Raw genomic sequence first — 57,671 nt, forward strand, 5'->3', positions numbered from 1 at the left:
TGTACAACTGGTGATGGTGGACAAACAAATCCATCAGCGATTCTTCTTGAGAAACTGATGGTTTCATTTTATATGTAACTTTACGGATTGCTTTTTTCATAACAACTAATTATATTTAGTTATTATGAAAAAACAAGCCCTAAATACGCTGTATCACAGCGTTTATAATATTCACTATCATTTAGTTCTTGTAACTAAATATCGTCGTCGCTGTATCACGCCAGAGGTTGCCGCGTACTTAGAATCTCAGTACAAAAGGTTGTTAAAATCTTGGGATTGTGAGCTTTTGGAGTGCAATGGTGAGCCAGATCACCTTCACCTTTTAATTTCTGCTAATCCCAAGATGCAACCAAGTAAAATGGTGAACAGTTTAAAAACTGCTACATCAAGACTTGTGCGAAAGGAGTTTTCCGAACACTTGGGTGAGTTTTACTGGAAGCCAGTTTTTTACAGCAGAAGTTATTGTCTGGTTAGTTGCGGAGGTGCGCCACTTGAAATCGTGAAGCAATATTTAGCTCAGCAGGAAGGATTTGATTAAAGCCACCACTTCGTGGTGGTGCGCCTTTCACCACCACCTAAATTAACTCGCTTTGGCTCATTAGATTTAGATGGAGCACTTGGCGCTATTGGGTAGAAATTGGTCAGCTCAGTATTTTACTCGTAGCATTACCGGTGTTAATCTGCATAAGAGGCTATCAGTGGTATAAAAAATGGTTAATGCCGGTGGGCTCATTTACCATAGCACTGATTGCATTACAATGGTCAATCGAGCGGTTTTAACCTGTAACCGCTCTAATACCAATTTAGAGTACTTTTTATAGTGCTTTTACAGTACTTCGTCATGCGCTTCAAAAGGCATGAGTAGCGTTTTCATCGCAGGGCGAAGTGCTATTAATACCGTTTCTTCGGTGAGTTCTGGGTAGAGCATTTTTCGAAGAAATAAGCCCGCCATCATCGAAAAAATAACATTAATACGGCTATCGAGTTCTTGCTCTGAGTGTGATTTTAACAAGCTTCTATCGCTAATTAATAACTGTCTCATTCTATCGCGCGCTTGGGTATCAGCCTCGTGTAGTAACGTAGCCACTTTATTGTTTCTGGCCGCTTCTGCCATCATGTCTAAATCGATTACACACGCCCAGGTATCCATATGCCTTTGCACTCCTTTGTGCAAACTGCCTAAAAGTATTGTGAGGATATCGCCAGGCTGCTCTTCAAATTCTTGAAATATAGAAAACATTTCTTGCATATCTTGCTCAATAATACTCTCTATTATTGCTTCTTTACTTTCAAAGTAGTTATAGATATGGCCGGCACTCATACCCGCAGTTCTTGCAATTTCAGCCATGCCTGCCCCATGATAGCCTTTGCGACGAAAGCAGTCTGCTGCAGCATCTAGTACTTGTGTGCGCCGTGCTTCGACTAATGCAGGATCTGCATGTCTTTTACTTTTATGGGTCACTTACAACTCCACTATTTAACCTGTCTATTATAAAAACCAATTGCATCTAAATATTTAGTTACAGCAAATAAAGCGCTGTTAAATTAGAAGTATTATAAATTTAACATTCTAGTGATGGCCTATAGCAAAAGCTATAGACCATATAGACTACTTAATCTTGCACCGCTGGTGAGGTAATTTGCCAGCCGCCGCCAACTGCTTTGTATAAGTTAATTTTACTGGCAAGTAATGCTTGCTTACCCGTAATTAACTGCTGTTGGGCACTGTACCAAGTTCTTTGTGAATCAAGAACTTGCAAGTAACTGTCGGCACCTTTGTCGTAACGCGCTTGCGAAATATCAAAGGTTGCTTGACGGCTTTGCACTAACTGCTCAAGTGCGCTTAGCTGGGCGTTATAACCTTCTCTATCTGCAAGTACGTCAGCAACTTCACGAAACGCTTGCTGAATTTTTTGCTGATAGGTGGTAAGCGCTATTTGTTGCGCCGCTTTAGCAACATCTAAATTAGCTTGGTTACGGCCCATATTAAAAATAGGCAAATTAATAGTAGGTACAAAACTCCACGTACCCGAGCCACCATCAAATAAACCACTTAAGTCGCTTGATGCAGTACCCGCATTAGCGGTTAAACTAATACTTGGGTAAAACGCAGCACGCGCAATACCAATATTTGCATTAGCCGCTAACAACTGATGCTCAACCGCTTTAATATCAGGGCGTTGCGTGAGTAAATCAGACGGTAAACCAACTGGTACTTCTGGTAAGTCGAGTAAATGATTAAGTGACGCATTTGGCAGTAAATCACTGGCAACGCTATTACCTACTAGTAAATCAAGCGCATTTTTATCGCGTTTTAATAAACGCTTATACTTTGCTATATCAACTTTAGCTGTAGCAACCGTACTTTTAAGTTGCTCTAGGGTAATTGCTGATGCAGCACCTAAATCAAAACTTTGTTGAGTAAGTGATAACGACGACTGTTGCGACGTTAGGGTTTCCTCGGCCAGTGCTAATAACTGCTGGTCGGTTGCATAGTTAAGCCAGGCATTAGCAAGCTCAGCAATAAGCGACACTTGCATACTGTATTGGCTCAGCTGCGTAGAGTATAAGGTTTGCAGTGCTTGCGCTGACTGATTGCGCACCTTGCCCCATATATCAAGCTCATACGAGGTAATACCTACGGTAGCACTGTACTGCGAATTAATACGCGGCTCACCAGTACTCGATAAATCACCCGGCAAGCGCTGACGCGATCCAGATCCATTTATATCAAGCGATGGAAATAATACCGAGTCTTCTATTTGATATAAGCCACGCACGCGCTGCACATTTAATGCAGCAATTTGTAAGTCTTTATTATGCTCAAGGCTCTGTGCAATTAACGCTTGCAGTTTTTCATCGTTAAAAAACTGTTGCCAATTTAGCTGCGTAGCTTGCGCTTGCTCTGCACCCGATGCATACGCATCAGGCACAGGTAAAGCTATTTCTTGTTGCTCTGGGGCAAGTTGGCACCCCGTTAATACAGCTAAAGTAAGTGCGTTTAAACCTAATGTTTTTAAGTTCATTATTCGCTCTCCTTCGTTGCTACTGCCGATTTACTTGAGAATGTTTTACGTACTAAAACAAAAAACAAAGGCACAAATAACACCACTAAGGTAGAGGCAGCTAAAGTACCACCAATAATAGAGATACCCAGCGCATTTTGTGCACCCGACCCTGCGCTCGACGCAATAGCCAAAGGTACAACACCACAAATAAAGGCCAACGAGGTCATTAATACTGGGCGTAAACGCAGTTTAACAGCAGCTATTGCAGCATCCACTAAGCTCAGGCCTTCTTCCATTTTATGAATAGCAAATTCAACTATTAATATCGCGTTTTTAGAAGCCAAACCTATGGTGGTTAACAAACCTACTTGTAAGTAAATATCGTTTGATAAGTTACCTATTAATGCCGCCATAATCGCACCAAATATACCCAGTGGCACAATAATCATTACAGCAAATGGTACCGACCAGCTTTCGTATAACGCAGCTAAACATAAAAATACAAATAGCAGCGATAAACCATACAGTAAAGGCGCCTGCCCACCACTTGAGCGTTCTTGATAAGATATACCCGACCACTCAGAGGCAATACCGTTTGGTAATTGCTTAACTAAACGCTCCATTTCATCCATAGCCTGCCCTGTACTATAGCCAGGTGCTGCACTACCTTGTATTTCCATCGCAGAAAAACCATTGTAGCGCTCCAAGCGTGGTGAGCCGTAAGACCAGTGCGAACTAGCAAATGCTGCAAACGGCACCATATCGCCAGTATTATTACCCACGTACCACTTATTTAAGTCCTCTGGCACCATGCGCGAATCAGCTTCGCCTTGCATGTATACTTTTTTCACGCGGCCGCGGTCAATAAAGTCATTAACATAGCGGCTACCCCATGCGGTAGACAAAGTGCTATTTATATCGGTTTGAGTAACACCCAAGGCTTCTGCTTTTGCAAGGTCAATATCAAGTTGTAGCTCTGGCATGTCTTCTTGGCCATTTGGACGCACACCCGCTAAAACAGGGCTTTTGCTTGCCATACCCAACAACATATTACGTGCATTTAATAGCTCGTCATGGCCTAAGCCAACGCGGTCTTGTAAAAACATATTAAAGCCATTAGCTGTACCAAGTTCTACAATTGCCGGTGGTGGGAAAGCAAATACAAACGCTTCTTTTATGGTTGAAAAATACCCCATTCCTTTACCTGCTACTGCATTTACCGATAGGTCGTCACGTTGGCGCTCATCCCAATGCTTTAAGCTCACAAAACCAATTGCTGAGTTTTGCCCAGAACCGGCAAAACTAAAGCCTGTTACCGTAAAAATAGAACTTACGGCTTCTGCTTGGTCATTCAAATAATGGTTTTCTACTTTTTCAACTACACCTAACGTTTGCTCAATAGTAGAGCCTGCAGGCAACATTACTTGGTTAAATAATATACCTTGGTCTTCGTCTGGTAAAAAAGCGGTTGGTAAGCTTGAAAACACATACACCATGCCACCTACAAGCACACCATAAATAAGTAAGTAGCGCTTTGATTGGCTGATCATACGGCCAACAATACCTTGGGTACCACGGTTTGTTTTATCAAAACCACGGTTAAAGCCAGAGAAAAAACGCCCCATAAATGATGTTTTATCGTGTACATGACTTGGCTTAAGTAAGGTTGCACATAGTGCAGGCGTTAAAATAAGTGCCACTAATACCGACAAGCCCATTGCCGACACAATAGTAATAGAGAACTGACGATAAATAACACCGGTAGAGCCACTAAAAAACGCCATCGGAATAAATACTGCCGACAACACCATAGCAATACCTACCAATGCACCTTTAATTTCGTCCATCGATTTACGTGTTGCATCTAACGCCGACAGTTTTTCTTCTGTCATTAAGCGCTCTACGTTTTCTACTACAACAATCGCATCATCAACCAACAGGCCAATGGCAAGTACCATAGCAAACATAGTTAACGTATTAATTGAATAACCAAAGGTATACAAAATTGCAAACGTACCCAGTAATACAACAGGTACTGCAATAGTCGGAATTAACGTCGCACGAAAGTTTTGTAAAAACAAATACATTACAACAAACACAAGTATCACAGCTTCAATTAACGTGTGTACTACTTTTTCTATCGACAAAGATACAAATGGTGTGGTGTCGTAAGGAATAACACTTTCTAAGCCCTGAGGGAAAAACGGTTTAAGCTCTTCAAGGGCTTTTTTAACACCATTTGCCGTATCTAGCGCATTCGCACCACTGGCCAGTTTTATCCCTAAGCCCGATGCGGGTTTTCCATTAAAACGTGCGACTACACCATAGTTTTCACCGCCTAGCTCTACTCTCGCTACATCTTTTAGACGTACTACTGAGCCATCACTATTGGTTTTAACTAAAATGTTTTCAAACTGATCAGGTGTTTGCAAACGGCTTTGTGCCGTTATTGTCGCATTTAACTGCTGCCCTGCAATCGCAGGCATACCACCGAGTTGGCCGGCAGAAACCTGCGCATTTTGTGCAGTAATTGCCGCGCCAATATCGTTTGGCGTTAACTTAAAGTTTTGTAATTTTGCTGGATCTAACCAAATACGCATAGCGTACTGCGAGCCAAATAACTGCGCTTCACCTACACCATCAACACGAGAAACAATATCTTGCACGTTTGAGGCTACATAATCACCAATATCAATATTAGTCATGCTGCCATCTTTAGACACAAAACCTAATACTAATAAAAAGTTACGCGCCGCTTTGGCTACTACAACACCTTGGCGTTGTACTTCCTCTGGTAACAACGGCGTTGCGGTTGCTAATTTGTTTTGTACTTGAACCTGAGCAATATCAGGGTCCGTATCAGCATTAAACGTTAATGTAAGCGTTGCTGAGCCACTCGACTCTGACGTTGACGACATATATAACAAGCCGTCTAGCCCTTTCATTTTTTGCTCAATAACTTGAGTTACAGAGTCTTCTAAGGTTTGCGCTGATGCACCTGGGTAATTTGCAGTAATACTAATCGCAGGCGGTGCAATAGAAGGATACTGTGCAATAGGTAAACTTTTAACTGCTAAAATACCCGCTAACATAACAATAATAGCGAGTACCCAAGCAAATATCGGTTTATCGATAAAATATCGTGACATTTAAACTCTCCGTTATTGCGCTTGAGTGGCTAAAGGTGTTGCTTCAGTGACAATCACTGGCGCGCCAGGACGAATTTTTTGTAAGCCTTCAACAATTAACTTATCACCAGCAGATAAACCTTTAGTCACTAACCAGTTCGAACCTATTGTTCTATCAACTTCTAGTACTCGGCTCTCTACTGTATTATTTTCACTTACCACCATAGCCGTTGGCTGGCCTTTGGTATTACGCGTTACACCACGCTGCGGAACCAAAACAGCATTTTCTTGAACCCCTTCAACAATAGATGCACGGGCATACATACCCGGTAAAAGTAGTTTCTCAGGGTTAGAAAATTTAGCTCGCAATGTTACCGAACCCGTACTTGGATTAACCGTTACTTCTGAAAACTGTAAGGTGCCCTTATGCGGATAAACCGAACCGTCTTCCATATAAAGCTCAACCTCGGTTTGAATATCTGCATCAACACTTAACGAGCCCGACGACAACGCTTTTTTAAGCTTGGTTAACTCATTACTCGATTGTGTTAAATCAACATAAATTGGATCAAGCTGCGTGACTGTTGCCAATGCCATTGCTTGATTAGCACTTACCAAAGCACCAACAGTCACACTCGATTTACTAATTTGACCATTAATAGGCGATGCCACATGGCTGTAATCTAAATTAATTTGTGCAGCCTGTAATTGCGCTTTCGCAGTAAGTAACTCAGCCTTTGCCTGTTTAGCAGTTGCATCTGCTTCGTCAAAGTCTTGCTGACTTACAGCTTTAATTGCCAATAACTCTTTATAACGCGCAGCTTTTGATTTACTGCTGGCAATACTCGCCTCAGCACGGGCTACAGCTGCTTCACTTGCTGCAAGCTCAGCTTCAAAAATGGCTGGATTTATTTGATATAGCGCTTGGTCTTTTTCTACTTGCGTACCTTCTGTAAACAAACGAGATTGCACAATACCGCTAACTTGAGGACGAATTTCTGCTATTTGATATGCACTTACACGCCCTGGTAATTCTTGTTTAAGTGTAAGTGTTTGGCTTTTTATCGTAACTACACCTACTGGAGTGCCTTGAGAAGCAGTAGCTTTAGGTTGCTCAGCAGCCTGATCACAACCAGTTAAAACGACAGAACCAACGAGGGCCGAAAATACCAATAGCGCGATGCGGGAACGCTGCATATTAAATTACCTTTTAACTTGAATTTAAACTTTAGAATGAACGTTCATTCTAAATTATTTGCATGCACTTTCCAATGCTAATTAAGAATTATTTTTAACTAGATTTAATACTGTAAACATATGTAAATTTGGTTGACTAAAGCGACTATTTGCTTACAGTCAAAACTCCCCTAGGGCATTGGGTAAAGCCAAAAAAACTAAAAAAATTCAACACTCTAAATTAGGTGTGATAGGTACAAATACACGTTATGTAATGCAGGGACAGCTAAAATAGCATTAAACCGTATTCCTGAACTTAAAAAACCAACAAGAGTTTGAAAAACTTGGTTCAAATAATTTAGGCCTAAAGAATTTTCTCGCTGTTATCGTATCATTTGGATTATTGTTGGTAACAAATAGCTTATTTACAATAGAGACTAAGTTATTCAGAATACTGTGTGTCATTTTCTTTGTCTCTGCTCTTGTTCAAGGCATGGTTAAAGCCGGAAGTAAAAAGACAAATCGTAGAATCGATTTACTACTTAAAATCATCAAACAGGAACAGAGTAAAAACACTTAGTAAGGGATTTAAAGCCAGACTCGCAGGAGAAAACAAGGAGGGCAAATCTTGTCTTCAGACATTATAACTCATGACCGTCTGAATGTAGCATTTCCCAGCCATTCGATAACATAAAATGCTGATAATAATAATTGGTAAGATATTTTACTGTGTCGGATGGCGCTTCGCTTATCCGACCTACATTCGGTACTTCTTAGGTAATCGATAATACATAACGCTAATGTTAATTTAGGCTGCCTTTTTTCGTTGGGCTTCTCTGCGCTCAAACCAACCTACGTAAAAACACCTTAAAATAATAAAATAAGGTGTTTTAACTTTGTGATTTATACTTGCTACTTTTTACTTGCTAATAGCGAGCTAACTTAGTTTGTACTTAACTTTGCGGTGGCTCGGGCGTGGGTACTATTTTTGATACCAGTAACTGCTCAACCCGAATGCCTTCAACATCTACCACTTCAAATTTAAAGCCGGCGTATTGAATGTATTCTGCACGTTTTGGAATGCGCTTCATGGTATAAATTAAATAACCGGCCACGGTTTCGTAATGACTTTGATGAGGAAACTCATCAATATCAAGTACTTTAGCCAGCTCAACTATGGGGGTTAAGCCATCAACTAGCCAGGAGTTTTGGTCGCGCTCAACAATTAACTCATCATCGCTGTGAGTAATTAAGTCGCCCATAAAGCCTTTCATTAAATCTTTTACTGTTACTATGCCTACCACTAATGCGTATTCGTTAACTACTACAGCAAAAGGCTGTACGGCTGTTTTAAACGCATTTAATGCCTCTGATAAACTAAGGGTTTCGGGTAGATAAAAAATATCTTTTTCGAGCATTTCGCTATTAATATTCGCTGCATCGCCTTTAAGTACTTGGCGTAAAATATCTTTTGATTCTACAGAGCCGATTAATTTATCTAAATTATCGTTACACACTAAAAAGTGATTATGTGGATGCTCTATTATTTTGTTAGCAATATCATGGCTCGACTCATTAATATCAAAATAAACTATTTGGTCGCGCGGCGACATCACACTCGATATAAAGCGCGCTTCTAGGTCAAATACGTTACCGATTAAATCGTATTCTTGTTGCTGTAGGCTACCGTATTCTGCACCTGCATCCATCATGGCAACAATGTCTTCTGTGGTTACAATATCTTCGCGCTCGCTTGGTACTTTAAAAATACGCAAAATAATATTTGTTAAACCATTAAAAAATAATACCAAGGGCGTTAAGGCATAGGTAACCCAGCGCATTATTGTTACCACGCGCACAGCAACGGCCTCTGGCAAAATCATTGCCAAACGTTTAGGTAGTAAATCTGCAAATAAAATAAACAGTGAAGTAATGGTTAAAAACGACAGTAAAAAACTAATTTGTGCCAGTAATGGGCCTTGATAAAAAAACTGCAAAACATTTTGCACATAAGGCGAAAGTGCTTGCTCACCCACAATGCCGCCTAATATAGCAATAGCATTAAGGGTTATTTGGATCATGGCAAAAAATGCCCCAGGTTGTTCTTGTAGCTTTAATACTGCAGCTGCTTGAACATTGCCCTCATCAGCCATCACTCTTAACTTTATTTTACGCGATGCTGCAATCGCAATTTCCGACATTGCAAACAACGCACTGATCAAGATTAATAAGCCAATCCCGACTAAATCACCCATTTATAGCTCCAATAAAATACGCTTTTATAGCAAAAGCAGCTGGATTATAGTCGCTTTTTTAAACGGGGCAATTTAAATTTAATATTTATTAAAAGGCTTTTATTATCAATATAATAAGCAGGCCTTTCGACCTGCTTTAAGATTACTTGTTCATCGCACTAATCAAAAACGCCGAAATTTTAGCGCCTTCTCGTAAGGTGGTTTCTGAACTTGACTGCCCTACTAGCGAGCTGTCGGTAAAAGGCGCAATTTCCATCATATCGGCACCGGTGATCGGAAATTCATCGGCTATGGCTGATAAAATATCCAGTGCGTGCTGTGGCGTTAAGCCGTTTGCCTCTGGTGTGCCTGTTGCAGAGGCATATTTTTCATCAAGGGCGTCAATATCAAAGCTAACATACACTTCGTCAACGTTGTCGGCTTTAAGCTGGGCAATGGCATCTGCGGCAACGGCTGCTGCACCGCGCTCTATAATTTCATGCGCCCAATGTTGTTTAACACCAAAGGTGCTTTCCCAATGCTCTTTCGGTTTACCGCTTGAACGAATACCAAATTGAATTAAATGATGTGGCGCAGGTAAAAACTCTAAAATATGCGTACACCAAGAGCCAAAACATAAATCAATGCCTAAGCGCTCAACCAATAAGTCGGTATGGGCATCAAAATGAATAATTGCGGTACGCTTGCCTTGTGCGCGCTTAGCTTTTAAATACGCTTTTGTTAATGGGTAACTAATTGAATGATCGCCGCCAATACCAAAAATGCCTTTATTTTCAAATGTTGCATAAAAGCTGTCGCATACATCTTCAGTGATCGACAGTGGGCTAACGTAATAGTCGTTATTTTCGTTGCCGTATAATGCTTTTTGACAATTGGTTATAGTGGCTTTGTTTAAGTATTTATCATGTAATAAATGAGGAATAACGCGTACGTCGCCTAAATCGAATGAGCGGCACTGAGGTTGCTGATCGAGTAATGCTGAGCGTAAAAATAACGGCCCCCAGTTTGCGCCACGTAAAATACCGCCGCCACAATCTGAGCTAATACCTAGCATTACCGCTTTATGCGGCGAATTGGGTAACTCGTTAAGCGACTCACGCCATAATGGGCCAATGTTTTCGGTTTGCCCATAAAGCTTATTTCTTAATGCAGCTTTGCGCTCTTTTGCAGTGTTAACTGTATATACACCATCACCTGGTGCGCACAAACAATGCTCAATTTTGCTTTTAAATTCCTGAAATTCGGTGCTCATGGTAAACCCTTATAAATCTATATGTTTTGCGTGGTACTGATTAGTTATGCAAAATTGCTAATATTTAAATACTAACAATAACATTAGTACTGCTTGCTAAAAGCAAACTAACGTTAAATTAGCCTTGCTTCACTAATGTATATACCATCCAAAAAATAACAACTAACCATATGAATAAAAACAACTTAGTGTAAATGTGCCTGTTGTTTATGATAATTTACTGATTACTTTAGACGATCAATATAATGTCTGCCTATACAAGTCAACCGCCTCATTTTACGGGTAATTTTAATATATGCTTGAATATTCAATGTGGGTGAATAAATCAAAACAAATCAACACGGACATACGTCCTGTACTAAACAAACAATTATAGTAATGATGCTAAATTGATAGTAATTTTATAAAGGCTTAGTTATGGAAAAGGTATTTCACTTAGGGTTATGTATTGACGATCTTAAAGGTGCAAAACTGGCTATTGTTCCGGGCGATCCTGATCGTGCTGCACGTATTTCGCAATTTTTAGATAACCCAACTTGCCTGGCTAAAACGCGTGAATTTCATGTTTATTTAGGTGAGCTTAATGGCCATTCTGTGGTTATATGCTCTACCGGTATTGGCGGTCCATCGACGTCGATTGCCGTTGAAGAATTAGCCCAACTTGGCGTGCACAGCTTTTTGCGTATTGGTACTACTGGCGCAATTCAACCACACATTAACGAAGGCGATATTTTAATTAGCCAAGCCTCTGTGCGTTTAGATGGTGCAAGCCAGCATTTTGCGCCGCTTAGCTACCCTGCGGTATCTGACTTTTTTGCTACCCAAGCTATGGTTAAAGCCTGTGAAAACCTTAATATCGATTTTCATATTGGTATTACTGCATCAAGCGACACATTTTACCCAGGGCAAGAGCGTTACGATACACACTCTGGTTATGTGCCAAAGTCGTTACAAGGCAGCTGCGAAGAGTGGCAAAAATTGGGGGTGATGAACTACGAAATGGAATCGGCAACCTTATTTACTATGTGTGCGGCACTTGGTTTACAAGCAGCGTGCGTAGCCGGTGTATTAGTTAATCGTACTCGCCAAGAAATTCCTAATGTTGACCACGGCGAAATTGAAAGAAAATCAGTTGCGGTAGTATTAGAAGCCGCTAAAGTACTGCTCGCTAAGTAACAGTACTTTTTAGTGCGTCAGTTTGCCAAGTTACTCACTTAATGGCGCACTAATTAGCTCAAGTGGTGGCAAGTTTACAAAGCTTGCTAGCACTGCTTGAGCCACTCCTGCTTGGTTTTCATGACCAGCGGTTTCTAACAGTGTTATTCCCTTTACGGTATGTTGATCAAAACTCAAACCGGCTAAAAACAACTGACTTAATGCACTTTGCAATGGCGATAAGCTAGGGCTGTATGCAGCGTTTTCTGCGTAACTGCCATAAAAGTCACCGTTGTTAAACGTAGTGATTTTTACTGCGCTGTAGTTTTGGCTGTACGGTACATAAGCTGCTAACGCATAGGCTGCCAGCTGTTGCTCTACTTCTGTATTGTTAAATGAGCGAGCCTGCGGGGCTGGATTAAATAAGCTGTACTGATTGCCTAAATCGGTGGGGCCAAACGAATGCGGTAACAAGTCTGCAAGTTTAAATTGCTGCTCGGGCAGTAAAATATCAAATTCACGCGCATCAGCTAATTCGTTCATAAATTGGCGGCAATAACCACAAGGTGCGTCACTAATCGCTATTTTTAGTATTTTTTTCGCGCCATTTAACCAAGCATTATTAATTGCAGACTGCTCTGCGTGCACCACTAAACTAAGTGCTTGGCGGTTAAACTCGGCATTAGCACCAAAGTAAAAATTAACCTCGCCGCTTTCATCAAGTGCTTTAACGATTGCACCTACATGAAAGTTCGATACGGGTGCTACCGCAAACTCAGACGCTAAAGGCACTAAACCTTGTAATAAGGCGTCGTTTGTTACATTAAGTTGCGCGCATAGTTGGTTAATATTATTTGCGTTTAAAATACCGTGCTGGGTTTTTAATTGGCTACGTAAAGCCTGTGTTTGCGCTACGCTTAAAGAGATGTGGGTATTACTAAGTGCGGTGTTTGCTTGTACTAAAAAGGTTGCAGAAGCCATAATATAATTTTTGTTATTCAATGGCTAAGTAGTTTAAAAGGTTAGCGCATAAAATGCCAGCGCATATGCATAAAATAAGGGGTTACGGCGCTGCGCAACCCCCTTATTTTTATTTGGCTATTAACCAGTATTGCGCATACCTGCAGCTATGCCGGTCATGGTGATCATTAACGCGTTATCTATATCGCCTTCACTGCCGTTGTCGCTTGAGCGCGCACGGCGAAGTAACTCTACCTGCAACACATTAAGCGGATCGGTATAAGGGTTACGCAGCGCAATTGACTCTTTGATCCATGGCTGATCGGCCAATAAGCTTTTTTGCGGGCTAAGCGACTGTACTAAACTAATCGCTTCAGCGAGCTCTTTGCGCAAGGTAACACCAAGTGGTTTGTACATATCTTCCACCAGCGCATTATCGTAATGCTCACTTAACCAGCTGTCGGCCTTACTAAATACCATTTCGAGCATTTCTAGGCGCGATCTAAAAAATGGCCATTGTAAGCTCATTTCTTGCAAGGTTTCAACGCCGTATTTTGCCAAGGCCGCTTGTAATCCTGTTAATGCGCCTAACCATGCTGGCAGCATTAAACGGTTTTGGCTCCATGCAAAAATCCACGGTATTGCCCGCAAGCTTTCGACCCCACCTGTAGGGTTGCGTTTTGCAGGGCGCGAGCCAAGCGGCAGTTTAGAAAGCTCAAGTTCTGGGGTTGCCATTCTAAAGTAAGGTACAAAGTTTTCATCGTGGCGTACCACGTTACGATAATGCTCGCACGACTCTTCGCTGATCAAAGCCATTACTTCGCGCCATTGTGGTTTAGGCTCTGGCGGTGGTAATAAATTACTTTGCAGTACAGCGCCGGCGTAAATATTTAAGCTTTGTAGCGCAACATCGGGTAAACCAAATTTAAAGCGGATCATCTCGCCTTGCTCGGTTACTCGCAGTCCGCCTTTTAATGACCCCGGTGGTTGTGAATGTAGGGCTTGTGCAGCGGGTGCGCCGCCTCGCCCTACCGTACCGCCACGGCCATGAAATAACACCAGCTCTATGCCGCGTTTGTCGGCTAACTGTACTAGCTTATCCATTGCTTCGTACTGCGCCCAACCAGCTGCCATCATACCGGCGTCTTTTGCTGAGTCTGAGTAACCTATCATAACGTTTTGGGTGTTGTTAATTTGGCCTCTGTACCAGTCATTATCCAACAAAGTAGTAATAACATTGTGGCCATCATTTAAATCATCTAAGGTTTCAAATAACGGCGCAACCGGTAGTTTAAAACTACAACCGCTTTCTTTTAACAGCAATTGTACCGCTAAAATATCGGAGGCTGTGCGCGCCATCGAAATAATATATAAGCCAAATGTTTGCTCGTCTTGCTGTGCAATCACGTCAAAGGTGTCGAGTACTTCTTGCACCTCTGGGCTTGGCTGCCAACGCTTAGGTATTAGCGGCCTGCGCGAGTTAAGCTCAGTGAGTAAAAAGGCTTGTTTGTCTTGCTCTTGCCATTGGTTGTAATCGCCTAAACCTAAGTAACGCGTAAGCTCTGAAAACACATCACCATGGCGCGATGAATCTTGGCGTACATCTAATTTAGCTAACCGCAAACCAAAACTATTAATACGATGTAATACATCCAGTAATAGGCCATCAGCAACTACTTTCATATTGCATTTTAATAGCGAGCGATAGCACACCTCAATTGGATGTTTTATTTGGTTTATATCGGTAATTAAGTCTTGGGCTTCGCTGCGCTGATTTTTTATTTTTGCGCCTAAATGCATTACGGTTTCTAACACTTGGTTTTTAAGTGTTTTAATCACGCAGCGATAAGGTTCAAATTCTTGCCCCGCAAGGGCTATTAGCTCATCACTGGCATCAGACATCGACAGCTCTGTACTTAGCGTTTCTAGATCGCGGCCATATAAGTCCAGTGCCATCCAACGACCATGATCAAGCACCTCTTTGGTTACTTGTGCGGTTACATAAGGGTTGCCGTCACGATCTCCGCCCATCCACGAGGTAAACTCTATTGGGCTGTAGTTTATTGGTAACTCTAAGCTTAAATGCTCTTTTACATGCTGGCTAAACTCACGTAAAAAACGCGGCACTGCATGCCACAAGCTATTTTCAATCACCGCGTAGCCCCACTTTGCTTCATCAACAGGGGTGGGTCGCGAGCGACGAATATCGTCGGTGTGCCATGCTTGGCTAATTAACTGCGCAATACGGTTTAAAATAGCCTCGCGCTCTTGTGCTAAGTTATCAGTTCGCTCCAATGAAGCTAAGCAATCACTTAACTCAACGTGCTTATTAATAATTGTGCGGCGTGTTACTTCTGTAGGGTGCGCGGTTAGCACCAAGTTTATGTGGAGTTTTGAGAGTGTGTCGGCCAAATGATTGTGATTAAGTTGGCCATTATTTGCTTTAGTTGCTAACGTTTTTAATGTTTGAGTGAGAGGATTTAGCTGGCAAAAGCCAACATCATTAAAACGCGAAACGGTATGAAACTGCTCTGCAACATTGGCAAGGTTTAAAAAATGATTAAATGAACGGGCAACCGGTAACAGCTCTTCATCGCTGAGCGCATGTAATACTTTTATTAGTGTTTTACGGTCGTTTTCGTTGCCACTGCGAGATGACTTTGATAAAGCTCTTATTTCTTCTACTTTATCTAAAATTGCTTGGCCTTGGGCATCTTTAATTGTTTGCCCTAATAATTGGCCTAGTAAATTTACATTGCCTCGCAAGGCGGCATATTGTTCACTCATTTCTCAGTCTCCTTTGTTTCATGGAGCACTATTAATATCACTATGCGCGGTTATTTAATAGATCCATTTGCAATGGTGTGTCGTAAAAAAGCATATGTAAAATAATTACAAAGCAATAACATGATCATTTTTTACGATGCTAACTGCCCATTGTGTAACGCCGAAATGCAACATTTAAAGCGTGCTGACATTAATAATAAAATAATATTAGAGGACCTTAATGCCACTGACTTTAATACGCGTTTTCCTAAGGTAGATAAAAGTATAGCTATGGCGTTATTACACGCAAGAATGCCATCTGGAATAATGATCTATGGCCTTGATGTAACCTACCAAGCATGGAAAACAGTAGGTAAATATCCTTGGTTGAAGATTATTCGCTTGCCCATAATTCGATTTTTTGCTGATTGCACATACACTTTTTTTGCTAAGTATCGCCAGCCTATAAGTCGTTTTTTAATGCCAAACTCACAGTGTAAAAATAATCAATGTAAAACCAAAAGTGCAGGTGATAAATGAAAACTATTGTTTTATTTGGCGCAAGTAGCGCAATTGCACAAGCTTATATAGCGCATTTAAATAACCAAGTAACCCAGTACCATATTGTTTGCGTAAGCGCGGGCTCGCGCAATGCACAGTACAATAACCTAAATAATATAACGCAACTGCAAAGCGATTATTCAAAGCAAAGCTTAAACAATGTTACCGCTACACTACAAAACCAGCAGGCTGATTTACATCAGGTAATTATTTTTAATGGCCTTTTACATAATCAGCAACACATGCCAGAAAAAAAGCTAGAGGACATTAACAGCGATTATTTTAATCAACTATTGCAAGTTAATGCGCTTACACCCCTGCTATGCCTGCAAAGTGTATTACCATTATTAACACCTAAAACCCACTGCACTATTACCGCATTAAGCGCCCGGGTTGGCAGCATAAACGACAATAAACTTGGCGGCTGGTATACCTATCGTGCATCAAAAGCGGCGCTTAATATGTTATTTAAAACTGCCGCCGTGGAGCTGGCAAGGCGCGCTAAAAACACTAAGCTCATTTTATTTCATCCCGGTACTACCGACACTGAGCTGTCTAAGCCTTTTCAAAAAAATGTACCGCCAAACAAGCTTTTTACTCCTGCGTTTGTAGCGCAGCAATTATTTGAACTGACTAACAATAACCCTAATTTAGAACTTAACGGTGAACCCGCCTACCTAGATTGGCAAGGCACTGCTATTTCATGGTAGGTATTCCATGGTAAGGATTTTTTAATGCATTTTACTAAAGCGCGCATTGCAGCACTTGAAAAACACACGCGTACCCACTTTATAAACTCGTTGTCGGGCTTTAAAAGCGCTAACTTAATTGGCACTCAAGACAGCCAAGGCAATACTAACTTATCGATTGTTAGCTCTGTTATTCATTTAGGTGCGCACCCGCCATTAATTGGTATGATAATGCGCCCCCATAGCGTACCCCGTCACACTTTCGAAAATATTTTAGCAACCGGTGTTTATACTATTAATCATGTTAATAGTGCTATTTATCAGCAAGCACATCAAACCTCGGCGCGTTATGATAAAAACGAATCAGAGTTTGCTGCCACTGGTTTAACAGCTGAGTATTTAAATGAATTTAGTGCCCCATTTGTACAACAAAGCCGCTTAAAATATGCGGTAAAATACATTGAACATCAGCATTTAGCAGTCAATGGTACTGAGCTTGTGATTGGCGAAATAATGGACGTATATTTAGACGAAGCAGCACTGCAAAGCGATGGCTTTTTAGACTTACAGGCCATAGATACGGTAGCTATAAGCGGGCTCGACAGCTACCACAGCACTAATAAACTAATGCGCCTGCCTTATGCTAAAAAGTAATCAGGCTGCGCATACATTATTTGCAGCTTTTAATACACTGTAGAGTAATCATGATTGATAAACCGCAATTAATCCCAATATACTCACTATATTCGCTTTACCGCTTTGCCCTAAGGGAAAATAATGAAAACGCTTAAAATTGATATTGTGTCGGATGTAATGTGCCCATGGTGCATTATTGGTTATAAAAATCTTGAAAAAGCACTCAGTGAATTACACGGTGAAATAAACGCAGAAATTAGCTGGAAACCGTTTGAGCTTAACCCAAATATGCCGCCTGAAGGCCAAGACTTAAATGAACATTTAACGCAAAAGTACGGCTTAACACCAGAGCAAAGCAAAGATAACCGCCAACGTTTAATAGACGCCGGAAAAGATGCCGACTTCACGTTTAACTTTGACGATAAGCGAATGATAATAAACAGCTTTGATTGTCATCGTTTATTAGCATGGGCTGCCACTTTAAATAAGCAAACCGAGCTAAAACTGGCTTTATTTAAAGCGCATTTTTCTGACTTAGTGAATTTAAACGAGCAATCTGCTTTGCTTGATATTGTTGCAAGTGTTGGCCTTGATACAGACCGTGCTCAAGAAATTTTAGCCGGTGGTGAGTTTTTTCAAGAAGTGCGCAGCCAGCAAAGTGACATACAGCAAATGGGTATTACCACAGTGCCTACTTTTATCATAAATGAGCAATACGCCCTTACCGGCGGACAACCTAGCGCTGCATTTGTGCAAGCTTTTAAGCAAATAACTGAAGAAGAAGCACAGCAAAACGCTGAGTAATTAAACTCTGAATTAAAGAATTTAAAAAGGCTGCAATGTGCAGCCTTTTCTTTTAATTTAATTTAATTTAATTTAAAGTATTAAGCCTGTTAAACTGCACTTAATACATGCACTTAATACATGCACTTAAAGAATATTAAGTACGGTAAAGCACTTTAATCACATGCCAGCCAAATTTAGTTTTAACTAAATGCGGCTCTAAAATAGCGCCATTAAACGCAATTTTGTCAAACTGTGGCACCATTTGCCCACGTCTAAATTCACCTAAATCGCCACCTTTTTTACCCGACGGACACGACGAATACTTTTTAGCTAAGGTTTGAAATTTTGCACCTTTACCTAATTGCGTAATAATATCTTCTGCAATTTCTTTATGTTTTACCAGTATATGCAGTGCGTGCGCTGTATTTGCCATGTGAAAGCCTTGTAATATCGGTTAAATTTAAACGCCGCGATTTTAGCACAGCTAGTTAAATCAGGCAGCTACTATAGTGCTTCATTGATGTGTTGAGTGCGCTCAAAAAAAACCAGCATCGCTTTAGCCTAAAATTATATTTAATCACTAGCGTTATTAGTGCTGCACTGGCTTTTTTTGTAATTTGCGCTGTAATGTTCGTCTATGCATATTGAGCTGCCTTGCGGTGCTCGACACATTACCATTATTACTGTGTAGCACTTGCTGAATATGCTCCCACTCTAAACGCTCTGGCGACATAACTGTGGTTGCAACATCTAAGCTTATTGCAGTATCGCACTCTTGATTAAGTGCTTTTAGTAAGGTTGCCATATCAACAGGTTTGGTAAGGTAGTCGTTGGCCCCTAAGCGCATTGCTTCAACTGCGGTGGCAATACTGGCAAAGCCCGTGAGTAATACAATATGCACGTGTGCGAGCAAGCTGCGCAGTGGTTTTATTAACGCTAAGCCATTGTCGTTACCTAACTTCATATCTAACAAAATAGTAGCGGGCAAAAACCGCCTTGCACTAAGGAGTGCCTCACTTTGGTTATGCGCTATTTCGCAGTTAAAACCATATTTAGTTAGCCGCCTTGCCAAGGTACTAGCAAGGTTTATATCGTCTTCAATAATTAATATTTTCATTCACTTTGCTCGCTAAAAACAGTTGCTAATTTAACTTTAGCAATTGCACCACACTGGGGGTGATTATATAAAGTTAGCGAGCCATTTAAACGCTCAAAGGTTACATTAGAAAGCAGCACAGCCAGCCCCATACCATGATCGCTGGGCATTAACTGTCCACCTAAATCGTTGAGTTGCGTTGCTGAAAAGCCATTCCCAAAGTCGCGAATAAGCAAGTAAACATATTCGCCGCAATGCTCCTCTTGCAGCCAAGTAAGCTCAAGCACATTTTGGTCTTGCTGCTGATTAGCGGTGGCTGCATTTTGGAGTAAATTTAAAATAGCAGGTAGCAACATAGCATCACTGTTTAATATAGCGGTATTAATGCCACCCGTTTGGTTTTCTATAATCCACTTTATTTGTTGATCGGGATATTGCAGCAATAGCGTATCGGTAATTTGCTGTTGTAATTGCGCCGTTGTAATGTGTTGTTGGGTGTTATTAAGGCGCAGCGCAGCAGAGAGTTTTCTAAAACTATCTAATTGTGTAGCGCATTGTTGTAGTGGAGTTTGCATTTGTTGCACTACAAGGTTATTTGGATGATCCTCTAATAACTCTTCAAATAGTAACTGTAAGTTAGCAATTGGTGTAGCAAGCTGATGCGTTATTTGCGCTGCTGCGCCATCCAGCGTTACTAACTGTTCACTGCGTAATTGTTGTTCGCGCACTTGAGCAATAGTGCGTTCGCGCTCTTTTAAGGCGCGGTTCATTGCACCAATCACTAACGCTATTACACTGGCACTCAAAACAAAGTTAATCCACATGCTAATAAAATGGCCGCTCATGTTCATTTGGTGCATGTTATGTTCGGGCATTTTAATCAGTAATACACTATACGCCGCAATGGCTAATACCGCGATATAAGCAAGCCCTTTGCCACTTAGCGTTACCGCTGCAATCATTATTGGCAGCAATAATAACGACACAAATGCATTGGTTGCGCCACCACTGAGTGATAACAAAATAGTTAAAAACAACACGTCGGCGGTTAATTGCATCAGCATGCCCAGCGGTTTTGCTTGGCTTACATTACGATAAGCCAGCACACTCATTAACTGAAACCCCGCTTCTAGGGCAATCACTAACAGTAAGGGCATTAATGCTATTTGATGATCTAATAAAAAGTACACTATAAGCACAGCAATAAGCTGCACAGCTATGGCACCACTGCGTAACATTAAAAGTCGGCTAATAGCCGGATCGGTGCGAATTAACAAAACACATGTTACCTAATTGAATTTTAAGAAAAGCTATTTTAATGCTTATGCAATACTTAGTCATCATTCATCGACATTGTAACTAGGTACAAAGTGAAGTATTAAAAGGCCACGGCACTGGGGTTAATAATTATTAAGCTCAATATTTATTGAGCCCATATTAACCCCAGTGCCTTAACAGCAAGTGTGGCTACTGCTTATAAATTAGCCCTGCTTTCATTACAAACTGCACATTTTTAAGCTCTGCAATATTTTTTAGCGGCGAGGCATTAACACTAATAATGTCGGCTTGTTTACCCACACTCAAATCGCCTAATTGAGTATCTTGACCAAGCAGTTTAGCTGCACTCACGGTTGCCGATTTAATTGCCTGTGCTTCACTCATACCATTACTTACCAGTAAGCTAAACTCGTTAGCATTAAGGCCATGGCGCGATACGCCTGAGTCAGTGCCAAAGGCAATATTTACCTCATTTTTTAGCGCTAATTTAAACGATGCCTGCATTTTAGGTGTTACTTCGCGCACTTTATCTGCGATAGCAATTGGCATGTTTGGGTTACTAATTGCTTCTTCGCTCACTGTGGCACCAGCCAGCAAAGTAGGTACTAAGTAAGCTCCGGTTTTTTTAAACAGTGCTATAGCCTCTTTATCTAAATACGAGCCATGCTCTATTGAGTTTACACCCGCTTTAAGCGCGGCTTTTATGCCTTGCGTGCCATGTGCATGAGCGGCTACTTTACGTCCTAAATGATGCGCGGTATCTACAATTGCACTAAGCTCTGCGTCGCTTAATTGTTGATTAACGCCTGCGGCGGTATTACTTAATACGCCACCGGTGGCGGTAATTTTTATAACATCGGCACCACTTTTAATCACTTCGCGCGTGGCTCTGCGGCAATCGTCTGCGCCGTTACAAATACCTAATGATGCACCAACACCGTCACTTATATCTTTACGATAGCCATGTAAATCGGCGTGCCCACCAGTGGGCGATACTGTATTGCCTGCGGCAAAAATGCGCGGACCATTAATATCATTACGCTCAATGGCGCGCTTTAGCGGAAAAATAACCTGATAGTTACTGCCTAAGTCTCGCACTGAGGTAAAGCCTGCATTTAAAGTACGCTGTAAATATTTAATTGAACGCAGCGCGTTATCTGCTTCGTATTCGGTAGTCCAGCGATGCCTGCTAACATTGGCATCGCGCTCAAAAGTAACATGCACGTGCATGTCTATTAGCCCAGGCATTACAAAGTGATTTTTAAGGTCTATTACTTGCGCGCCGGGCAAACCCAGTGCATCTTTACTTACATAGCCGCTTTTAATTGCTGAAATTTTATCATCGGCTATTACCAGTGTTTGCTCAGTTTTAACCGTTTGCTCTGTACCTAGCATTACACTGCCCGCATAAATAATTTTATGTTGTTGTGCTAATGCCATATTTGTTGTTAACGCTAAAGTGATTGCAGTAAATGTAGTTATTAGTGTAGTTTTCATACTTGCTCCTTTTAAGCTCTACCTTTAACCCAATTAACTATAAATTGCTACATTTACGCTACAAAAACCCTTTTAATAAGCTATCATTTTTTATCTCCTTGGGTATTTACTAGTGTTAAAAGCCATTTTTTGGTATAACTTATTCATTAGTAATACATGTCAGACCACTTTTTAAGAGAACACACTATGCCTTACGCACACATCACTGGTTGGGGTAAATGCATTCCACCAGCAAGCATTAGTAACGACGAAATTAGCAAAATAGTGGATACCACAGACGAGTGGATAACATCACGAACAGGTATTAAATCTCGCAGAGTTAGCCATGTAAGTACTGCAGAGCTTGCTACTGTTGCGGCTAAGCATGCGATTGCTTGTGCCGGTATTGACGCTAAAGATATTGATTTAGTTATTTTAGCCACCTGTACGCCATCAACTATGGTGGCAAATACTGCGTCGTTAGTGCAAAAGAATATTGGCGCTGTGGGCGCTGCCGCTATGGACACTAACGCAGCTTGTTCAGGGTTTTTATATGCTCTACAAGCAGCAACAGCGCAAATACAAGCCGGTATGATTAAAAAGGCTGTGGTTATTGCTGCAGAGCGCATGACTTGGTATGTAAACTGGTCGCGCCGTGACAGTGCGGTATTATTTGGCGATGGCGCGGGTGCCGTAGTACTCGAAGCTGCCGATACACCTGCAGGTTTACTTGCGACTAAAACCGGTTGTGACAGTACAGATCGTGATATTTTACATATCGAAAACTTTGGTAGTGACTTAAATAAATATGAGCCGATTGGCCCATCTAATTTACTATTCGAAGGCCGTGAAATATTTAAGCGCGCTGTAAAAGGCATGAGTGAAGCATGCGACGACGTACTAGCTCAAGCAAATTTAAATCTAGACGATATAAACGTATTAGTGCCGCATCAAGCTAACTTACGTATTATTCAAGCCATTCAGCACCGTTTAAAAGTGCCAGATGAAAAAGTAATGGTTAATATTGGCCAGTACGGTAATACATCGGCAGCGACAATTGCCATTGCACTTTGCGAGGCGGTGGAGCAAGGTTTAATTAAACCACACTCAAATATTATGTCGGCAGCCTTTGGCGCTGGCCTTACGTGGGCTGCTAGTTATATTAAATGGGGCGAGCGTGTAACACCTATTAGTGTAAGTGATGCACAACTTCCTCCTTGCGATAAAACCGGCTTAGAGTTAGTTGCTCCAGCGGTAAAAGCATGTAAAGAAGCAGAGCCAACCTAAATAGGCAGCTACTTATTGAAACGCACTTAATTGTGCGTTTTTTGTTTTTAGTGTTTGTATTTAATTACACAATTTAGAGAGCGCGTTATGAAACTACTTGGCATTCATCATGCCGCTATTATTTGCAGCGACTACCCTCGCGCTAAGCATTTTTATAGCAAAATATTAAAGCTTAAAATTATTAATGAGCACTTTAGGACCGCGCGAAATTCTTATAAATTAGACTTAGCTTTACCTGATGGCAGTCAAATTGAGTTATTTTCGTTTGCTGGCGCACCAGAGCGCCCAAGTTACCCTGAAGCACAAGGGTTAAGGCATTTGGCATTTAAAGTAAGTGATGTGCACGTGGCTAAAGTGTATTTAGAGTCGCAAGGGGTTAGTGTAGAGGACATAAGAGAAGATGAAATAACCGGCAAAAAGTTTACTTTTTTTGCCGATCCAGATAATTTACCGCTTGAGTTGTATGAGGTTTAACACCTCATACTAAATACTCGATTATTAGTTAAAACGGTTTTGCAGATAATTAAACACAGCACGAATACCTAGCGCTTCTCCGCCTACTGGGCGACCTGGTAGAGCACGTAAGTTCCATGCCATTACATCAAAATGTACCCAAGGCGTAGTTGGCTCAATAAATTCTTTTAAATACAGTGCAGCGGTAATTGCACCGCCAAATGGGGTGCTTGCACAGTTTGCCATATCGGCAACATCACTGTTTAAAAATGACTTATATTGATCAAATAACGGCAGTTGCCATACCGGATCGCTTACACTCAACCCTGCATCCATAATACTATTAGCAATAGTACGCTCAGTACAGAAAAACCCTGGTAGTTCAGTGCCCAAAGCAACTCGACACGCACCTGTTAAGGTAGCAAAGTCAATGATAAGCTCAGGCTCGTCGTTTTGGGCTTCGCTAAGCGCGTCACATAATACTAAACGTCCTTCGGCATCGGTATTGTCAATTTCAACCATAATGCCTTTACGGGTTTTTACTACATCGCCAGGGCGAAATGCGTTACGCGAAACCGCGTTTTCAACCGCAGGTACTAACACGCGTAATCTAATTGGTAAATTAGCAGCCATTATAAGCTGAGCAAGCGCAATAACATGCGCTGCGCCGCCCATGTCTTTTTTCATGTTACGCATACCGGCACTCGGTTTTAAGTCAAGCCCGCCTGAGTCAAAACATACACCTTTACCAACCAAAGTAATTAATGGTGCGTCTTTTGCGCCCCATTTTAAGTCGAGTAAACGCGGCTTATTTTCACTCGCACGACCAACCATATGAATTGTTGGGTAGTTTTGCTCTAACAGCTCATCTCCAATCCACTGAGTAAAGTCTCCATCAAAGGTGTCGGCTAAATCACTCATGACTTGTGCTAAATGTTGCGGCATCATATCGGCAGCCGGGGTATTAACTAAATCGCGGGCTAAACCAATTGCGTCGGCTTGTTGTTTTATTTGCTCGTAAAGTGTTTTGTCAGCAATACCTAACTGCGCTTTTGCGGTGACTTTTTCTTTGTACTCACTAAATTCATAACCACCCAATACAAAGCCTAAAGCAAGCTGCTCTATTAGGTGTTTTTCACCTTGAATTTGATAACAACCTACCGGTAACTTGGTGGCTAAGTCGCCTGCAGCCCAAAAGTCATCACTGCTGCGAATTATGCAATAAACATAGTTAAGCTCACCCGTTTCAGGGTTTGGTACTAATGCTAGCCCTTGCTTTTCAAAACCACTATTTGCTAACCAGTTTTGTACAAATGTAGGTTGCTGCGTAAGCCAATCGGTTAATTCGTTTTTAAGGATAAAAGATAAAGGAATTCCAGAAGAAGTATGACGAAGTAATGCACTCATTAAATGACTCACAAAATATAAATGGTCACTAAGCATAACAATAAGGAGACGCAAAAGGTATCGCTAATTTTGCCAATTATAGATTACTTTTTTAATGAGTTTTGTGGGTCTTGTTTTTGATTTTCTTGAGCTATTTCACGATCAAGCTCTTTAACTGAACGATTCATATTGAAGGAGCTAGGCAAAACATCAACGCCAACTAAGCGGCCCAGTTTAACCACTAAGGGAATAGTTAAAGGCGCAAACGGTAATATGGCAAATACCCCTAAACCCAAACCCTTTAAAATATCTACAAATTGCTCGTTTGCACGCTTTAATTCGGCTTTATTTGTTTGCCCTTGTGTGTAGCGTTTATAAATTGAAAGCATTTCTTTTGTTTCTTGTCTTTCTTGCGCAAGCGCAATTTTAAGCGCAACCATAGCACGACGAAAACGCAATTGCTGGCGCTTGGAACTAATTTTAACAACCCGCCATGGTGCGCGGTGTATGACTTTATATAATCGCATTGGCGTATTCTCACACAGGGATTCAAGTTCACAAAGAATAATTTACATGCCAAGGTCAATACTTTATTATTTACAGCCTTTTTAGTATTTAAAAAATCTTAATATGCAATTAAATATACTACCTGCAGTCGCAAAACCAGAAAAACCTAAGCCGGACGAGTGCTGTGGTGGTGGAAGTTGTTGCCCATGCGTATGGGATGAATATAAAAAGCAGCTCGCTATTTGGAAGCGTGAAAATGAGCAACACGCAATAACAATAAAGTAACAAAAACACTTAAACCCTCATTCAAACTCCCCTTAATTTAACCGTTTCCTTAATCAAACTGCGCATTACAAGCAGCACACACTGTATTGTTGCAATTTCATACAAAACACCCTCATTGTTAAATAATAGTTAATTAATAATTGCTCTACTTGTTTTTTCTCTATAGTCTATAAGCTGGACTCACAGGAAGTGGGCTTAATTTATTAAGCTTTAAGGAGTCAGCAAGTATTACCTTACTCCCCATGAAATGTGACTAGTCCGCTACAAAAATAACTCGTGTTACACAAACATGATTAACAAAACTATTCTAACTGGGGATATTTAGAATGAAATTAAAAAGTAATGTGCTAAACCAGGCAGTTAAATTTGCCTTAGCCACCACTACAGCCGGATTATTTATATCTGGCTCTGCTATTGCAGCCGACGCGCAAACAACAACCAAAGTTAATAAAAATCTAGAAAAAATTGCTGTTGTTGGTACACGCTCAGCACCTCGCTCTATTGGTGACTCACCGGTTCCTATTGATATTATTGGTGGTGAAGAGCTAAGCAAGTCAGGTAACACCGACATGCTAGAGCTATTAAAGGGCGCTATACCTTCATTAAACGTACACTCTATGCCAATTAGTGATGCAGCGTCATTAGTGCGCCCAGCTAACCTTAGGGGTTTACCATCAGACAGCACACTTATTTTATTAAATGGTAAACGCCGCCATCGCGCTTCTGTTATCGCCTTTTTAGGTGGTGGTATTAACGATGGTGCTCAAGGTGCCGATATTTCGGTTATTCCAAGTATTGCCCTTAAGCAAGTAGAAGTACTGCGTGACGGTGCTGCTGCACAATATGGCTCTGACGCTATTGCAGGGGTTATAAACTTTGTATTAAAAGATGCCTCTGAAGGGGGCTCTCTTGAAGTGCGTAAGGGCGAGTATTACGAAGGTGATGGCGACACCACTCAAGTTTCGGGCAATATTGGCCTTCCTTTTACCGACAATGGTTTTGCAAATTTAAGCTTTCAATATAAAACCGCAGATGCAACCAGCCGCTCAGTACAACGCTTTGATGCTAAAGCACTTAATGATGCAGGCGTACCCGACATAGCACCTATTACCCAAGTATGGGGCGCACCAGAAGTTAACGACGACATTTCAATTTTTGGTAATGTAGGTTTAGAGCTAACCAATAATTCAGAATTTTACATGTTTGGTAACTACTCTGAGCGCGATGTAAGAGGTGGTTTTTATTACCGTAACCCTCACACTCGCCCCGGTGCTTATTCAAACGATGGCGGCGATACTTTACTCGTTGGCGATTTAACCGGTGATATGAGTGGCAACTGCCCAACTATTGCCATTGATGATAACGTGCTTGATAATCCAGATTATATTAATGGGGTGGCAAATAACCCAGATTGTTTTGCATTTAATGAAATGCTGCCAGGTGGTTTTACACCAAACTTTGGCGGTAATATTACCGATGCGTCACTCACTATTGGTACTAAAGGTCAGTTTACTGATGGCTTTTTAAAGGATGTATATTACGATTTAAGTGGCACGGTTGGTTATAACGAATCTCGCTACTTTATTTACGATACGATTAATGCGTCTTTAGGCCCAGAAAGCCCACGTGACTTTAGCCCAGGTAAATACGAACAATTAGAGAAAAACTTTAACTTTGATCTATCCAAAGGTTTTGATTTTGGCCTAGCATACGATGTAAACATAGCATCAGGCCTAGAATGGCATGAAGAAACCTTTACTGTGATCTCTGGCGATGAAGCCTCGTTTATTGCAGGGCCACTTACCGATCAAGGTTTTGGTATTGGCTCAAATGGCTTTCCGGGTTTTAAACCCTCTGATGCCGGTGAATATAGCCGTCGTAACTACGCCGCTTATGTTGATATAGAAGCGCCCTTTACTGAAGAGTTTTTAATGGGCTTAGCCGTTCGTTTTGAAGATTACGATACCTTTGGCACAACTACTAACTACAAATTAATGGCTCAGTATCACTTAACTGAAGATTTAAATATTCGTGGTTCAATCAGCACAGGCTTTAGAGCGCCAACCGTTGGCCAAGCTAATGTGAGTAACGTACAAACAAACCTTAGTAGTGGTGTATTAGTAGATTCTGCATTATTACCACCTACTAACCCAATTGCGATACAACTTGGCGGGCAAGAATTAGAGCCTGAAGAATCACAAAGCTATACTTTTGGCGCTGTGTACACGCTAGGCGATTTATTTTTAACGGTAGATTATTACAATATTAAAGTTGATGAGCGCATTAGTCAATCTGATAAAATTGAACTTAGCCAAGCAGACAAAGACAAACTTACTGCCTCGGGCATTCCTAACGTACAAAACCTAGCACAGGTAAGCTTTTTTACTAATGACTTTGACACCACTACACAAGGTGTTGATTTAGTGGCTAACTACTCAACTGAGTTACTTAATGGCAGCTCAACATTTAGCTTAGCGTACAACTGGAATGAAACCGAAGTTACCCGCTCAACCATTATTACAGGGCCGTTTAAAGTAAGCCGTCTTGAGAATGACTTACCTAATCATCGTGCAACTCTAAGCTGGGCACAACAATGGGAAAGCTTCTCTGCGTTTACCCGCGTAAACTACTTTGGTGAATACCAAGGTGTGCATGTAGATTATGACGAAACAGCTAAAATGGCAGATGCTGCGGTTACCTTAGATGCTGAAATTACTTATTTTTTAAACGAATCAATGAGCTTTTCTGTAGGTGCACAAAACTTACTTGACCAAGAAGCTGAAAAACTTGATTTTAGTGGCGCTAGCGACTTTATCCCTAATAATAATTGGGGTGGTCAATACTACGAAACATCACCATTTGGTATTAACGGTGGTTATTATTACGTTAAAGCAACTTATACTTTTTAATCCTTATTGGTCATAAGGTAAAGGCGAAATGTGAAAGACATTTCGCCTTTTTCGCTGTATAGATAGTCAAGACAGAATCAACAGGAATGTTAAAGTTACAATGCTACTTAAAAAAGCGAATCAGTTACTGGCAGAAAACAAACTTAAAGATGCTGAGTTTTACTACAAAACAATACTTAAAGCCGATGCTGATAACGGCGAAGCCCTGTTTGGTTTAGGCCGAATTGCACTGCGCCTAGAGCGTAATGATGATGCTGTATATTTATTACAAAAAGCCTGTGAACGCCTGCCTTATATGCTTGAACCTCTACACGCACTGGCTGATGCATTTAATAATGTAAATTCACCAAATGATGCGCTAAAAGTGCTTGAGTACGCAAAAAACTTAGCCAGTAATAACCCCGACCCACATTACTATTTAGCCCAGCACTATTTAACGTATGGTGAGCTAGATAAAGCCCATACTACTTTTTCGCATGCACTGAGCTTAGGCGTTTACCCTGTTACAGCGTATATTTTGTTAGAGTTGGTACAATTGGGGCGTTTTGACAAAGAACATAACTACCTCAGTAACTTGCATCACTTGCTAACGCAAACTAATAATTTACGCCTTAAAATGGTGTGCTATTACGCTTTGGCAAAAAGTTACGACAAACTAGAGGATACTGATCAGGCGTTTAACTACTTTGTATTAGCTAACCAATTACAACGAAAACTAAGCGAATTTGATACCCAAGTTCTTACTGCTTTTTACGACGACATAATAAAATACAATACAGCTGCTCTTTTAAGCTCAGCGAATAAAAGTGTGAAAGGTGGCATTACCCCCTTATTCATAATTGGCATGCCACGCAGCGGCTCAACCCTACTTGAACAAATGTTGGTAAATCATAGCCAGTGCTCAAGCATGGGTGAAAGTATTAGTATAAGTAGTAATGTGATGGCTTTTTTAGAACAAAAAACCGGTTTTAGCTATCCACACTGTTTAGATCATTTAACACATGAGTTAATTAATAAGGCCCGCGACCTTTATATAGCAAAATTAAAAACAGCAAGCCCTTCTCGCCCCTTTGTTATTAATAAACTGCCAAGCAACTATCAAGCTATTGGGCTTATTTATATGCTATTTCCAAATGCAAAATTTATTAATTTAACCCGCGATTTTAATGCCACGGCATTTTCGGTATTTAGTAATTATTTTGCCGAAAACGAGCCTTACTTTTGCTCGTTAACCGAGTTTAAGCAATACCATAGCTTGTACGAAAAGTTAATGGCGCATTGGCAGGCGTTTCCGGCACTGCAAATATATAACCTAAGTTATGAGCAATTAGTAACGGACCCCAAAGGCCAACTCACTGCACTACTTAGGTTTATAGGTTGCTCGTTTGAAGAAAATTGCTTGGCATTTTATAAACAAAAAATCGCGGTTACCACACTCAGCAAACACGCTATACGTGAACCGGTTAATCTGCACAATGTTGATAAGTGGCAACGCTACAAAACGCCATTACTTAAGCTTTTGGCGCAGTCGCAAACCAATTAAGTACATCTTTAAACTGCTCATTGCGCGCATGCGGATGGGTTAACATATTAATATGGTCGTAATCTATTTTATGGCCATAACGACGTCCATAAATTTGCATTTTTTGTACCCCAGGACCCGACTCTTCCATAAACTTTTGAATATCTATTGGTTGTGCGAGGGCTTTATCTTTTGCGCCTGCAATATGCAGCGTTGGCGGCAAGGTTAATTGTGCAACGGCTTTAGCGTAATCAAAGTTATCGTCACTGTCTATCCAAGGTGTTTTTTTAGCCCACTGCATACTTTGCCAATGCGACTTTTGTGTTTCATCGTCACTGCCCCACTTTAAGCGTTTAGCCGGTAAGTACCCATGCTTTTTAGCCATTAACGGCGCCATAAAATACCAAATGAAATTAGCTTGAAGTAACTTTTTAGGGTGATTATTAAATAACGAGCGCTTAGTGCCAAAGTAAGCACAGGCTTTTACGTCGTTAATATAATTTGGGAATCGTGCAAATGCGCTATTCATTAACACTCCACCCCAAGAGTGAGCCAGCCAATAATCTGGTTTTTTCCCCTCTAACTGCTCTATTTTATCTATAAATGCAGGAATATCTTCTAAAATAGCTTCGGTTTGACCATACCGAGCATGCTTGTCTATAACCGGTTTACTTTCACCACGACCACGTAAATCAGCCACATAACACACAAACCCTTGCTCGGCTAAAAAAGGCGCTAAGCCTTTGTTGCTATGGGTATAAAATATTTTACCGTTTTCTACCGCGCCATGCATAAAAAACGCCACTGCGCCATTTGGCTTATCGCTACTAATACGACGTAAATGCAGTGTTTGCTGATCGGCTAATGTTATAAATACTGATTGCTGAGTGATTGCCACAGTGAGTCCTTTTTAATTGCTAACAGCTCATCCTACCAGTAACAACCTCGTAGCCATAGGGAAAATTATCACGTTTTTATCTCGGTATTTGTTACAATTAACTTTTATTCCTGTTGTAAAAATAATCATCATGAAAGCAAGCACCTCACGCGCAAAACTACACCCTCGTAATCAACATTTAAATGGCTACGATCTTGACCTATTAACTGAGCAGCATCCTGCACTTTCTGCTTTTATTATTACAACACCTGCAGGTACAAAAAGTATTGATTTTAGCGATAACAAAGCGGTAAAAACCCTTAATCAAGCCCTTTTAAAAGCCCATTACAATGTAGATTTTTGGGATATTCCACAGCATAACTTATGTCCACCTATTCCGGGACGAGTAGATTATATTCATTATTTGGCCGACTTATTAGCCGACGATAACCAAACGCAAATTCCCACTGGCCGTCAAGTTAAAGTATTAGATATTGGCACCGGCGCTAATTTGGTTTACCCGCTCACAGGTGGGCATGAATATAACTGGCATTTTACTGGCACCGATATTGACCCTGCAGCCATTAAAGTAGCAAAACAAATTGCGCAATTTAATAATTTAAAAATAACCTTAAAACAGCAAAAAAATGCCGCAAATATATTCAAAGGAGTTATAAACAGTAAAGATCTGTACCACTTAACGCTGTGTAACCCGCCGTTTCATGCCAGCAGCGAAGACGCTGTTAAAGGTAGCGAACGTAAATGGAAAAACCTTGGCAAAGCACCTAGCAGCACACTTAACTTTGGTGGCCAAAATAACGAGCTATGGTGCGAAGGCGGTGAAGTGCAATTTATCTCTAATATGATTAAAGAAAGTGCAGCCGTTGCAGAGCAAGTAATGTGGTTTACCTCTTTAGTGTCGAAAAAAGATAATATTGCGGCTTTAGAGCAAGAATTAAAACAACACCCTATAGCCCAATATAAAATAGTTGATATGGCACAAGGGCAAAAAGTTAGTCGTTTTATTGCTTGGAGTTATTTTGATAAAGCCACGCGTGAGCAAATTTGCGAAGAACTCGAATAATAATATAGTAAGGATTAACCCTATGATAGATTTTCGCTCAGATACGGTAACTAAACCCTCTAAAGCTATGCGCGATATAATGTATAACGCCCCTGTAGGCGATGACGTATATGGCGATGATGAAAGTGTTAACCAACTAGAAGCATATGCATGTGAGCGCTTTGAATTTGCGGAGGCACTTTTTTGTAGCTCAGGTACTCAAGCTAACTTATTGGCGTTAATGGCACATTGTGAGCGCGGAGACGAATACATTTGCGGCCAAAGTGCCCATAACTATAAATTTGAAGGCGGCGGCGCAGCCGTTTTAGGCTCAATACAACCCCAGCCAATTGAAAACGAAGCAGACGGTACACTTTGCTTTAATAAAATAGCGGCGGCAATAAAGCCTGATGATAATCATTTTGCCAACACTCGCTTATTAAGCCTTGAAAACACCATAGGCGGTAAAGTACTTGCTCTTGACTATCTTGCTGCAACGCGCAAGTTTGTAAACCAGCACAGCTTATCGCTACACCTAGATGGTGCGCGTGCGTTTAATGCAGCAGCCGATCTTAATGTGGATATAACTGCCATTACTCAGCACTTTGATTCTGTTTCGATTTGTTTATCTAAAGGGTTAGGTGCGCCAGTTGGCTCGTTATTGCTAGGTTCAAAAGCGCTGATTAGCAAGGCAAGGCGCTGGCGAAAAGTACTTGGCGGCGGTATGCGCCAAGCAGGAATGTTAGCAGCAGCAGGGCAATACGCACTTGAGCATAATGTAAAACGCTTAAGCGATGATCATGCTAATGCGCGCTACCTAGCGCAGCAATTAAGTACACTTAATGGCTTTAACGTTAACATGAAAAACACCACCAACATGGTTTATGCCAGCTGCGAGCCTAATATAAATATACAGCAGCTAGCAGCTAATTTAAAAGCGCAAGGAATACTGTTTAGTCCAAGTAAGCAACTTAGGTTAGTAACTCACTTAGACATAACTAAAGCAGATATAGACACCTTTATAAAGGCATTAGCGGCCCATATTTAACGCGGCTTTATAATGTTTGCGGCACACCGATTCATACCGGTTGTTGCCGCCTATTTCTACTTGGTTACCATCGGCTATTGCATCGCCATTTTCATCGGTACGCAATACGTGGTTGGCTTTGCGGCCACAATGACACACAGTTTTAAGCTCTACTAGCTTATCAGCCCAAGCAAGTAAATACTGCGACCCGGTAAATAGCTCACCTCTAAAGTCGTTACGTAGGCCATAACATAGTACCGGAATACCCAGTTCATCAACCACATCGGTTAACTGCATCACTTGCTCTTTAGATAAAAACTGGCATTCGTCAACTAGTACACAATGGCGTTTTTTATCTTGATTTAGTGACTGTATAAGCGCAAACACATCTTTGTTTTCATCAAAAATATGCGCATCGGCTTGCAGCCCAATTCGCGAAGATACCTTGCCTACTCCCGCTCTATCATCAATTGCAGCTGTGAGGATCACCGGCTCCATACCACGCTCTTGGTAATTAAATGCAGATTGTAATAAAGTGGTTGATTTACCCGCATTCATTGCAGAATAATAAAAGTATAATTGCGCCATTGCTGTGCCTTCAGATAAAAAGTGCGCTTATGCTACCTCAAACGAGCGTTAATACCAATTTGGTTTATGCATTTTATGCATTAAGAACTGATCAACCGGTTTCGTGCTGCAATAACCATTGTTTTCTTGCAAGTCCACCCGCGTAACCTGTTAATTTTGCGTTTGCGCCAATAATACGGTGGCACGGTACAATAATACTTATTGGGTTTTTGCCATTAGCAGCGCCAACAGCGCGCACCGCTTTGGGGTTGTTTAATACCTTAGCAATATCGCCATACGTTTTAAGTTCCCCATAGGGAACGTTAAGTAATGCCTGCCATACACTTTGTTGAAACACGGTTCCTTGGGTATCTAAAGGTACTGTAAAGGTAGTGCGCTGCTTAGCAAAATACTCATTAAGCTGCGCTGCGGCGCATAAAATAGCGGCATTAGTCACTTCGCTAAGCGCTGTAATGGGGTAATTTTTAGGAGGATAAAAACCCACATAGCTCACGCCGTTTTCGCTGCCTTGAATAATAATATCGTCGATAGGACTCGGTAGTAAGGTTTGAATTATCATTATAATTGCTGCCATAGTTGAAAAGTTAAATATGATCGAAATGGCGCGCAGTTATCGCTGTTAAACACAGCCACAGCGGCTTGCGCTTTTTTAACACCTAAATCACCATCGAGTAAAATATCGGGCTGACTTTGGCCACGTAACTTTGCATAGTTTACCGTCCACGGGCCTATGCCCTTTAAATTTAGCCATAAATCTAAATCGTCACATTGTGGGTTTAACGTGCAAAACTGCGCCAAATTATACAATGCATTTTTACGCGCTTGAGGCATTTTAAAAAACGCAAAATCACTGTTTACCAATTGCTGTGGGGTTGGAAAATAAACAGCCCCGTTGCACTGCTCCCCCAACTCACTAACGAGTTTAGTTACTAAATTATGCGCAGCAGTAACACTTACTTGCTGCCCAAGTACCGCGCGAATGCCCGCTTCAAAACTCGACCAAATTCCTGGTAGGCGCAGCCCTTCGCTCACCGCAAATGCATTATTAATATTATCTTGTATATGCATTGTGATTAAATTTATATCGGCGTCTAAATCAAGTACTCGGCGAATATTGGTAATAACTTGCTGCAAGCAATGCGTATTATTAATCGTTATTGCCACTTTAAAGTGATTTTTGTGAGCTATAAACTCGGCATTAAAACGGCCTTTGCAGTGCTCGTCTGAAAATGTACGCCCATAACTTGTCGCTGTTATCCACTCCATAGGCGCAATTAAGCGTTTTGCTAAAAACTGCTGCATAGCAGGCCAATTATATGGCGGCCTAAAGGGAAGAGTTAAATTGAGAGTTGAGTTTACAATAGAGCTAGGTGCTTTATCGCTGCTGCGTAATTTTGAAGGGGCAATATTTAGTTGCTGTAAAAATGCGTCGTTAAAACGTCTAATGCTATTAAACCCCGCTGCAAAAGCAATCTGCGTTAGCGGCAGAGTGGTTTCTTGGATCAGTTTTTTAGCAAAATGACACTGATTGAAAAGACGGTATTGCGTGATCGAAATACCAAAGTGCTGAGTAAATAAACGCCTTAAATAACGGCTACTTACCCCTAACCTTGCCGCGAGTTTTTCGCAATCATAACAAGCACCTTGATCAATTAACTGTTTTGCTCGCAGTGCCGTGGTTTTAACTCCTTGCCAAGCAAAGCTCCCCGGCGCACTATCGGGCCTACACCGCATGCAGGGTCTAAACCCCGCTTTAGCAGCATTATGTGCATACTGATAATAGGCAACGTTTATTTCATTAGCCGTGGGGGCTGGGCATATTGGCCGACAATATATACCGGTACTTTTAACCGCCACATAAAAAAGCCCATCAAAACGAGGATCGCGACTCTGCCGTGCTTTTTGCCAGTGTTTATCATTCATAAACGCACACACTAATTACTAATAAGAAGCTTAAGCTTAAAGTATACGCCACACTTTACTAGCCAATTTCGGACCTTAACCATATAAGTTAACCAAAGGCAGGAGTTATATGGTTAAGTTACTGTTTATTATGTAACGTGTTAAAAGGCACTCTGCCTTATTTGGCAAAGTCGATTAACTCTTGCCCTGTTAAGCGATAAATAATCCATTCATTTTGCGGCTTAGCGCCCATACTATCGTAAAAGTCTATTGCGGGTTTATTCCAATCTAATACCACCCATTCAAAACGCCCACAATTTTTATTCAGCGCTTGATTTGCTAAGTGCTTCATTATTGCTTTACCTGCCCCTTTACCGCGGCTATCAGGGCTTACATATAAATCCTCTAGGTAGAGGCCGTTTTTACCAAGCCAGGTAGAGTAATTATAAAAATAAACAGCAAAGCCAATGGGCTCGTCGCCATCAAAGCATATAATGCTATGCGCTGTTGCGCCTTCACTAAAAAGGGTATCTAAAATGGCTTGTTCATTAGTTTTAACTGCTTGTGGCTCTTTTTCATAAATAGCGAGCTCATTAATAAAGTGCAAAATGGTTTTTGCATCACTTGCTTGCGCATCACGAATGTCGATTGTGTTTGTCATACTGCTTTAACCTTAAAAATATTGCTCTAATTTATCTTTTAAAATATCAAGTTCAATTGGCTTGCTTAAATAATCATTCATGCCAACTGCAATACACCGCTCTTTGTCTGAATCCATGGCATTGGCTGTTAATGCTATAATTTTAATTGCTTTATGCTGCTCGCCAGCCTCACCTTTACGTATTGCAATAGTGGCATCATAACCATCCATAACCGGCATTTGGCAATCCATTAGTACAACTTGAAAGTAACCTGCTTCATGTTTTGCGAGTTCCTCTAAAGCACGTTGACCATTTTCGGCTAAGACTGTTTCGCAATTGAGCTTTTTAAGCATTAAAGTAGATACTTGCTGGTTTATTGGATTATCTTCAACCAATAATATTTTAGCAGGCTCAATGGTTTTGGCTTTGCGCAACGATGAAATATACCCAGATGTTACCAATGGCAGTGCTTCGTGCTGCTCGCTATTAGTAATAACCGAAAGCGCAGAAATTAAATCGGCGGTTGTTACTGGCTTTGGAAAGTAAGCCTGAAAGCCTGCGTCAGAATAGCGCTGAGCCCCCTCTAAGCCTGCAATACTGGTCATCATTACTAATGGCATATGTTTGTAATCTGCATGCGCTTTTAATACTTCACATAACTCTATGCCATCCATGCCGGGCATTTGCATGTCTAATACAGCTATGTCATACATGCCCTGATTGTTTTTAACTCTATTTTCACAAATTAGCAGCGCATGTTCGGCATTATTTGCCAGCTCAACATTAGCTCCCCAGTGCTTGAGCTGCTCTGAAATAACCAAACGATTTGTTTCGTTATCATCAACCACCAATATACTTAACCCATTAATATTAGCCTTTGGCATATAGCGCTCTTGTTGATCGCCCTTTAGCACCTCCATGGTGACGATAAACTCACTCCCTTGGCCAGCATTACTTTTAATTGCAATAGCGCCTCCCATTAGTTCACATAACTGCTTACTAATAGCAAGACCAAGGCCAGTGCCTCCATATTCTCGAGTAGTAGACGCATCAACTTGCATAAAAGGCGCAAATAACTGTTGTTGTTTTTCTTTGCTAATGCCAATACCAGAATCTTTTACGCTAACTTGCAGCATTAGCTGGGCCTCAATACGCTCAATAGATGCGCTAACCACCACTTCGCCTTCGTTTGTAAACTTAACGGCATTACTTAATAAATTAGTTAATACTTGGCGTATTCTCCCTGGATCGCCACTTAACTGCGATGGCTCTAAGGCAACCAAATCTAAAATTATTTCTATGCCTTTATTTTGAGCTGTTAATGCTTGCGCTGCGGCTACTTCCCCAATTAAATCGCGGGCATTAAAGTTAATACTCTCTAGCTCAATTTTACCTGCTTCTGCTTTTGAAAAATCTAAAATGTCGTTTATTACACCCAGTAATGAATGCGCACTGGTTTTAGCAATTGCTACTTTAGTTTCAATAGGCTTGGGCAGTTGCTCTAACTGAATAAGCTCAAGCATGCCTAAAACACCATTCATTGGCGTACGTATTTCATGGCTCATAGTTGCTAAAAACTGACTTTTTGCTACACCGGCTTCTTTTGCCAAAACCAAAGCTATTTTTAATTCCTCAGCGGTTTGTTTACGGCGTTGTGACACTAAGGTACTGCCTACTAAAGTTGCTAAAGAGCGTAAGTAGGTTTCTTCGCTTTGCGTCCATTGGCGAAACTCCCCAACGGTTTCTGCGCATAAAATACCTAAATTTCCGTCACCGGTTGTAATAACGGCATCTAGCATAGATTTTATATTATTAGGTTTTGCATAGTGCTCAATAAAATCAACGGTAGCGGGATGATTATAAACATCGTCAATGGCTATTAAGTTTTGTTTATAAATAGCTTCATAGTAGGCAGGGTAATCCTCTGCACTGAGCTGTGCATTACAGCAATCAACACCTTGCCCTTGTATATTTAAACTATGGCAAATCATTAAATCGCGTTGTTCGTTAAAAATCCAAATAGAAGCGCGCTGTACATCAAGCACTTCACACATAGACTTAACGGCTAATTTTTTCACCTCTGCCACATCACTGCTTTGCACTTCAGGTGCAACAGTAAGCATGGCTAAGCTTTTGTTGTAACGATTGGCTTTTTCGCTTTCGAGTTCAAGTCGCTTATGCGCATCAATACTTTGAAAAGAGCCAAAAACACGAATGCACTGGCCGTTTTCAAACTCACTTTGCCCTATTGACTTAACCCAACGTTCTTGGCCAGTGTAAGTAACAATAATAAGCTCAATATTCCAGCTTTTCCCACTACTTATTGCACTTTCAAAAAGGGCATTAATTTTATCTCTGTGATAGCCTTCTTTATAATGATTTATTGCAGTGGCTATATTTGGAGAGTAACTCTGTGGCACTTCGTGAATTGCGCGTACTTCGTCTGACCAATAAAGCGTTTGCGCTTTTAAGTCTATTTCCCACGCACCTATTTGCCCCTGTTTACTCATAGATTCAAGCAGGCTTTGCTGACGTGTTATTTTTAATTGCGCCTGATAACGCTCTGTAATATCGAGTATAAAACCATCTAAATATAATACGTTTCCGTCAGTGTCATAAATGGCTTGGCCTTTTTCATTTACCCAACGTACTTCATTACCTTGCGTTATGATCCGGTATTCAACAGACCAAGGCGTGTGCTCGTCAATGCACTTAATAATCGTTTTTTCAATATCGTCACGATCGTCCGAGTAAATTATTTCTAAATAACTTAACTGCTTATTCTCTAATATTGCCTCAGCGTCATAACCCGTAAGCTCTTTAGTTTGCTTACTCATATAAAGCATAGTCCACACTTTATCGTACTTACAACGATAAATAATGCCTGGAATATTGCCTACTAACGAGGCAAATTGGTCACGACTATTTTGTAATTCTAGCTCTGTTGCTTTTTGTTCTGTAATATCCAAATGGGTACCTATCATCCGCTTTGGTGAGCCATCATCATTCCATTCAACCACTTTTGCAGTGTCTAGTATCCATACCCAATGACCTTGTTTATGTTTCATACGTGCTTCATTGACGTAATAGTTTGTTTCACCAGAAAAATGAGCGTTTAATTTTTGCTCCGAAACGATTAAATCGTCTGGGTGGGCATACTTATACCAAGTGCCTATTACTGCTGGGCCTAACTCATCTAAGGTATAGCCAATTATTTCAGCCCAACGGTGATTAAAAGTGACTTTACCTGTGTCAATGTACCAATCCCAAATTCCCACAGCGGTAGTGTCTATTACCAACTGTAGTTGTGCTTTATGCTCTTCTAGCTCTATTTCTTGTAACTTTAATGCGGTTAAATCTGTTCGAATGGCTATATAGCTTTGTGGCTTAGCATTTTCATCTAAAAATGGCGCTATGGTGGTATCTACCCAATATAAATTACCTTGCTTGGCTTTATTACATATTTTCCCATGCCATACTTTTCCCTGTTTTAGGGTTTGGTACATTTCTTTAAAAAACTGTTTTGGGTGAGTGCCCGAATTAAGAATACGGTGATTTTTACCTATTAACTCGTGTTCGTCATAACCACTTATTTCACAAAACTTTTTATTAACAAAAGTGATAGTGCCTTTTAAATCTGTTGCAGCCACAATCGCGTGCTCATCAAGTGCACTTTTTTGCTCTGCTAAGTGCCTTAACACAACCTGTAGTTCAGCCCCTTGTTTATAAAACTCTGTTAGTTGTTGCTGTTTATTTTCGGCCAATTTACACAGCTTACTCGATAACAAATTAAACTCTTGGCTGTCGGGTAAAATAGGTACTTGGGTGCTTTTCCCCTTAGTAATTTTATCAACAAGGGCTGTTAAGCGCCTTAATGGATGAAACAATACTCGACCAAACCACCAAGAGCACGCTAAAACAGCCAACAACATAAGCAGTGTTGCCAAAGCAAAATACTTAATAGAATAAGTATTTGTTAGCTCCTGAACATTCGGCTTAGACACTAATAGCTGCCAGCTTTGATCACCCAAAAAATTCAGCTGACTAACAAAGCCATACATTACATCATTATTTTCGTTGTTATAGGTAAACGTTTTTTGCATTAATTGTGTTTTATTTAATAATGTTTGCTCTGTTGATGGCTGTTGGTTTAATAAAGGCAAACTATTACTTGGCAATAAACTAAAATTAAGCTCGCTGTTTTTAGCATACATTGCATTTAATTGATTCATTAGCCACTGGGGGTTTATATCGGCTAAAAGAATACGGCTTAATTGTTGCTCCGTATTATATATACCAAGCGCAATAATAAAATGTGGTTGTTTTTCAATTAAAAATGATTGAAATGAAGGCGTTGCATGCTCACTCAAGCTAGTATGGATATTAGTTAACGATTGAGGAGCTATTTTGCTAATAAAAGAAGATGTAGGTGCAGCAAGCAAAGCTGCGCTATCTATTAGCTCTACATTATTTACAAATTCGTATACGTTAACAAACTCAGTTTTTGCACTTTGTTGTTGCACAGAGTTAGTCGTTAACTGGTTTTTAAGTAACTTAAAATCTTTAATATAATCAGCCAGCCAAAAGCGACTAAACTGCTGAGCAATATTTGTTACCTGTTGTAATTCAGTTTGGGCGTGTTGTTCTAATGTATTATTTATTCGCTTAAAGCTCAGCCAAGAAAACAAACACAAAGGTATTAATGCAATAACTACAAAGGCTATAGTTAGCTTACTTTGTACAGACTGTCCTTTACCTGCTAGCTTTGTGAAGCTCAAACCTTTATTCATACCTGAATTACCTAGTAATTTTACCCATTTTAATACTATGTATTAATGCATTAAAAAGCCTAAGACGCAAGTTTTGCGCTAATAAGCCCATGAATTTTTTATGTGTTTTACAAACAGTACTGCTACCTGGCTTTTAACTAAATATACGCCTAAGTATACACAATGAGTTAGCTAAGTTTCATCAAGCCCCGTGTAGCTGTTTTTAGCTGCTCGTGATATAACAATCTTAATATAAGTAGTTACTTGGGGATATTATGGGTCATGACCATGCACACAGCCATGTAGACGAAAGCCAAAGTAACAAGCAACTCGCGCTAGCTGTTGCCATTAATGTTCTGCTTACTGTTGCGCAAGTTATTGGCGGAATATTTTCTGGCAGTTTGTCACTCATGGCAGACGCACTGCATAATCTTAGTGATGCAGCCGCTATATTTATTGCCCTTGTTGCGCGTAAAATTGGTAACAAACCTGCCGATAACACACATCACTTTGGCTACAAGCGCGCCGAAATTTTAGCTACTTTGTTCAATAGCAGTACATTAATACTGATAGGTGTGTATTTAATTTTTGAAGCTATGAGCAGTTATTTAAACCCGCAGCCAATTGATGGTTGGATCATAGTGTGGGTGGCTGCATTTGCCCTGCTAATAGATTTAATCACTGCACTTTTAACTTACCGAGCTGGCGCAAATAGCAGTATGAATATAAGAGCAGCTTTTATTCATAATGTATCTGATGCGATGGCGTCTGTTGTGGTTATTGTTGCAGGTACTTTAATTATTTTGTACCAGTGGTATATAGTTGATTTAATTGCGACAATTTTAATTTCTATTTATGTTATTTACCATGGCGTGTTACTGCTTAAACAAAGCTGTCGCATTTTAATGCAAGCTGCGCCTAATAACTTTGATACCCAAGCTGTTACATGCGCTCTCACCAAAAACTTTAATATAGAGCAAGTAATAGCTATAAAAGTATGGCAATTAGATGATAAAACCAGCCATTGCGAACTGCTGATTAACGCTCATAACTCACTTGATTTAGCAGCCGTTAAACACTTTTTACAGCATAATTTTAATATTGAAAACTGCATAATAGAAAAGCACAATAATTTATAATAAAAATAGCTTTATAAACAAACTTTCAATTGAAAACTGCTCTCATTATCATTTACAATTAGGGTTCTTAGCTCACAATTGAGATGCCGTTTTTGAAACTTTGGTTACGTAAAATTCATTTAACACTTGCCCTACTCAGCGGGTTGTTTTTATTAATAGTGAGCCTCAGCGGAGCGGTGTTAATTTACGCAAAAGATCTACAACACCTTATCCAGCCCGAAAAATGGCTAGTAACGCCTGCAGAAAAACCGCTAAATTTCGACACTTTAATAAACAGTGTGCAAACTCAAACCCAACAAAAAACTGTTTTTTTAATGCCTGAACAAAACCCTACTATGGCATGGCAGTTTAGATTAGCTAATAATCACTACGCGAGCGTAAACCCCTACACCAGCAATGTTATTTATACTTACCAAAGTACAGATACAATTTATGGTTTTACGCTTGCTTTGCATCGCTGGTTATTATTTGAGAGCAGTGACGGTAATAAACCATTTAAAAATTGGATGTCGGTATGTGCATTACTGCTGTTAATAAACGTATTAATAGGCTTTTATTTATGGGTAAAACCTAAAAACCGGATAAAACGTTTAGCTATAAAACCTAAAGCAAAACTAAGAGTACTGCTGTATCAGCTGCATACTGTGTTGGGAGTTTACTTTTTTGTGCCATTAATACTGATTGCCTTTACGGGTATGGCGTTTAATTGGAAAACGCAAACGCAGTCTGTTTTAGAATTGGTAACACAAAATAAAGTAACAAACAGACCTGCGCCTCCCAAAATACCTGTGCTTAAAAATACCGAATTACAATACAATTTAGCAATTAATAATGCTCAAGCCATATTTCCTAAAGGTGAGCCATATAGGGTATACCTACCTAAAAAAGCGGATGACGCGATTGCTTTAAGAATACAAAATCCCGGCGAAAGCCACGCTTACAGCTGGGTTTGGACTAATCCATTTACTGGTAAAGTATTAAACTCATTTGACGCCAGTAAAACCAATTTCACCACACAAGCATGGAACTTTAAATATGCCTTTCATATTGGTAATTTTGCTGGGCCAGTTGTACAGTTTTTATGGCTACTAATAACCCTATCACTGAGCTTTTTTATTGTAACGGGTGTTTACTTTTGGTTAAAAAGACGCAATCGAAAATAATTATCATTAACACTTGTGGCCGCTATTGTTAATAGTTATCATTACCAAAATTAATTATTTATCTGAGTTTCCATGTTAAAAACCTCACTTTGCTTACTTAGCGTCGCTGTTAGTGCTTGCGCAATTGCCGATGAAAATAGTAAAAACAAATATTCTGCTGATCAGTTAGAACACGTTATTGTGTCGGGTAGTCGTATATTTGAAAGTATTGATGAAGTTCCTGCTTCAATTACTGTTATAAATCAGCAGCAAATTCAACAACACTTAAAAGTAAACCCAGAACTAAGCAGCTTACTCGCACAAATGGTACCAGGATTGGCTCCTAGCACCGGCAGCTCCAGTAACTCAGGGCAAACACTGCGTGGTCGCGCACCTTTAGTTATGATTGACGGCGTACCACAGTCAACTCCACTGCGTAACGGTTCATTAGGCATAAAAACGCTAGATGCCAGTGCCATTGCACGCATAGAGGTTATTAAAGGAGCAACCTCTATTTATGGTAATGGCGCTGCTGGCGGCATAATTAACTACATAACAAAACAAGCGAAAAGTGACGGCCAGCCTGAGGGCGAAATTAGTATTTCTAGCCGCTTTAGTGCTGTTAAGCTTGATGAAAGTGCCGGTGCAAGAATATCGGCAGCTATAAATGGTGGCTTAGATAAGTTTAGCTATTTAATAAGCGCCAGTTACGAGCAAAACGGTGTACAACGTGATTCAGAGGGTGATATTTTAGGCTTGCAATATGGTTTGTCCGACTCAGAAACACAAAACTACTTTACTAAACTAAGCTACGATTTTGATGATGATAAGCAACTAGAGTTTAGTTATAACTTTTATAGCTCACAGCAAAAAACTGATTTAGGGGATGTTACTGGCGACGGTAACATAGGTGAAAAAACCTATGCGATTCACGTACCCAAAGAGCTGCAAAAACCAGGTAAACCGCAAGGCCCCGAAGGCAATGTAAATATTACTCTTAAATACCTAGATTACGCCTTATTCGATAACACCCAAATGACCTTAGATCTGTACAAGCAAAATATAGAAAATGTATTTTTCTTTTCAACTAATTTAGCCAATCTTGATGATGGTTATAGCGGTGGTCAATCTGTTATAAAGTCAGATAAACTAGGCGCAAGAGCCACATTTAATAGCCAATTTGACTTTGATAATCTAACAACCACCTTAATATATGGTATTGATGCCCTGAACGATAAAACCTCACAACCTTTAGTTGATGGCCGTATATGGGTTCCTGAAATGAACATGGATAGTGTTGCTGGTTTTTTACAAACAAAGTGGGTAATTAACGACGATATTATTTTAAAAGCCGGTGTAAGAAAAGAAAGCATAGATTTAACGGTAGCCGACTATCAAACATTAAAGCTATGCAGAACCGCTACGCAATGTTCAGTACCACTAAGTGTGCGCGGCGATACCATAAATTACGATGCAACAACTTACAATGCTGGCATTAAATATAATTTAAGCCCTGCCTTTAGCCCATTTTTTAGTTACTCGCAGGGCTCTGATATATCAGACATAGGCATACTATTGCGCGCAGCTACTGTAAACGATATAGCGCTTATTCAAACACAAGCATCAATTATAGATAACTACGAAGTAGGTTTCACCTCACAATTTGATGACCTGCGCTTTGAACTAGCAGCATATAAAAGCACGTCTGAGCTAGGAACCAGCAATAAATTTAACGATGTAACAGGCGTTTATGAGCCAATACGCGCGCCGCAAAAAATATGGGGCTTTGAAGGCTTAGTAAATTATGCCATTACCCCACAACTTAAATTAGTTGCCACATATAGCTACGTTGAAGGTAAAGATACCCAAGCCGATGAATACTTAGGTGCTAAACAAATTAGCCCACCAAAAGCGACAGCCAATTTAGCGTGGCAGGCCAGCGACGACATAGCTCTTACATTTAGCTATTTATACGTTGGCGATAGAAAGCGCTTTGATAAAAACGAACAAGGCCAATACGTTGGCGATCAAGGTCCTGTAAGTAGTTACGATATAGTTAATTTGAGTGGTCAATATCAAATTACTCCACAATGGAGCAGCTATTTTGGGGTCGAAAATTTATTTAACAGCGACTACTACCCTGCTCGTGCGCAATCATATACTTATGGTGGCTACAATATTAAAGGGCTAGGCACTACGGCAACTCTCGGTGCTAAATATCAATTCTAACTGATTTAAGTAACTTTAAAGGCATGTTAAGCATGCCTTTTTAAATTATATTAAATATGTGTATTAACCCTCATCTCGCTCAATTAACAATACCTATTATAAAATTAAAAACTGCTTACAAACCAAGTAATAACGCAAACTTAAATAAGAATCAAAACCAATAGTAACATAATGATTTTTATAGAGAAAACTTGCAATAGCTGCAGTTTGCACTACACTGGTCGCAATTGAACTTGTTAAGGTGATCTATCATGAAAGGTAATCAAAAAGTAATCGACGCATTTAATACATTGTTAGCCAACGAATTAGCAGCAATTGACCAGTATTTTATTCATTCGCGCATGTACGATGACTGGGGATTAGCTAAACTTTATGAGCGCCTTAACCACGAAATGGAAGAAGAGAAAGATCATTGTGACTGGTTAATAAAACGCATTCTATTTTTAGAAGGTGTGCCTAACATGACTAAACGTCGTGATTTATTAATTGGCACCGATGTTAAAAGCATGATGCAAAACGACTTAACACTTGAGCTTGAAGTAGTAGCTAGCGTAAAAGACGTAATCGCAATATGCGAAGTACAACAAGACTATCAATCTCGTGCCATTTTAGAAAAACTATTATTTGATACCGAAGAAGATCATGTTTACTGGTTAGAACAGCAGCTTGGTTTAATTGATAAGATTGGAACGCAAAATTATCATCAAGCACAAATGGCTTAGTAGGAGTATATAGTATGAAAGGCGATAAAGACGTTATTGCAGCACTAAATAAAGTACTCGCTAACGAGCTTGTTGGTATTAACCAATACTTTTTACACGCACGTATGTTTAAAGATTTTGGCTTTAGTAAATTAGATAAAGCAGACTACAAAGTATCAATTCAAAAAATGAAAAACGCGGATCGTTTAATTGAACGTATTTTGTTTTTAGAAGGCTTACCAAATCTTCAAGACCTAGGCCGTTTACGTATTGGTGAAAACAGCGAAGAAATGATTGCTGCCAATATGAGCTTTGAACTTGATACAATTGATGAGTTACGTAGCGCAGTTAAACTGGCTGAAAGTAAAAAAGATTATATTACTCGTGAAGCCCTTGATCACATTTTAAATGAACAAGAAGAGCAAATTGATTGGTTAGAAACTCAGCAATTACTGATTGAAAATACCGGCTTAGAAAACTACCTACAGTCGCAGCTGTAATAGTAATTAACACGCATAAAAAAGCAGCTTAAAGCTGCTTTTTTTATATCTAAATTTTGTAATGTAATTTTTAACTAAATTAAGCCACTTGATCCGTTATATCGGCAATTTGAATAAGCTTACGATTAAGGATCTTTTTAGTACAACCACAACACTTACCGCATTGGCTGCCCACTTTAAGCTCTTTAGTTAACTCACGCATGGTTGTTGCACCATCGTCAATTGTTTGTTCAATTTTTTTATCGGTCACACCGTGACATAGACAAATATACATGAATACAAACCACTCTCAATTACATTTAGTAGGTGCATACTAATCTAAATGGTAATGGTTATCAAACACTTTTTGCAGTTAATTATTTATTTTTTGATCTTATTTTAAGCAGTGCTACACAGGTTAAAATAATCAGCGACTGTTTAAAAAAGTATATGTTCCAAAATTGTATGTCCGTTGAGGCCCTGTATTCAATTTTTAAAACAACCACTGAGCACCTGTACGCTTAAGCTATTCGTTTTAATTACTTATAGCGCTTAATCTATGGTTCAAGATTTACTATCTAAAAGGTTTGTGGAATAATGCGCGTCTCTTAGGGGAGTAGCCCGCTTAGTAATATCAATCGTGTTGGAAAAGTGAGTAATTATAGCCTTGTATATCGCTACAATAACCACGCTTTAATATTATTGGTGTCACAAGTAAACTTATCAACATAATTGCACCTCACGTGCGTGGTAAGTTTGTAATGTTGTAGCAAGCATTATCGGCGAGACCTAGGTAGATAACTATCCTCAAGGCGGGAGATAGCTATTTGCCTTGGTTTAGTATTCCCGCCTGTAAGAATCAATAATGGAAGTTTTTTTAACCTCAACCGTCACTGTTGCCCTTGCGGAAATAGGCGATAAAACTCAACTTTTATCGTTACTGCTCGCTGCTCGTTTTCATAATAAAATTGCACTCATTTTAGGTGTATTAGTCGCAACTATTATTAATCATGGCTTATCTGCTTGGTTTGGAGATTGGCTTAGTGGTAATTTTGCTATTGAGTACCTACCTTGGGTTGTGAATATTAGTTTTATTGTGGTTGGCCTTTGGCTGCTGATCCCTGATAAAGATGAAGCCGTGAGCCATAAATACGATCGCTATGGCGCATTTTTAGTCGCTTTTGTATTGTTTTTTATTGCTGAAATTGGCGATAAAACACAAATAGCCACTGTGCTACTTGGCGCACAATATCAATCGGTGTTGTGGGTTACTATTGGTACAACTGTGGGCATGTTAATTGCCAACGTACCGGTTATTTATGCAGGTAATGCGCTACTAAAACGCATTCCTTTAAATAAAGTACGAATTATTGCAGCCAGTGTTTTTGTGCTGTTAGGGCTATATGGCATAGCAACTATTTAGGCTCAATACTTTTATTATTAAAAGCCCTCTGCTCATTATCCATAAACGAGGGCTTTTAATTTCACATCAGCTTAAGTATTAAAACTGATATTTAGCCGATAAGTAAACACGTCTTGGCTCACCTGGAAAATGCCCAGTGCGATTTATAAAGCCGCTTGATGCGTACTCTTTATCAAACACATTTTTAATTGATACTTGCCACGTCCAGTTTTCTAACTGAGTTTTCCAGGCCATATTGTAAATAGTATAGGGCTTTACATGGGTGCCATCTAAACTTACTTGCTGATCAACATAATCAAGGCCAGCAGCAATAGATGAGTTAATGCTGGGTAGGTCATAGCGAGTCCATACTCCGGCAGTATTTTGGGGGGCATTGGCAAACTTATCTGAACCAGCAGCTTGCGCTGAAAAGCCTTCGCTTTGCTCGTTTATACGGGTATCGTTATACGCGTAACTGGCCGTTACTACCCAGCTATCGGTTATGTCGCCAACCACCTCTAGCTCAAAGCCATCGCTTTGCACTTCACCTAGCGATTCTAGCTGGTCAATACCCGAATCATTTTGTAGTAAGCTTGTTTGCAAAATATTTTTACGCACAATTTGATAGGTCGCGATATTAATCGCCAAGGAGTCATCAAATAATTTAGTGCGCAAGCCTAACTCTGTAATATAGCTATTTTCTGGGGAGAATGGCCCACCTACTAACTCAGATTGGCTTGCCGCATCTTGCGGCAAAAAGCCTGTACCATAAAGCGCATATGGAAAAAACGTATCGTTAATATTATAACTGGTGCCAATACGCACCGTAACATCACTATCTGAAAACTCAGTATTGCTGATCTGATCAGTATCTTCAAAGTGATCGTAGCGTAGCCCCGCTGTTATATTCCACTTTTCGGTAATATCTAGTTGATCTTGCAAATAAACCCCGAGCCTTTTAGATTCAGTACTAACAAATCGTGGGGTTATACTTTGTAAGTCGTAATCGGCGCCCGATGTTAAACCATATTGCGGATTGATTAACGATAGTCCAGGTACTGGTCCGCCTTTACTTGCTTGTTTGGCGGTGCGGTATATAGCATCAAATTTAGCAGCATAATAATCTGCGCCTACTAAAAACACATGCTCCATATTCGCAATCGTTGTTTGTGCTATTAAATTAGCAGTTAAACTCAAGCCTTGGTTTTCGCGCGCTTGATCTCTAAATTCACGTTCACTCCAATCAACTACACCGTCATTATCGGTATCTAACAAGCCCCGCGGTTCGTGATAGTTTTGCTGTTCGGTATTAGTAAAGTAACGCGCTGTTACATCTGTACTAAATATATCATTTAACTCATTTTTATAGGTTGCCTGATACACATCAGCTGACACTTTTTGATAATCGCTTGCTTCGTTATGGTTCCACTCACGATTAGCAATAAAGTCGCCGTTATCATCTACAGGTACGCCACGTAAACGGGCTCCTGCTAAGTCTTGATCTATATTAGTGTATTGCAGCACTAAATTTGACGCATTATCAAAGTCAAAGCGATAACCTAAATCGATAATGGTGTTGTCTTCGCCGGTGTTATACCTAAACGGATTTTGGCTTTCTTTATACACGCCCACTCTGTAGGCTTGTGTTTGCTCGTTGTTTACACTGCCTGTAGATTCAAAAGCACCACTAAAAAAGTCATCATTGCCAAGCTCTAGTTCTACTGTAGTTTTAGCAATATATTGTGGTTTTTTAGTCATGTAGTTAATAATGCCACCTGGATTACCACTACCATAAACCGCGCCACTTGGGCCTTTAAGCACTGCTACTTGCTCAATATTAAATAACTGCGGTACGGCAAAACCATTAAAAGGGTCACCTTTTACACCATCGTATAAAATTTCGTCTTGACGAAAGCCTCTAAATGTTACGCCCGAATAGCTAAAGCCATTAACGCCTGCAATGTTACTATATAAATCAGTAATTTGACGTGCTGCTTGGTCACTAATTAACGCTTGCGGTAATATTTGAATCGATTGAGGTATTTTTTCTAAGGGGGTATCTGTACGGGTACCAAATGCTGACTCGGTTGGCCTATATAACGAAAAAGCACGGCCTACTACTTCTATTTTTTCAATATTATTCTGAGCCGTTGCGCTATTGAGCGGTATTGTTGAGGGCGGTGCTGTTGTTGATTGTTCAGCTTCTTCGGCGGCAAATACACTGGCAGAATTAAATATAATTGATGAGATTGCGATAGATAAAAGAGTAAATTTCATGAGAGATAACTAACAATAATACAGTGAACGCATGTTAATGCTAACCACTCTCATTTGCAATTGATTATTCTATATAAATAAAAGCTTTGCCTATGTACTCGTAACGCAATAGCAGCCTTTAGTGTCAGCAATTAATAACTGTGAATTAAACCCAGCTGTTAAGTTACTAATAACAGTTTCTACAAAACCGCTTCCTTGCGAGCACGCTAGTCCTTCGGATAGCGGCCCGGCATAAACAAAGTCCCCATTTTTATCAATAATTACAGCAGCAGGGGTTGCTGGAATGGCTTGCTTAAGTTGTTGTGTAAGTTGCAACTCTTGCACGGCAAGTCCTTTACTTTTTGCAAATGCTTGCAACGTCGTAATGTGCGCTTGTGCTTGCTTAGTACAACCGCAATTTTGCTCTGTAATAATAACAAGCGATGCCACGGTATTACTAACCACTAACTGTTGTTTAAATTGCTCAAACCAATTTTGTTGCTTTAGCATTTGCGATTCATCAAACGGCTTTAGTTGCCCAAGCTGAAAGTACACCAGCCCAGTCACAACCAGTATAAACCACGCGGCAACAACCCCTACAATAAAGTAATTCGACTTACTTAAATTTTGCAATACTTTGCTCTAATACATCAATACTTACGTCAATTAACTGTACTTTAGCTGTTAACTGCTTAACTATTTTTGTGTCTTGGTATTGGTTTTGGCGCATTTTGTCTGTGCTTAGTGCTATTTGCGCCGTATTACCCGCTTGCTCGGCAACTACTTGAGCCACTGAGCTAGTACTGCTTGATACCGCTTTAATTTGTTCACTCATAGATGAAATGTTTTCTTTCATCGTGGTGCTTATTTTTGTTAAGTCGACTACAAAATCAACACATTGGCTCATAGACTGAGTAGATGTGCGGCTATTGCTAACCAAGTCTTTTAAGGTAGCGGCTATTTTAGCCGTAGTTGCTTGGCTATTAGTAGCAAGTGAGCGCACTTCTGATGCGACAACAGCAAAGCCACGACCATGCTCTCCGGCTCTAGCGGCTTCAATTGCGGCATTTAAAGCCAGTAAGTTAGTTTGATCTGCTATTCCCGATATTTCATTAAGTAAACCCGATATTACGTCGCCTGCGCCAACAAGATGATTTATTTGCTCTTCCGTATGATTAAGTAGTGTTAATAGCTCTCTGCTTTTACTGTCTGTTTGTGACACTTCTTGCAAGGCATTGGTCGCAGCTTGAGTAATATTATCTACTTGGTGTTTTAATACTTCACTTTCTTGCTCAACAAGTTTAAAGCCATGAGCAACTTGCGCACCAGAACTTGCAATATCGTCGGTTTGTTGGGTGCGCTGATCTGCACCTTCGGTTAACTCGTCGTGCACTTGGATCAGCTCTTGTGAGCTTACCTTTAATGACTCTGATTGAGTTTTTACTTGTTTAATTACATCTGACAAATACTCTAATAAGGTATTAAAGCCGGCTACCGCTTGGCTTTTTTGATCATCAGCACGTAAAGAAAGTTTAATATGATTAGGGTCTTGCATTATTTGCTCTGTCGCTGAGCTTAGCGATAGCCCGGCACTACGTTCGCGCTGCAATGTTTTAGCAATATAGCCTGCAACAAACACTTCAACAATGGCATAACCTGCATGTATTAGCACTGTTGTAAAGGCAAGCCTATCTGGATCAAACACGTAAAAACCTGTGTTTTGAGTTTGTAGGTAATAAAACGATAAGTGATGTACAGCAACAAACACAATAGCAGTTATAAAAACACGCCATTGCACAAACATAATTAACATCGCCATTAAAATAAATATTTCAAAATGCACTTCAATCAAACCATAGGTTTGTTGAATATGTAAAAAAGAAAACATCATAATGGCTGCAGCGACAACGTGGGGCGTTAAAGCACTATTAGGTTGGGTTTTTAATAGCCAAATTGGTAATAAGCAAAGCGGTAAGCCAACAATAAAGGCTTCGCTCAATGTGCCAAAATATAAACCAACACCTATTGATTCTATAAATAAGAGGCTAAAAATAACCGTAAATAAACGCGCAACACTAGACATAGTAGCCTTAAATTAAGTTTTTTAATAAAAATTAAGCGAGGTAATACGTATTAAAGTTTAAAAAAGTTCATCGGTTCCCCCTAACAAGCAAAAAAATGCTGAAATATTACACTTAACTTAACAAAGTAGACGAGTTAATTACATTATTTAAATATATTGACCTAATTGAATTGTTATTTACCCAACAAGCTAATAAGTTTATGTACAAGCAAAGACGGCTATTTAACCTGCACTTTAGTTAGAACTTTATTATCCAGAGTTAAGGCTATTTAATAATAGGTAATATTTTTTTAAAGTTAGGTGTTGCTGCTTGCTTGGTCCATTGAAAAATAATGCTCTCGGTACTGGAAATGATCGCACCAGCTTGGCGTAGTTGCTCAGTAGCAATTATTTTGTGGTTGTCGTTGCGTGAACCTATCGCATCAACTGCAATGATCACCTCATAGCCGTACTGCAATAAATCTAAGCATGTTTGCAACACACAAACATGCGCTTCGGTACCAATAACCACGACTTGCGGGCGAGTATACTTAGCGAGTTGCGCTAAAAACCCGGGCTCTGCACAGGCACTAAAGTGGGTTTTATGAAAATAATCTGCTTGTGGCAAAGCACCCTGTAAGGTTTGATTGGTTGCGCCCAAACCTTTTTTATATTGCTCTGTAATAAGGGTCGGTATTTTATGCACTAAGCTGGCTTGCGATAACTGTAATGAGCACTTTAAAATAGCGCTAAAGTCAGCTATGGCTGGCTCAAGTTTCGTTTGTATATCAATAATTAATAACACACTGCTTAAAGCATCCACATTACTCATTTTGCTCATACTTCCTCCACTGTCCTGTTTAGTGTTAACTGCTTGTAACTAGCTCACTCTAATACGAACACCAAAACAAAGCTACTCTGCTCGCTGTTAGTATTGTTCAACTAGGCTTAAATAAGTTATTAATACACTGATACAACTCATTTTTATTGATGGGTTTGGCTATAAAGTCATTCATACCGGCGTTTAAGCATTTTTCTTTATCTTCGGCAAACGCATTGGCAGTAATAGCTAAAATTAATACGTTTTTACAATCATTTGGCATTTGGCGTATTTTTTGTGTGCATTGGTAGCCATCCATATTGGGCATTTGGCAATCCATTAAAATCAAATCTGCGGGGTAGCTTTCTAAGCAATGTAACGCTTCAAGGCCATCGTTTGCCGTTTTTATCTCGCATCCCGTTGCAATCATCATTTTGGTGATTACTATTTGATTAATTGGATTATCCTCTACGATTAAAATACGTTTTGCTGCTAAATCAGGAACAGAACTGTCGGCTATCTCCTTAACTGGAGCCTGGCTTAGAATGAGTGGGATTTTTATTTTAAAACAGCTTCCTACCCCTTCTTCACTGCGCAGGGTAAGCGAACCGCCCATCAGCTCAATTAATCGTTTACTAATTGTTAGCCCAAGCCCAGTGCCGCCATATTTTCGGGTAGTGGAAACATCAGCTTGTGTAAATTCTATAAATAAATTTTGTTGTTGCAGCGCAGAAATACCAATACCAGTATCGGTAATTTTAATGAACAAACAATCATCCTCTGCAAAGCAATCCATAGTAATTAAACCAGTGTCAGTAAATTTACCCGCATTACTGAGTATATTGTTGATAACTTGAGAAAAGCGTAGTGAGTCTAACGCTATAAATGGCGGTAATTCTGAGGCAATAGTTAGCTTAAATGTAACGTTAGCGCTTAATCCCGAGTTATCAAAAACAGTGGCTAATTGGCGTATTAGTTTTTTAATTTCAGTTGGTTGCACATCTAACTTTAACGCATTAGCTTCTATTTTAGAAAAGTCGAGTATCTCATTTAAAATAAGCAGTAAGTTATGGGCACTTTGTTGGATCATTTGCAGCTCATTTTGTTCATCGGCAGCAATTTTAGAATTTTTTATTAGCAACTGAGTCATGCCCAAAATACCATTAAGCGGAGTGCGAATTTCGTGACTCATATTGGCCAAAAATAATGACTTAGTTTTATTTGCTTTATTAGCAACCCCTACAGCTTTAATTAGCTCCTGTGTTTTATCTTTAACTTGTTGCTCAAGCTTTAAATTAAAGTTTTTAAGCTGATTATTCAACGCTTCATTTTTACTGTTTGCGGTGCGTAACTTATTAAAGTTATTAGTCATCTTAAGGGCTAAACTTGCAAACTGTTGTTGTAACTTTTCAACCTCGTACCAGGTATTAGTATGCGAAACTAACCCTACTGTTTGTTCATCGGTTTCGAAGTTATCTATTTGCTCGGTTAACTTTATTATCGGCGTTACTAACCACTTACTTAGCTGCGTAATAAAAACACTGGTTAGTACTATTATAAATAAGATCAACACCAGAGATTGCCCCCACGCTTGGGCTGCAACATTATTGGCATACTTTTTATTCATTAATGTGAAAATACGCCAATGATTTAATGCCGATGTAGTGTCTTTTGAGTAATATTGCTGCGCGTTTGTTGCTGTAAATGCGCTTGTTTGTTTAAGGCTTTGCAGCGCAACTACATCTTGTTTGCTAAGGGTTTGCATCTGCTTAAAGTCATTTAAGGTTGAAAATACTACCTGATTGCTTTTATCTAATATAATTAAGTCGGCTTGGCGCTTAAATAAGGTAGGTTGTAAATCACTAAAGTTTTCAAATAACAATGAGCCTTCTACTATCCCCTTAAATTGCTGGTTATTATAAACAGGGGCCGATATTGCCACTATTGATTGCTGTCCAAACCCTCTTCCTTTAAAAATACCAGAAATAAATCCATTTTGAGAATCAATTGCTTGGTAAAAATAATCGCGATCAGCAACATTAGCAACAGCCTTACCTTTTAACTGCTGTGTTTTTGACGTTGTGGGATAAAAGTAATTTACGTTGGCAAGTTCATCGGTACTTATAGCAGTTATAAACCCAGGATATAACTTCCCTAAAAGCTCAATAGCACTTTGTGGGCTATGCCCTACGCTAATATTTTGTGCGGTCAGTATTACTGCTTTGCGATGGTTTTCTAAATATAAATCTAGGCTTTGCGCTATTTGTTGGGACTTTTCGTTTAGTTGTGCGTTTATTTCGTATTCAACCCTAGAGTAATGGTTATTAATAAGCACAATTGAGGTAAGCACTACCACTAAAATAACGAGCAAAGTTACAATATAATTAAGGATTTTATACAAAGAACCATAATGGCGAGACCAAGAATGGCGATTAAAAAAGAAACTAAATAAATCAATTACGCATAAATAAATGGCGGCATTTAAACAATATTTAGCAAGCGCAGTAACCAAAGGTAAAAAGCTAATATTAAGAAAGTAATGCCCAAACCCCCACAGTAATGGCATTGCTACTACAAGCCAAAACAGCATTCCTCTAAAAAATAAAGGCCTAGAATAGCGCAGACAAAAAAAGTACACCCATAGTATTTCTAAACCAAAAACGATTGAAGGCCAAGCATGCCCCCAACGATAAAATATGCCTAGGGTGCTTAAAGTAAACACAACTAACGAATAGCGCCAGCCAAATAATAATAAGCTTAAAAGAACAAAAAATTGCCCTAATAAAAACTCAGAACTATTAATAAATAAGATTGGTAGGGTATTTACAAAAGCAGCGGTAATACCAAATAAACACGACACAATAAAGTTAAAGTAGCGATGCTTACTTGCTAGTAAAGGCATAATTAGATTCCAATAAATTGCTGTTGATTCAATTTGTTCCTACAACAGCTATTATTTACATATAGCTTAAACTAAGCCATATGCTGCAATTTGCCAAGTTTAATTAACACTACTGCAACTACTTTCAATTTGTAACACGCTATTTGTTACATTAAATTTTGAACGCAACAGGTTTTCGACTTTTAAGCGACATGCTTTATCGTGTTTTTCAATGGTGCAGTGTTTTTTTAGCACTATATGCGCACCCACTATTACCGTTTTATCTTTTCGTACTACAGTTACATTATGCACATTTTTTACATGCTGGATTGTGGTAATTGCTTGCTCAACTTTAGCTACTTTAGGGAGTTTATCTTTATTTATATACAGCCCTTTAACGCAACTTATAATAACCTTAATACCGGTGAATAAAACGAATGAAGCAATTAACATGCTCGATAAAATATCGATAATATCCCAACCAGTCAGGTAAATTAACACTCCGGCTATAAAAGTAGAAATAGTAGATATAATGTCAAAAAACGAGTGTAAAAACACCGCATATACATTAATACTTGCTTTACGGCCTTTATATAACACCCAAGCAGCGGCACCATGAAACAAAAAACCAAGCGCGGCAATGGCCGACATTAAAAAGCTATTTATTTCAAGTTCGTTGCCTTCATGATGGTGCATAAAACGCTCGCCACCTTCATACAATATAACCAAGCTAATTGCTAAATATAAAAAGCCATTTATAAGGCCTCCTACTAACTCAGCACGCTGATAGCCATCGTTATAGGTTTTAGCAAAGTGAATCGCCAAGCTCGAGGCAATTAAAGCAATAAATAAAGAGCTGTTATGAACAAACAAGTGCCCTGCATCGGCTAATACTGCTAGTGAGTTGGCGTAATATGCGCCTATTAATTGAATAACCATAAAAGAGCAGGTGATCGCCAAAGCAATTAATAAACGGCGACGGGAAGCTTTATGTGTCGTTATTTCGGTCATGAAATACTTAAGTACCTATACTTAAAACAAAGTAAGCTTCGAAAAAGCTCAACGGGGAATACGTAATGATATACAGTATCAATTATAATACGTAAACCTAATAAACGCACT

Annotated in this window: 46 protein-coding genes and 1 pseudogene; 20 read left to right on the forward strand and 27 right to left on the reverse strand. The window is 39.9% G+C overall.

Annotation, left to right across the window (positions count from 1 at the left end):
- Positions 1-124 precede the first annotated feature (124 nt).
- Together tnpA and I6E78_RS18720 are read left to right on the forward strand one after the other, a co-directional pair.
- Positions 125-538, forward strand: a complete 414-nt coding sequence (gene tnpA / locus I6E78_RS15855; RefSeq protein WP_138564053.1) for an IS200/IS605 family transposase — start codon at positions 125-127, stop codon at positions 536-538.
- A gap of 92 nt (positions 539-630) precedes the next feature.
- Positions 631-780 (forward strand): annotated as a pseudogene (locus I6E78_RS18720) (HupE/UreJ family protein); the annotation flags it as partial.
- Between the two features lie 46 nt (positions 781-826).
- Here I6E78_RS18720 and I6E78_RS15860 read toward each other — a convergent pair.
- The 6 genes from I6E78_RS15860 to I6E78_RS15885 form a co-directional block, all read right to left on the reverse strand.
- The gene (locus I6E78_RS15860) at positions 827-1,462 is read right to left on the reverse strand and encodes a TetR/AcrR family transcriptional regulator (RefSeq protein WP_197182869.1); all 636 of its coding nucleotides are present in this window, start codon (positions 1,460-1,462) and stop codon (positions 827-829) included.
- Between the two features lie 151 nt (positions 1,463-1,613).
- Positions 1,614-3,026: an efflux transporter outer membrane subunit gene (locus tag I6E78_RS15865; RefSeq protein ID WP_197182870.1), complete on the reverse strand. Its 1,413-nt coding sequence runs from the start codon at positions 3,024-3,026 to the stop codon at positions 1,614-1,616.
- On the reverse strand, positions 3,026-6,157 hold the full coding sequence (locus tag I6E78_RS15870; protein ID WP_197182871.1) for an efflux RND transporter permease subunit: 3,132 nt from the start codon (positions 6,155-6,157) through the stop codon (positions 3,026-3,028). Before I6E78_RS15870 ends, I6E78_RS15865 begins: the two co-directional genes overlap by 1 nt.
- Positions 6,158-6,169: 12 nt before the next feature.
- Positions 6,170-7,333 carry an efflux RND transporter periplasmic adaptor subunit gene (locus I6E78_RS15875; protein WP_197182872.1) on the reverse strand — a complete coding sequence of 388 codons (1,164 nt, stop codon included), beginning with the start codon at positions 7,331-7,333 and terminating at the stop codon, positions 6,170-6,172.
- A gap of 932 nt (positions 7,334-8,265) precedes the next feature.
- Positions 8,266-9,567 (reverse strand): hemolysin family protein, encoded by a 1,302-nt coding sequence (locus I6E78_RS15880; protein ID WP_011329947.1) that lies wholly within the window; start codon positions 9,565-9,567, stop codon positions 8,266-8,268.
- Between the two features lie 142 nt (positions 9,568-9,709).
- Positions 9,710-10,819, reverse strand: coding sequence for an arginase family protein (locus I6E78_RS15885; RefSeq protein WP_179807156.1), 1,110 nt, complete (start codon positions 10,817-10,819; stop codon positions 9,710-9,712).
- A 417-nt stretch (positions 10,820-11,236) separates the two neighbouring features.
- Between I6E78_RS15885 and udp the strand changes: the two genes are divergently transcribed.
- A complete protein-coding gene (gene udp / locus I6E78_RS15890; protein WP_011329945.1) occupies positions 11,237-11,995 on the forward strand; it encodes a uridine phosphorylase in 759 nt (252 codons plus the stop codon).
- A gap of 30 nt (positions 11,996-12,025) precedes the next feature.
- Here udp and cdd read toward each other — a convergent pair whose 3' ends face one another.
- Both cdd and ppc read right to left on the reverse strand, forming a co-directional pair.
- On the reverse strand, positions 12,026-12,955 hold the full coding sequence (cdd, locus tag I6E78_RS15895) for a cytidine deaminase (RefSeq protein ID WP_179807157.1): 930 nt from the start codon (positions 12,953-12,955) through the stop codon (positions 12,026-12,028).
- 120 nt (positions 12,956-13,075) lie between these two features.
- Positions 13,076-15,721 carry a phosphoenolpyruvate carboxylase gene (gene ppc, locus I6E78_RS15900; protein ID WP_182677989.1) on the reverse strand — a complete coding sequence of 882 codons (2,646 nt, stop codon included), beginning with the start codon at positions 15,719-15,721 and terminating at the stop codon, positions 13,076-13,078.
- Positions 15,722-15,841: 120 nt separating this feature from the next.
- Between ppc and I6E78_RS15905 the strand changes: the two genes are divergently transcribed.
- The 4 genes from I6E78_RS15905 to I6E78_RS15920 all read left to right on the forward strand — a co-directional run bounded on the left by I6E78_RS15905 (position 15,842) and on the right by I6E78_RS15920 (position 18,390).
- Positions 15,842-16,240 (forward strand): thiol-disulfide oxidoreductase DCC family protein, encoded by a 399-nt coding sequence (locus I6E78_RS15905; protein WP_011329941.1) that lies wholly within the window; start codon positions 15,842-15,844, stop codon positions 16,238-16,240.
- Positions 16,237-16,971, forward strand: coding sequence for an SDR family oxidoreductase (locus I6E78_RS15910; RefSeq protein ID WP_197182873.1), 735 nt, complete (start codon positions 16,237-16,239; stop codon positions 16,969-16,971). Before I6E78_RS15905 ends, I6E78_RS15910 begins: the two co-directional genes overlap by 4 nt.
- Positions 16,972-16,995: 24 nt before the next feature.
- Complete coding sequence (locus tag I6E78_RS15915) at positions 16,996-17,604, forward strand: flavin reductase family protein (RefSeq protein WP_197182874.1); 609 nt, start codon at positions 16,996-16,998, stop codon at positions 17,602-17,604.
- A 123-nt stretch (positions 17,605-17,727) separates the two neighbouring features.
- Positions 17,728-18,390, forward strand: a complete 663-nt coding sequence (locus I6E78_RS15920) for a DsbA family oxidoreductase (protein ID WP_011329938.1) — start codon at positions 17,728-17,730, stop codon at positions 18,388-18,390.
- Positions 18,391-18,526: 136 nt separating this feature from the next.
- Here I6E78_RS15920 and I6E78_RS15925 read toward each other — a convergent pair whose 3' ends face one another.
- The 4 genes from I6E78_RS15925 to I6E78_RS15940 form a co-directional block, all read right to left on the reverse strand.
- Entirely contained in the window at positions 18,527-18,805 is a 279-nt protein-coding gene (locus I6E78_RS15925; RefSeq protein ID WP_011329937.1) for a peptidylprolyl isomerase, read from the reverse strand.
- Positions 18,806-18,961: 156 nt separating this feature from the next.
- Positions 18,962-19,489 (reverse strand): response regulator transcription factor, encoded by a 528-nt coding sequence (locus I6E78_RS15930; RefSeq protein ID WP_197182875.1) that lies wholly within the window; start codon positions 19,487-19,489, stop codon positions 18,962-18,964.
- A complete protein-coding gene (locus I6E78_RS15935) occupies positions 19,486-20,745 on the reverse strand; it encodes a HAMP domain-containing histidine kinase (protein ID WP_197182876.1) in 1,260 nt (419 codons plus the stop codon). The genes I6E78_RS15930 and I6E78_RS15935 overlap by 4 nt, the downstream gene beginning before the upstream one ends.
- Positions 20,746-20,935: 190 nt before the next feature.
- Complete coding sequence (locus I6E78_RS15940) at positions 20,936-22,243, reverse strand: metal-dependent hydrolase family protein (protein WP_089369193.1); 1,308 nt, start codon at positions 22,241-22,243, stop codon at positions 20,936-20,938.
- Positions 22,244-22,429: 186 nt separating this feature from the next.
- Here I6E78_RS15940 and I6E78_RS15945 point away from each other — a divergent pair, with 186 nt between their 5' ends.
- The gene (locus I6E78_RS15945; RefSeq protein WP_197182877.1) at positions 22,430-23,509 is read left to right on the forward strand and encodes a ketoacyl-ACP synthase III; all 1,080 of its coding nucleotides are present in this window, start codon (positions 22,430-22,432) and stop codon (positions 23,507-23,509) included.
- 87 nt (positions 23,510-23,596) lie between these two features.
- Positions 23,597-23,983 carry an SMU1112c/YaeR family gloxylase I-like metalloprotein gene (gloA2, locus tag I6E78_RS15950; protein ID WP_182683674.1) on the forward strand — a complete coding sequence of 129 codons (387 nt, stop codon included), beginning with the start codon at positions 23,597-23,599 and terminating at the stop codon, positions 23,981-23,983.
- A 24-nt stretch (positions 23,984-24,007) separates the two neighbouring features.
- On the opposite strand, the gene I6E78_RS15955 is transcribed toward gloA2, so the two are convergent.
- Positions 24,008-25,369, reverse strand: a complete 1,362-nt coding sequence (locus tag I6E78_RS15955) for a leucyl aminopeptidase family protein (protein ID WP_197182878.1) — start codon at positions 25,367-25,369, stop codon at positions 24,008-24,010.
- An 83-nt stretch (positions 25,370-25,452) separates the two neighbouring features.
- Positions 25,453-25,875, reverse strand: a complete 423-nt coding sequence (locus I6E78_RS15960) for a hypothetical protein (RefSeq protein ID WP_041454912.1) — start codon at positions 25,873-25,875, stop codon at positions 25,453-25,455.
- Positions 25,876-25,978: 103 nt separating this feature from the next.
- On the opposite strand from I6E78_RS15960, the gene I6E78_RS15965 reads away from it, so the two are divergent.
- From I6E78_RS15965 to I6E78_RS15975, 3 genes are all read left to right on the forward strand, one after another.
- A complete protein-coding gene (locus I6E78_RS15965) occupies positions 25,979-26,140 on the forward strand; it encodes an oxidoreductase-like domain-containing protein (protein WP_086998010.1) in 162 nt (53 codons plus the stop codon).
- A 326-nt stretch (positions 26,141-26,466) separates the two neighbouring features.
- Positions 26,467-29,049 carry a TonB-dependent receptor plug domain-containing protein gene (locus tag I6E78_RS15970; protein ID WP_011329929.1) on the forward strand — a complete coding sequence of 861 codons (2,583 nt, stop codon included), beginning with the start codon at positions 26,467-26,469 and terminating at the stop codon, positions 29,047-29,049.
- A gap of 100 nt (positions 29,050-29,149) precedes the next feature.
- A complete protein-coding gene (locus I6E78_RS15975) occupies positions 29,150-30,592 on the forward strand; it encodes a tetratricopeptide repeat-containing sulfotransferase family protein (protein WP_182683675.1) in 1,443 nt (480 codons plus the stop codon).
- On the opposite strand, the gene I6E78_RS15980 is transcribed toward I6E78_RS15975, so the two are convergent.
- The gene (locus I6E78_RS15980) at positions 30,561-31,469 is read right to left on the reverse strand and encodes an alpha/beta fold hydrolase (protein WP_011329927.1); all 909 of its coding nucleotides are present in this window, start codon (positions 31,467-31,469) and stop codon (positions 30,561-30,563) included. The two genes, I6E78_RS15975 and I6E78_RS15980, sit on opposite strands and share 32 nt — an antisense overlap.
- A 130-nt stretch (positions 31,470-31,599) precedes the next feature.
- Between I6E78_RS15980 and rlmF the strand changes: the two genes are divergently transcribed.
- Both rlmF and ltaE read left to right on the forward strand, forming a co-directional pair.
- Positions 31,600-32,532: a 23S rRNA (adenine(1618)-N(6))-methyltransferase RlmF gene (gene rlmF, locus I6E78_RS15985; protein WP_041454980.1), complete on the forward strand. Its 933-nt coding sequence runs from the start codon at positions 31,600-31,602 to the stop codon at positions 32,530-32,532.
- A gap of 22 nt (positions 32,533-32,554) precedes the next feature.
- Entirely contained in the window at positions 32,555-33,559 is a 1,005-nt protein-coding gene (gene ltaE / locus I6E78_RS15990; protein ID WP_197182879.1) for a low-specificity L-threonine aldolase, read from the forward strand.
- Here ltaE and I6E78_RS15995 read toward each other — a convergent pair.
- From I6E78_RS15995 to I6E78_RS16015, 5 genes are all read right to left on the reverse strand, one after another.
- Positions 33,542-34,126 (reverse strand): thymidine kinase, encoded by a 585-nt coding sequence (locus I6E78_RS15995; RefSeq protein WP_011329924.1) that lies wholly within the window; start codon positions 34,124-34,126, stop codon positions 33,542-33,544. The genes ltaE and I6E78_RS15995 overlap by 18 nt on opposite strands.
- 91 nt (positions 34,127-34,217) lie before the next feature.
- Positions 34,218-34,685: a methylated-DNA--[protein]-cysteine S-methyltransferase gene (locus I6E78_RS16000; protein ID WP_086994528.1), complete on the reverse strand. Its 468-nt coding sequence runs from the start codon at positions 34,683-34,685 to the stop codon at positions 34,218-34,220.
- Positions 34,685-36,049 carry a DNA-3-methyladenine glycosylase 2 family protein gene (locus tag I6E78_RS16005; RefSeq protein ID WP_182683678.1) on the reverse strand — a complete coding sequence of 455 codons (1,365 nt, stop codon included), beginning with the start codon at positions 36,047-36,049 and terminating at the stop codon, positions 34,685-34,687. The genes I6E78_RS16000 and I6E78_RS16005 overlap by 1 nt, the downstream gene beginning before the upstream one ends.
- A gap of 157 nt (positions 36,050-36,206) precedes the next feature.
- Positions 36,207-36,689 carry a GNAT family N-acetyltransferase gene (locus I6E78_RS16010; protein ID WP_011329920.1) on the reverse strand — a complete coding sequence of 161 codons (483 nt, stop codon included), beginning with the start codon at positions 36,687-36,689 and terminating at the stop codon, positions 36,207-36,209.
- A gap of 12 nt (positions 36,690-36,701) precedes the next feature.
- Positions 36,702-41,459: a PAS domain-containing protein gene (locus I6E78_RS16015; protein WP_197182880.1), complete on the reverse strand. Its 4,758-nt coding sequence runs from the start codon at positions 41,457-41,459 to the stop codon at positions 36,702-36,704.
- A 254-nt stretch (positions 41,460-41,713) separates the two neighbouring features.
- On the opposite strand from I6E78_RS16015, the gene I6E78_RS16020 reads away from it, so the two are divergent.
- From I6E78_RS16020 to bfr (I6E78_RS16040), 5 genes are all read left to right on the forward strand, one after another.
- Positions 41,714-42,577, forward strand: a complete 864-nt coding sequence (locus I6E78_RS16020) for a cation diffusion facilitator family transporter (RefSeq protein WP_086994534.1) — start codon at positions 41,714-41,716, stop codon at positions 42,575-42,577.
- 92 nt (positions 42,578-42,669) lie between these two features.
- Positions 42,670-43,740, forward strand: coding sequence for a PepSY-associated TM helix domain-containing protein (locus tag I6E78_RS16025; RefSeq protein ID WP_182678938.1), 1,071 nt, complete (start codon positions 42,670-42,672; stop codon positions 43,738-43,740).
- A gap of 72 nt (positions 43,741-43,812) precedes the next feature.
- On the forward strand, positions 43,813-45,948 hold the full coding sequence (locus tag I6E78_RS16030; protein ID WP_197182881.1) for a TonB-dependent receptor: 2,136 nt from the start codon (positions 43,813-43,815) through the stop codon (positions 45,946-45,948).
- Between the two features lie 251 nt (positions 45,949-46,199).
- Positions 46,200-46,670, forward strand: a complete 471-nt coding sequence (bfr, locus tag I6E78_RS16035) for a bacterioferritin (RefSeq protein WP_197182882.1) — start codon at positions 46,200-46,202, stop codon at positions 46,668-46,670.
- Between the two features lie 14 nt (positions 46,671-46,684).
- Positions 46,685-47,149 (forward strand): bacterioferritin, encoded by a 465-nt coding sequence (gene bfr / locus I6E78_RS16040; protein ID WP_011329913.1) that lies wholly within the window; start codon positions 46,685-46,687, stop codon positions 47,147-47,149.
- Positions 47,150-47,228: 79 nt separating this feature from the next.
- Here the strand turns inward: bfr (I6E78_RS16040) and I6E78_RS16045 are convergent, their stop codons facing one another.
- Positions 47,229-47,423 (reverse strand): (2Fe-2S)-binding protein, encoded by a 195-nt coding sequence (locus tag I6E78_RS16045; RefSeq protein ID WP_011329912.1) that lies wholly within the window; start codon positions 47,421-47,423, stop codon positions 47,229-47,231.
- A gap of 570 nt (positions 47,424-47,993) precedes the next feature.
- Here I6E78_RS16045 and I6E78_RS16050 point away from each other — a divergent pair.
- The gene (locus I6E78_RS16050) at positions 47,994-48,551 is read left to right on the forward strand and encodes a TMEM165/GDT1 family protein (RefSeq protein WP_011329910.1); all 558 of its coding nucleotides are present in this window, start codon (positions 47,994-47,996) and stop codon (positions 48,549-48,551) included.
- Positions 48,552-48,629: 78 nt separating this feature from the next.
- Here I6E78_RS16050 and I6E78_RS16055 read toward each other — a convergent pair whose 3' ends face one another.
- From I6E78_RS16055 to I6E78_RS16080, 6 genes are all read right to left on the reverse strand, one after another.
- Positions 48,630-50,807 (reverse strand): TonB-dependent siderophore receptor, encoded by a 2,178-nt coding sequence (locus tag I6E78_RS16055; protein WP_197182883.1) that lies wholly within the window; start codon positions 50,805-50,807, stop codon positions 48,630-48,632.
- 90 nt (positions 50,808-50,897) lie between these two features.
- The gene (locus I6E78_RS16060) at positions 50,898-51,419 is read right to left on the reverse strand and encodes a DUF6436 domain-containing protein (RefSeq protein ID WP_011329908.1); all 522 of its coding nucleotides are present in this window, start codon (positions 51,417-51,419) and stop codon (positions 50,898-50,900) included.
- Positions 51,403-52,869, reverse strand: a complete 1,467-nt coding sequence (locus tag I6E78_RS16065; protein WP_011329907.1) for a methyl-accepting chemotaxis protein — start codon at positions 52,867-52,869, stop codon at positions 51,403-51,405. Before I6E78_RS16065 ends, I6E78_RS16060 begins: the two co-directional genes overlap by 17 nt.
- 265 nt (positions 52,870-53,134) lie before the next feature.
- Positions 53,135-53,689, reverse strand: coding sequence for an isochorismatase family protein (locus tag I6E78_RS16070; RefSeq protein ID WP_182683684.1), 555 nt, complete (start codon positions 53,687-53,689; stop codon positions 53,135-53,137).
- Between the two features lie 97 nt (positions 53,690-53,786).
- Complete coding sequence (locus I6E78_RS16075; protein WP_197182884.1) at positions 53,787-56,570, reverse strand: response regulator; 2,784 nt, start codon at positions 56,568-56,570, stop codon at positions 53,787-53,789.
- Between the two features lie 99 nt (positions 56,571-56,669).
- A complete protein-coding gene (locus I6E78_RS16080) occupies positions 56,670-57,560 on the reverse strand; it encodes a cation diffusion facilitator family transporter (protein ID WP_011329904.1) in 891 nt (296 codons plus the stop codon).
- Positions 57,561-57,671 lie beyond the last annotated feature (111 nt).

It is taken from the genome of Pseudoalteromonas sp. NZS127 (assembly GCF_015864805.1).
Lineage (GTDB): Bacteria > Pseudomonadota > Gammaproteobacteria > Enterobacterales > Alteromonadaceae > Pseudoalteromonas > Pseudoalteromonas nigrifaciens.

Bases quoted from the DNA above. Each gene is read 5' to 3' on its own strand.
- tnpA (WP_138564053.1), top strand. From the start codon at position 125: ATGAAAAAACAAGCCCTAAATACGCTGTATCACAGCGTTTATAATATT.
- I6E78_RS15865 (WP_197182870.1), bottom strand. From the start codon at position 3,026: ATGAACTTAAAAACATTAGGTTTAAACGCACTTACTTTAGCTGTATTA.
- I6E78_RS15870 (WP_197182871.1), bottom strand. From the start codon at position 6,157: ATGTCACGATATTTTATCGATAAACCGATATTTGCTTGGGTACTCGCT.
- I6E78_RS15875 (WP_197182872.1), bottom strand. From the start codon at position 7,333: ATGCAGCGTTCCCGCATCGCGCTATTGGTATTTTCGGCCCTCGTTGGT.
- I6E78_RS15880 (WP_011329947.1), bottom strand. From the start codon at position 9,567: ATGGGTGATTTAGTCGGGATTGGCTTATTAATCTTGATCAGTGCGTTG.
- I6E78_RS15885 (WP_179807156.1), bottom strand. From the start codon at position 10,819: ATGAGCACCGAATTTCAGGAATTTAAAAGCAAAATTGAGCATTGTTTG.
- udp (WP_011329945.1), top strand. From the start codon at position 11,237: ATGGAAAAGGTATTTCACTTAGGGTTATGTATTGACGATCTTAAAGGT.
- cdd (WP_179807157.1), bottom strand. From the start codon at position 12,955: ATGGCTTCTGCAACCTTTTTAGTACAAGCAAACACCGCACTTAGTAAT.
- ppc (WP_182677989.1), bottom strand. From the start codon at position 15,721: ATGAGTGAACAATATGCCGCCTTGCGAGGCAATGTAAATTTACTAGGC.
- I6E78_RS15905 (WP_011329941.1), top strand. From the start codon at position 15,842: ATGATCATTTTTTACGATGCTAACTGCCCATTGTGTAACGCCGAAATG.
- I6E78_RS15910 (WP_197182873.1), top strand. From the start codon at position 16,237: ATGAAAACTATTGTTTTATTTGGCGCAAGTAGCGCAATTGCACAAGCT.
- I6E78_RS15915 (WP_197182874.1), top strand. From the start codon at position 16,996: ATGCATTTTACTAAAGCGCGCATTGCAGCACTTGAAAAACACACGCGT.
- I6E78_RS15920 (WP_011329938.1), top strand. From the start codon at position 17,728: ATGAAAACGCTTAAAATTGATATTGTGTCGGATGTAATGTGCCCATGG.
- I6E78_RS15925 (WP_011329937.1), bottom strand. From the start codon at position 18,805: ATGGCAAATACAGCGCACGCACTGCATATACTGGTAAAACATAAAGAA.
- I6E78_RS15930 (WP_197182875.1), bottom strand. From the start codon at position 19,489: ATGAAAATATTAATTATTGAAGACGATATAAACCTTGCTAGTACCTTG.
- I6E78_RS15940 (WP_089369193.1), bottom strand. From the start codon at position 22,243: ATGAAAACTACACTAATAACTACATTTACTGCAATCACTTTAGCGTTA.
- I6E78_RS15945 (WP_197182877.1), top strand. From the start codon at position 22,430: ATGCCTTACGCACACATCACTGGTTGGGGTAAATGCATTCCACCAGCA.
- gloA2 (WP_182683674.1), top strand. From the start codon at position 23,597: ATGAAACTACTTGGCATTCATCATGCCGCTATTATTTGCAGCGACTAC.
- I6E78_RS15955 (WP_197182878.1), bottom strand. From the start codon at position 25,369: ATGAGTGCATTACTTCGTCATACTTCTTCTGGAATTCCTTTATCTTTT.
- I6E78_RS15960 (WP_041454912.1), bottom strand. From the start codon at position 25,875: ATGCGATTATATAAAGTCATACACCGCGCACCATGGCGGGTTGTTAAA.
- I6E78_RS15965 (WP_086998010.1), top strand. From the start codon at position 25,979: ATGCAATTAAATATACTACCTGCAGTCGCAAAACCAGAAAAACCTAAG.
- I6E78_RS15970 (WP_011329929.1), top strand. From the start codon at position 26,467: ATGAAATTAAAAAGTAATGTGCTAAACCAGGCAGTTAAATTTGCCTTA.
- I6E78_RS15975 (WP_182683675.1), top strand. From the start codon at position 29,150: ATGCTACTTAAAAAAGCGAATCAGTTACTGGCAGAAAACAAACTTAAA.
- rlmF (WP_041454980.1), top strand. From the start codon at position 31,600: ATGAAAGCAAGCACCTCACGCGCAAAACTACACCCTCGTAATCAACAT.
- ltaE (WP_197182879.1), top strand. From the start codon at position 32,555: ATGATAGATTTTCGCTCAGATACGGTAACTAAACCCTCTAAAGCTATG.
- I6E78_RS15995 (WP_011329924.1), bottom strand. From the start codon at position 34,126: ATGGCGCAATTATACTTTTATTATTCTGCAATGAATGCGGGTAAATCA.
- I6E78_RS16000 (WP_086994528.1), bottom strand. From the start codon at position 34,685: ATGATAATTCAAACCTTACTACCGAGTCCTATCGACGATATTATTATT.
- I6E78_RS16005 (WP_182683678.1), bottom strand. From the start codon at position 36,049: ATGAATGATAAACACTGGCAAAAAGCACGGCAGAGTCGCGATCCTCGT.
- I6E78_RS16010 (WP_011329920.1), bottom strand. From the start codon at position 36,689: ATGACAAACACAATCGACATTCGTGATGCGCAAGCAAGTGATGCAAAA.
- I6E78_RS16015 (WP_197182880.1), bottom strand. From the start codon at position 41,459: ATGAATAAAGGTTTGAGCTTCACAAAGCTAGCAGGTAAAGGACAGTCT.
- I6E78_RS16020 (WP_086994534.1), top strand. From the start codon at position 41,714: ATGGGTCATGACCATGCACACAGCCATGTAGACGAAAGCCAAAGTAAC.
- I6E78_RS16030 (WP_197182881.1), top strand. From the start codon at position 43,813: ATGTTAAAAACCTCACTTTGCTTACTTAGCGTCGCTGTTAGTGCTTGC.
- bfr (WP_197182882.1), top strand. From the start codon at position 46,200: ATGAAAGGTAATCAAAAAGTAATCGACGCATTTAATACATTGTTAGCC.
- bfr (WP_011329913.1), top strand. From the start codon at position 46,685: ATGAAAGGCGATAAAGACGTTATTGCAGCACTAAATAAAGTACTCGCT.
- I6E78_RS16045 (WP_011329912.1), bottom strand. From the start codon at position 47,423: ATGTATATTTGTCTATGTCACGGTGTGACCGATAAAAAAATTGAACAA.
- I6E78_RS16050 (WP_011329910.1), top strand. From the start codon at position 47,994: ATGGAAGTTTTTTTAACCTCAACCGTCACTGTTGCCCTTGCGGAAATA.
- I6E78_RS16055 (WP_197182883.1), bottom strand. From the start codon at position 50,807: ATGAAATTTACTCTTTTATCTATCGCAATCTCATCAATTATATTTAAT.
- I6E78_RS16065 (WP_011329907.1), bottom strand. From the start codon at position 52,869: ATGTCTAGTGTTGCGCGTTTATTTACGGTTATTTTTAGCCTCTTATTT.
- I6E78_RS16070 (WP_182683684.1), bottom strand. From the start codon at position 53,689: ATGAGCAAAATGAGTAATGTGGATGCTTTAAGCAGTGTGTTATTAATT.
- I6E78_RS16075 (WP_197182884.1), bottom strand. From the start codon at position 56,570: ATGCCTTTACTAGCAAGTAAGCATCGCTACTTTAACTTTATTGTGTCG.
- I6E78_RS16080 (WP_011329904.1), bottom strand. From the start codon at position 57,560: ATGACCGAAATAACGACACATAAAGCTTCCCGTCGCCGTTTATTAATT.